The organism is Methylorubrum rhodesianum (genome assembly GCF_014199985.1).
GTDB classification, from domain to species: Bacteria; Pseudomonadota; Alphaproteobacteria; order Rhizobiales; family Beijerinckiaceae; genus Methylobacterium; species Methylobacterium rhodesianum.
Genome location: NZ_JACHOS010000010.1, coordinates 111578 through 167106, shown reverse-complemented (window position 1 = coordinate 167106; position 55529 = coordinate 111578). Strand labels below are relative to the sequence as shown.

Here is a 55529-nt window from a genome sequence, read left to right as displayed (position 1 = left end):
CCTCGCGCAACGTGCCGAGACCCGCCTCCGCGGCCATGCCGGCGGTGGCCAGGTGCCGGCGGTAGGCCCGCGCTCCGGGCCGTCCGTTGAACAGGCCCAGCATGTGCCGGGTATAGGCGTGGAGCCTGAGGCCCCGCTCGAGCCCCGCCGCGATGACCGGTTCGAACGCCTCGACCGCGGCGAAGGCATCGGCCACGGGCGCCGGCTCGCCGAACAGGTCGGGATCGACGTCGAGCAGCAGCGCCGGCTCGGTATAGGCGGCCCGACCGATCATCGCTCCGTCGACCTCGGCGAGCCTGGCCTTGGCGGCGGCGATGTCGGCGATCCCGCCGTTGATCGCGACCGGCAGATCGGGATGGGCCCGTTTCAAGCGGGCGACGCGGCCGTAATCGAGGGGCGGCACGTCCCGGTTCTCACGCGGCGAGAGACCCTTCAGCCACGCCTTGCGGGCATGCACGATGAGCCCGTCGACCCCCGCCGCGACGACGGCCGCGGCCAAAGCGTCGAGGGCTTCCTCGGTGTCCTGATCATCGACGCCCAGGCGGCACTTGACGGTGACGGGCACGGACACCGCCGCCTTCATGGCCGCCACGCACGCACCCACCAGATCCGGCTCGCGCATCAGGCAGGCGCCGAAGCGCCCCTCCTGCACCCGGTCGGAGGGGCAGCCGACATTGAGGTTGATCTCGGCGTAGCCGAAATCGGCCGCGATCCGTGCCGCGGCCGCGAGGTCGTTCGGATCGGAGCCGCCGAGCTGAACCGCGACCGGGTGCTCGCCGGCATCGAAGCCGAGCAGCCGGTCGCGGTCGCCGTGCAGGACGGCGCCGGTCGTCACCATCTCGGTATAGAGGCGGGTCCGGCGCGAAAGGGTTCGGTGGAACGCCCGGCACTGCCGGTCGGTCCAATCCATCATCGGGGCCACGCTGAGGCGCCACCCGCTGAGAGCGTCCAGTTTTTCGGCCGGCGTCGACACGTGCGCCCTGTTCGTTGCGATACGGGTTCGCCCCGGACCGTCCAGCAGGACCGATGCACGGGACGGATTGATCGGGCGCACAATCCGACCCGAGACGCCGGCGGCCGGGTTCCCGAACGCCGACGCAGCGGGGTTCCGACGCGCCGTGAGCCGGAAGCCGTCTGTCGGGACATTGTGCGCGATGAGCGTCCCGATATCACGCCTCGCCGGGGCCCGGAAGAGGAGGCGGCGTGAGGCAAGGCGTCGTGACGGCTTCGGGAGGCGCGCTCGGTTGCTGCCAACCCGATCCCCGGACACCGCAAGATCCGGCCCCCCGCGGGGATCGGCCCGATTGAGTAGGAGAGCGATCCGGCCCGTCGCGCTTCGACGCCGGGCGCACAGGGGGAACGGCTACGACGCGGCCGGGGGCGGCATTTCGTGAAGCCGAAGGAAGGCCGCCGCGAAAGCCTCGGCGGTCTCCTTGGTCAGGTCGGTGACGACGAGACCTTGCGCGGTGACGGCCCAGAGGCCGTCTTCGTTCTGGAAGACGCTGATCGCCGTCACGGCCGGTCCCCCCGAATGGGCTCGCCCGGTCAACGATCCCGCTGCGCGGCGTGTTCCACTTCGGTGCGCCGCGCAGCGGCCCTCATCGACCCGCGAGCCGAGCCTCGAACTTCGTCGGCCCTCGGCGGTGCCCGGAAGGCTCAGTGCTTGTGGCCGTGGCCATGCTCGTGGTTGTGCCCATGATCGTGCCCATGGGCGTGCTTGTGGCCATGCCCGTGATCGTGCCCGTGATCATGCGCGTGGCTATGATCGTGGCCGCAGCTTCCGTGAGCGTGGTCGTGATCATGCGCATGATCATGACCGTGGTCGTGATGCGCGTGGGCTTCGTGACCGTGGCCATGGTGATGATGGTCATGGCCGCACTGGCTATGATCGTGGGCCGCCTTCTCCGGCTTGAACGCACGGTTGACCGGATTCGCCGCGCAGCCGGCGCCGCGGACCAGTTCGGCGGCGCGGGCCGGAACGTAGAGAACGTCCGCGCCGACTTCCGCGGGAACGTGCTCGCCGCCAAGCTGCCAGGCGAGGCGCAGCAGACGGGCCGGATTGCCGGCGCGGACTTCCAGCAGCGCTTCCTCGGCGGCGCGCACGCCGACGAGGCGTCCATCCTCGAGCTTCAACGCATCGCCGTCCTCCAGGCCCGCGGCGCGGTCCAGGGCAAGATCGATCGAGAGCCCGCCCGCCGTGGTCAGATGCGCCCGCGCCAGACCCCGTGCGGCGTGGTCGAGGGTCACCGTATCGACGACGAGATCGGTCCGGACGGCGGCCTTGCGGACGATCAGGCTGGCTTTGGGCATGGTGATCCTCGGTCATGAGCCCGTCGGCAGCAGGCCGGATCCGGGCGATTTTGCAACAGGCGCGGTCTCAGATGGCAGGCGCAGGGCGAAAAGTCATGCGCCGATGCAACCCGCCCCAATCTTGGCCGTTTCATGTGCCGTCGGTGGCAGCCGGTGACAAATCAAGGCCAAAACGGTGCCCCGCGCCGGCAACAGGCCCGATCGCCGATGCACAAGGGAGTTCGGACCACCATGAAGAGACTCATTGCCGCCGCCCTCGCGGGCAGCCTCGCGCTCTCGCTCGGTGCCTGCAACACGCCTCAGGATCGGGCGCTGGGCGGTGCTGCTCTCGGCGCGGGCCTCGGCGCCGCGGTCGGTGGCCTCGCCACGGGACGTGCCGGCGGCGCGCTCGCCGGTGCGGCGATCGGCGGCGCGGGCGGGGCGATCGCCGGGGCCGCCACGGCGCCGCGCTGCCCCTACGGCACCTTCCGCGACGAGTACGGCAACGTCTACTGCCGCTGATCGCGACGCGCTCCTTACGGAAAGGGCCGGGGCTTGCTGCCCCGGCCCTTTCCTTTTGCGGTCGGTTAAAGCACGGGGCTTGCGCTGCGGTACGGTTTGCGGCGTTAAGCCGTCACCAACGCCCTCGCCGCATGACCTCGGAAGCCTCCTTGCCCGTCCCGGATCCCTCGCGTTCCCGTCTTACTCCTGCCGGCGGCGCCCGATGAGCACCGGGCTGTGGGGCAAGATCGGCGGGGCCGGAATCGGCGTGCTGGTCGGTGGGCCGATCGGGGCGCTGGTGGGCAGCGTCGCCGGCCATTTCCTCATCGATCGCGAGGGCGCGCCCTTCGGGCCGACGCCGCGGGACGTGGTGTTCACGACCGGGCTCGTGGCACTCGCGGCCAAGATGGCGAAATCCGACGGCGTGGTGACCGATTCCGAGATCCAGGCGTTCGGGCGCGTGGTGCAGGTCGAGCCCGAGGCGCGCGCGGGCGTGCAGCGCCTGTTCGATCTCGCCAAGGCGACGACCGACGGCTTCGAGGCTTATGCCGGGCAGCTCGCCTCGGCCTTCGGCGAGGAGCCCGCCCTGCTCGAGGACGTGCTGGACGGCTTGTTCCACATCGCCACCGCCGATGGGGCGATCCACGAGGGCGAGGCGCGCTACCTGCGCTCCGTCGCCGACATCTTCGGCTTCGACGAGGCCGCCTTCCGCCGGATCGCCGCGCGGCATGTGCGGCTCGCCGACGACCCTTACCTCGTGCTCGGGCTCGAACGCTCTGCCGACCCGGCAGCCCTCAAGGCGCAGTATCGGCGGCTGGTGGCCGAGAACCACCCCGACCGCGCGCTCGCCCGCGGCCTGCCGCCGGAGGCGGTGGCGATCGCCACGCACCGGCTCGCCGCCATCAACGCCGCGTGGGACCGGATCGCGGCCGAGCGGGGATTGACGTGAGCTTCACCGCCGACAGCGCGCTCGTGCAGGCCGTGCTCGCCTCGCCCAATCGCGGCGCGCGGGTCGGCGACGCCCTCGACATGCTGATCCTTCACTATACCGGCATGCCGACCGCGCAGGGGGCGCTGGAGCGCCTGCGCGATCCTGCCGCCGAGGTCTCGGCCCATTACTTCGTGTTCGAGGACGGGCGCATCGTGCAGATGGTGGCCGAGGCCGACCGGGCTTGGCATGCGGGGGCCGGGGCCTGGGCGGGGGCGCGCGACATCAACTCGCGCTCCATCGGCATCGAGATCGCCCATCCCGGCCATGCCGGCGGCCTCCCACCCTATCCGGAGGCGCAGATCGAGGCTCTGGCCCGGCTCGCGGGCGACATCGTGGTCCGGCGCGCGATCCCGGCGCACCGCGTCCTCGCCCATTCCGACGTGGCACCCGCCCGCAAGGAGGATCCGGGCGAGAACTTCCCCTGGGAACGGTTGGCGCGCGACGGCGTCGGGCACTGGGTCGCGCCGGCGGCCATGCGCGACGGGCGCTTCCTCGCCATGGGTGATACCGGCCAGCCCGTCGAGGCCCTGCAGGCGATGCTCGCCCTCTACGGCTATGACCAGCCGGTCACCGGACACTTCGACGAGACGATGCGCGCGGTGGTCACCGCTTTTCAGCGCCACTTCCGGCCGGCCCGCATCGATGGCGTGGCGGACGCCTCCACCATCACGACCCTGCGCGACCTGATCGCCGCGCGGCCTGCCTGAGCTCGGACCGACCGCGGCTCGCCGGGAAATTTCGGAAAGATTATCGGCCTCCCGGCGTTTCGTCGCCACCGTCTTCGCACGGCCGCGCGTCGGATCCCGCTCGTCTTCAATGTTCGTATTCCACTGGATCGTCGGTGTCCTGGTCGGCGCAGTTCTGCTTGCCGGCCTGGCGCGGCGCCTGCGCGCGCCGTACCCCGCCTTCCTGGCGCTGGGTGGGGTCGCTCTCGCCTTCATCCCCGGCGTGCCGAGCCTCAGTCTCGATCCCGAACTGGCGCTCGCCCTGTTCCTCGCGCCCGTGCTGATGGATGCGGGCTACAGCACCTCGCTGCGCGACCTCGTGCGCAACGCCCGCCCCATCGCCGGACTCGCCGTCGGGGCAGTGGCGGCCACGACCGCGGCGGTCGCGGCGGTTGCGCTCTGGCTCGTCCCGGACATGCCGCTCGCGGCCGCCATCGTCCTCGGCGCGGTCGTGGCTCCGCCCGACGCGGTGGCCGCTCTCTCGGTGCTCGGTCACGTCTCGCTGCCGCACCGCCTCGCCACGATCCTGCGGGGCGAAAGCCTGCTCAACGACGCCGCCTCGCTGATGATCTACCGGCTCGGCGTGGCCGCCGCGGTGACCGGCTCCTTTTCCGTCTCCGAGGTGGCGCCGGCCTTCGCGATCGGCGTCCTCGGCAGCCTCTTGGCGGGACCGCTCGCGGCGCTCGTCTACTTGCGGATCCTGCGCCACGTCGAAGAGCCGATGAGCGTGATCGTGCTGCAGTTCTCGGCCGCCTTCGGCCTCTGGATGGCCGCCGAGGCGCTGGAACTGTCCGGCGTGCTGACCGTGGTGACCTTCGCGATCACCGTGGCCCGCCGCGCGCCCGGCCAGACATCGCCGCGCCTGCGGGTGATTTCGAACGCGGTCTGGGACACGGCGATCTTCGTGCTCAACGTTCTCGCCTTCGTGCTGATCGGCGAGCAGATCGGGCCGATCCTCGCGCGGATGACGCCCGAGCAGGAATTCGCCTACGCCTCGGTCGCGGGGGCCGTGGTCGTGACCGTGATCCTCGTTCGCATCGCCTGGGTGCTGCCGGCAAGTGCCATCCGCCGCGTCGGCTTCGGCACCGGTTCCCCTCATCCGGATGACCTGCGCCAGGACCGCGATCTCGGTCTCGGCGCGGGCTTTGCCGTCTCGTGGTCGGGGATGCGCGGCCTCGTCACCATCGCCACCGCCCTGGCCCTTCCCGAGGGCGGCCCCGGCGGGGGCGGGTTTCCCTACCGCGACCTGATCGTGCTCACCGCCTTCTGCGTCGTGATCGGAACGCTCGTGGTCCAGGGCCTGACCCTGCGCCCGATCCTCGCGCGGCTCGGCCTGGAGGATTCCGATCCCGTCGGCCGCGAGGTGGGCCGGGCTCGGGCCGAGGCCTACGGGGCGGCGGTCGAGGCTTTGAGCGACGACCGCACGGAGGCGGCAGACGCCCTGCGCCGGGAGTTCCACGCCGCCCTGGCCAAAGCGGAGGCGCATGAGGAAGGTCTCGCCCCAGAGGGATTGCCGACCGACGCGCCGCGCCGCCGCGCGATCCGTGCCGCCCGCGACCGCCTCCTCACACTGCGCCGGAGCAGCCGGATCGGCGACGATGCCTATTTCGTGCTGGAGGAGGAGCTCGACTGGGCGGAGCTCAATGCGACGCCACGAGGCGAGGCCTGACCGGTACGCTGCGGCCGGTGGAGATATGCGTTACTGACGTTCACAGAACGGCAAAATCCGATGATTTCGCGCAATGCAGCAGTGCTCGAACTGCGGTATGAAATCCATTGGAGCGTTATCAATCTCAAATTGCGCAATTTCTCCCGTGAGTAGTCTGCTGCCGCCCGTGATTGCAATCTTGTCGGCAAGTTCATATTGATAGGGCGGTTCATGAGACTGAATTCCGATGGCGTTCTCCGGCCGCACTGAGTGAATGTCTCCAAAGAACTGTGTATGATCGGTCGATCCAGTCGTGAATTCTGGACAAAGTTTCTGAAGACGCGTTAAAGGTCGCGAACTCGGAACGGCGATGACAGAGAACCGCTGTCGGGAACGGGCCGGGACAGCCAGCCCCTCGCGCATCATGCCATGGCCCCTGTCCAGCGGCCTATTCGCGATCCTTCATGTCGTCCCGCTGCCCGCTTAGGCGGACAGGCCGTGGTCAGGTCCGATGTTGAAAGCCATGTTCGAGCCGTCAGCCCCGTGTCCGCAACTGCTGGAGCGATCCGATGCGGGCGTTGCCCGAGCGGCCGGTTGCCCCTTCCGGGATCGGTCGTGCTGATGGTCGCGAGCGCAGTCTGCCTTGTCACCGGTGTCGGGCTGGCCGCCCAGGCGCACCGCTTCGGCGCGCGCTCGACGCACGCGGAATCCCTGGCCGGTGTCCTCTTGATCCTCGGCCTCGCCATGATCGGCTTCGGATTGCCGGTGTTTCGATGACGGCTCGTCGTGGAGAATAGGTCTGCCCGAGGCGCCGTCTTCATGACGCCCGTCATGCCCGGTCCGGGCGATCCCTTCGGATCGGTGGAACCGAGCCTCGCTCAGCCCAGTGCAGGGTTGCGGATTTGGGGTCGGCTGCGATCGGACAGCGACCATATCGAGTCAGCGTCACCGGCCGCCACGGGCAGCGAGCCGCGCTTCGATCGCATCCCACACCGAAACCGCGAGATCGGGGCCGCCGAGCCGCTTGATGGTGCGGATGCCGGTGGGCGAGGTCACGTTGATCTCGGTGAGGTGCCCGTCGATCACGTCGATGCCGACGAGGATCAGGCCGCGGCGTCGCAGTTCCGGGCCGATGGTCGCACAGATCTCGCGCTCGCGCTCGGTCAGCTCGGAGGCGCCGGCCGCACCGCCGCGGACCATGTTGGAGCGGATGTCGCCCTTGGCCGGCACGCGGTTGATCGCTCCCATCGGCTCGCCGTCGACGAGGATGATGCGCTTGTCACCCTCCGTGATCTTTTCCAGGAAGCGCTGCACCACCCATTGTTCGCGGAAGGTGGCGGAGAACAGGTCGAACATCGACCCGAAGTTCGGATCCTCCTCCGAGACCCGGAAAACCGCTGCGCCGCCATGCCCATGCAGCGGCTTCATCGCGACGGTGCCGTGCTCCCTGCGGAACGCCTCGATCTCGGCGCGGTCGCGGGAGATCAGGGTCGGCGGCATCAATTCCGGGAAATCGAGGACGAACAGCTTTTCCGGCGCATTCCGGACCTCGGCCGGATCGTTGACCACCAGGGTGCGCGCGGCGACCTTCTCCAGCATGTGGGTGGCCGTGACGTAGGCCATGTCGAATGGCGGATCCTGGCGCATCAGCACCACGTCGACCTGCGCGAGGTCGATGCGCTCCGGGCTTCCGAGGCTCGCATGCGCGCCCTCGACATCCTGGACCGTCACCGGCTGAGCGTAGGCCGTCACCAGACGGCCCTGCATCGAGAGACGGTCCGGCGTGTAGGTGTACAGGGCGTGGCCCCGGGCCTGCGCCTCCAGCATGAGGGCGAAGGTCGTGTCGCCCGCGATTCGGATCGACTGGATCGGGTCCATCTGGACCGCGACGGTCAACGCCATGCTCATCCCCGGATTGCTGCGCGTTCCGCCGAAACGGCGGGCTCGCGGAGAGCCCGCTTCGCTCCGATCCCGGATCGCTGAGTGTCCTCTGCCTCAGCGCTGGCCGCGGGGCTGCGAGGCTCCCCCGGTCCGGCGGTCGTAGTCGCTGATCGCGGCCTTGCATTCGGGCGAGAGGCGAGGGCGGTTGCGGGTCATGCAGGCATCGGCATCGGAGCTGTTCGGATCGACGCCCGCGCAGAGCCGGAAATAATCATTGGCGCAGCCGAGCTGAAGTCCCTGGTCCTCGCGCTGAGCCTGAGCCGGGCTCGCGGCGACCAGCGCCAGCAGCGCGAGGGGAGCCAGTCTCAGAGCCGCGGACACGCCGCGCACCGGCCTGCCAAATCGTGAGAAGTCCGGACGCATCCTGTCTTGTCCTTCGCTCGATCCAAATTGGGTTGGCACCGCATATCGGGCATCCCCCCTCGTTAGCAAGCGCAGCACGCCGCCGTTGCCGTGCACGTTTTGTGCGCATTCCCAGCGCGTGCACACGCGTGGAGTGGGCTCTGGAAGGAGACCGCGGGGCGCGAAAAGAAAGGGCCCCGCAGCGGGATCCGCGCGGGGCCGAAGTCGAGGGAGGAAACGCCCGCCATGGGCGAAGTCGGCATCGCAAGGACCGTGCCGATGACGTCACAGATCCGGCTGAGGGCGCCAGCGAATGCGCGCGAGGAAGGAATGGGGCGTGCGCTGAAACACTCCGTTAACCACGTCGTGCTGAGCTTTGCCGAGATCGCCCGGCCGGGGCGGGCCCGTCCCGCCCACGAGGAGCGCCCGCCCGACCCCGCCAATCCGTTCCGGTAGGCGACGGGCGGGAGCCGGCCGCCACACACATCGACGGGACAGGTCCATGCCCTTTTCAGAGACGTTCTCGCCCGCCCGATCCGCGAAACCCACCCGCCGCGAGCGCGGTGCGACGGCCTCGGTGGTTCCGTTCGTCCCCGTTACGACCCGGCGCTTCCGCCGTGAGGCGGACGATGCGCCGCTCGGTCAGATCCTGCTGTTCACGGGGGTGCGCTACGAGAGGATGCCGGAGGCCGAGGCCCTGCCGGTTCCGCGCCGCCGCCGCTCGTGACACCCGCCGGCTCGCGATCCTTCGTCCCGTTTCGCGCCGGCCTGCTGCTGGCGCCGCTGCTGCTGGGCGCCTGCGCGCAGGAGGGTGATTTCGGCCGACCGGCGCCCAGCGCCTGGAACCGGCTGATCGAGTCCACGGGGACTCTGGCGGCCCGCGAGCGCGGCGCGCCGGCCTCGGTCTTCCCGCTCACCGACGACGAGGTGGCGCTGCGCGACCGCGCCTGGCGTTTCCTGATGCCCGCCGACAACCGGGCCGCGTTCGAGGATGCGCTCGCCAACCTGACCCGGGCCCGCGTCTTGCCCCCGCGCTGGCGGCATGACGACATTCCCGCCTATCACGCTGATTTGATCTCGGAAGCGTTTCGCTCCCCTGTCTCTCGCTACCGCCGGTTGTCCGACGACGCGATCGCCGATGGTCGGTTGATCCCGCCCTTCGTGGCTGTCGCCGGGCGCGTCTTCGAGGCCGATGCAGTGCGGCTGCGCGCCTTGCCCTTCTCCGAGAGCCTCGACGGATGGGACGTGCGACAGGCCGCGATGCGCGTTGCTGAGAACCGCTGCCTCGTCGCCTGGACCCATCTGGAGGCATCCCTGCGGATTGCCCGCTACCGATACGCGCTCGAGCATTTTCTGGTCGAGATGCCTGCTCGCGAGGCCGCTTCCGCGGAGCAGGCCGTCGCGTTCCTCGAGGGGCGGCGGCCGCTTCTCGACCCGCTGCTGCCGCCGGACGCGGCTGCCCGCTGCGGCCTTGTCGAGCCGCCGGTCCTGGCCGCGCCGGCCGTGGTCAAGCCGGTCGTGGCCAAGCCGGTCGTGGCCAAGCCGGTCGTGGCCAAGTATTAGCCTCGCTTCGAATTCGGCAGGCCCATCAGTTCGGAGTGAAGGGGATCGATGCGAACCATCGTCTACGCGGATGGCGGCTGCGACCCGAATCCCGGTCCCGGCGGCTGGGGCGTGGTGATCCAGGATCCCGCCGGCACGGTCGAGCTGCACGGCGGCGAGCGCGCCACCACCAACAACCGCATGGAGCTGACCGCCGCGATCCGCGCCCTGGAGCATTTCCCTGAGGGAGCGCAGATCGAGATGCGCTGCGACAGCCAGTACGTGGTCAAATCCGTTACCGAATGGATGCGCGGTTGGAAGGCCCGGGGCTGGCGCACCGCCACGGGGCCGGTGAAGAACATCGACCTGATGCAGCGCCTCGACACGCTGGCCGCCGCCCGTGACGTGCGCTGGACCTGGGTCCGCGGCCATGCCGGCGAGGCCGGCAACGAGCGCGCCGACCGGCTCGCGGCCCTGGGCCGGCGCGAGGCCCTGAGCGGCAAGGCCTCGGGTGAGACGGTTCCGCCGCCCGCCGATGCAGCGCCTGCGATCGCTCCGCCGGCTGCGCAGCCGGAGACGACGCAGGTGACGCTGAGCGCCGATCTCGCCCGGGCGGTGTCGCGGGCCGCAGCCCGTGCCGGCATCAGCCCTCAGGCCTATCTCGAGGATGCCGTTCGGCTGGCGCTGGAGCTCAAGCCCCCGGGGGTCGCCCGCGTCCGGGCCGAACTGCAGAAGGCGTCCTGACAGGGGGCCGCTGCGGCACGATGGACGCGACCTTCTTCGATCGTCCCGCCGCGACCGTCGCCGCCGCGCTGATCGGTCACGGGCTGCTCGTGGACGGTGTCGGAGGCGTCATCGTCGAGACCGAGGCCTACGACCGGACCGATCCGGCCTCGCACAGCTTCGCCGGGCCGACGCGGCGCAATGCCAGCATGTTCGGGCCGCCCGGCCGCGCCTACGTCTATCGCTCCTACGGCCTGCACTGGTGCCTCAACCTCGTCTGCGAGACCGGCAGCGCCGTGCTGCTGCGTGCGATCGAGCCGACCATGGGGCTGGAGACGATGCGCGCCCGCCGCGGGCTCGATGCCCAGCGCCTGCTCTGCGCCGGGCCCGGCCGGCTTGCCCAGGCGCTGGGCATCGACCTCTCGCATGACGGCCTGCGCCTCGACCGGGCACCCTTCGCTTGGGGTGCGCCGCAGGGACCGGTCACGGTCGCCGCCACGACCCGTATCGGCATCAGCCGCGGCGTCGAAGTGCCCTGGCGCTTCCTCGTGCCCGGCTCGCCCTATCTCAGCCGACCGCTGCCGAGGGCGAAACCCGGCGCCGGTCCGGCGGGGTAGAGGTCAGGTCTCGGCCAGGCCCGCGCTCGATTGCGAGGGAGCCCGCCCGTGCGGCGTGCCGAGATATTCCTCCGAGCGCATCTCGATCAGGCGGGAGGCGGTGCGCTCGAACTCGAAGGCCTCGCGACCTTCCGTGGCGGTGTAGAGGCCGGTCGGCTCGGCCTCGGCCGAGGCGACGAGCTTCACATGCGCGTCGTAGAGCGTGTCGATCAGCGTGATGAAGCGCTTGGCCTCGTTGCGGTCCGCCTCGCCCATCACCGGAATCCGCGAGACGATCAGGGTGTGGAAGCTGTCGGCGAGCGCCATGTAGTCGGAGGCTCCGAGCGGCGTCCGGCACAGGTCGTCGAAGCTGAAGCGGGCGACGCCGCCGGCCTCTTCCGGCACCGGCACCGCGCGCCCCTTCACCCTGACCGTGCCGGCGGTTCCCCGCGCGCGCCCCGCGAGCGCCTTGAAGGCGGCGTCCAGCGCGGCCTCGGCCGTCGCATCGGCCGGCACGTGGTAGACCGAGCTGCCGCCGAGCTTTTCCAGCCGGAAATCGGTGCGGGAATCGAGGCGCAGCACCTCGACCCGCTCCTTCAGCTCCGCCACGAAGGGCAGGAACAGGGCGCGGTTGAGACCGCCCTCGTAGAGCCGGTCGGGCTCGACGTTCGAGGTCGCCACCACCGTCACGCCGCGCTTGAACAGGGCCCCGAACAGGCGCCCCAAAATCATCGCGTCGGCGATGTCGGTCACCGTGAACTCGTCGAAGCAGAGAAGCGTCGCTTCCGCCGCGAGCGCGTCGGCCACCGGTGGGATCGGGTCGTCGCCCGTCACTTCGCCCCGCTTGAGGGCCTGCCGGTGGGCGTGGATGCGCTCGTGCGCGTCGGCGAGGAAGCCGTGGAAGTGAACCCGGCGCTTCGGCCCCAGTGCAGCCTCGTGGAACAGGTCCATCAGCATCGTCTTGCCGCGGCCGACCGAACCCCAGATGTACAGCCCCTTCGGCGGACCGGCGTCGTCGTCCTTGCGCCCGAACAGCCAACCCAGCGCGCTGCCCTTCTTCGCCCGCCGGCGGCGTTCCAAATTCTGCGCCAGACGGTCGAGGGCCTGGACGAGGCGGATCTGCGATGGATCGCGCTCGATCGCGCCCGAACTCACCAGGGAATCGTAGCGCTCGCGCACCGGGCCGGGCGGGACCGCGCCCGCACGGGCATGGTCGGAAGGAGCGTGACTTTCGGGCATCCCGGCCGATCGTTCGCGTGAGGAGGCGCCTCGTTCGGCGGGCGGGCCGGCGGAGACGGGAGATGTGGCTTGTCCGCTCTGCCGCGCCGCGGCACGGCGATCAAGCCGGCACGGGTCAACCGTGCAAACATGCGCTCCGATCCGAAGCGCCTCGCCGGCGCAGCCGGGGCCGCGCCGCGATCCCCGTACGGCGAGGGGGCGACGCTACTGGGTGATGCGGGCCACTTTAAGGGCCTGGTCGAACATCGCGCCGAGCGAGGCCGTGATGTCGGCCGCGCTGTTGGCCGTGAAGAAGAGGCCCGGCGAGGCACATTGCCGGAGTGGATCGGCGAGGGTCGGGCTGAATCCGTTGACCCGGCCATTCTCCCAAATGATGTAGCTGTCCTTGCTGTAGTTCTGGACATACCTGTAAGGGATGTACAGGACAGAGATGATTGCACCTGCGTCCTTCAGCGTCTTGCAATTCGCCGGATCGATTTGAGCCGGTTGAGATCCATTCCAATCTGCATTGGGGTAATTCTTGAACTTCGAAGGGTTGCCGGGGAACGTTTTTCCGTCTTTCCAAGCTGAGTAAGATTGACTGTTCTGCATGCCGTCGGTGATGAGGAAGACGAACGGCTTCGGGTTGGTCGTGCTGGAGCCGTTGCCGTATGTCTGGATGGTCGACTTCATCTGCGGCAACGCCGTCTCGAAATGGGTGCCACCGCTCCCGGTGCCGGTCTTCGGATCGTTGTTGGTGAAGAGCTGTGTGCTGCCGGTATCGAGCAGGTTGGTGAAGGCCAGCGGCCATTTCTGACTGCACTGGGCCGCCGTCTTCAGCGAGGTCAGCGAGGTGGTGGTGTCACTGAGCGGGGCGAGCGTCGCCAGTCGGTTGATGAACGGGTAGATGCCGATCCGGTACTGGTTCGGAACGACCGGTGTCGAGGCCCGGTCGAGGAGGGCGCAGACGGCGTTGTTCACCGCGTCAGACCGCAACTGGATCTTTCCGGCTGCCAGGTTCCAGCCCTTTGCAGATGGGAAATGGCACGCGAACTGGCAGTTGCCCTGACTCTCGATGCTCTGGCTGGCGAGCTTCGCCGCGTCGGCGTCGGTGGTCGGCAGACCCATCGAGCCCGACACGTCGACCATCAGGTAGAAGTCGGAGTAGCCCGCCAGGTCGGCTGAGGCGGTGACGGTGTTGCTGAAGGTCGTCGCCGAGACTCCCAAGATTTTCCCGAAGATGCTTTGAACCGTCGCCGTATAGGTGATCGTCGCGGTGAGCACGTTGCCGTTCCGTGTCACCTGCGGCGACGACAGATCGACCGTCGCGAACGACACGCTTCCGGCATTGATGTTGAAGGCCTTCAGAGCCTGGTTCTGACCCGCGGTGAGGCCGGCCGTCGTCACATCGCTCTGCTTCGCGTTGGCGGCGATGTACTCCTTGGCCGTCACGACACCGGCGAGCGCCGCATTGTCCGCCGCATTGTCGAGCCGCGTCTTGCCGGTGATCGCCACCCCGTAATCGACACCGAGGCCGACGAGGCCGATGGTCGGGATCACCGCCAGGGCAAACATGACGTTGATGCTGCCACCGTGATCGGAGGCCAGAGCGTTCGCCCGGCCCTTGAGCCGGCTTGCGCGGGTCAAAAGCCGGTACATCTGGTCGCAATCCCGTCGTTGTTGGCCGTATCGAAGTTCACCAGCGAGGCGTAGCGCGGCAGCACATAGGCCGATCGCGCAATCCGTATCGGCGGAACGAAGCCCGAACCGAAGGTCGGCTCGAAGTCGAACACGACGTCGATCGCCACCAGTGATCCGGGGCCGTAGGAGGAGCGCGGTAGGGTGGCTCGGCTCGGCGGTGCATCGTCGTTGGCCGGCAATTGCGCGGTGTCACAGGGCCGGTAATTGTCGCCGCTGGCCGGCTGTTGTGTGCCGGTGGTGGTCCAGACGACGTTGGCATCGTAGCAGCTGCTCAGGTCACCGCTGGTGCTGGTGCTGTTCTGACAGGCCGCGTTCTTCGCCCTGAACTGAATGGCGGCGTAGTTGATCGAGATGGTCTGCCACCACGCGACGCCGCGGCGCTTGGCATCCTTCATCACGTAGGGAAACAGCACGAGCGTCGCGTCGAAGCTGAAGTGCAGGTCGGTGGCGTTGACCGCTGCGACCGTCGTGTTCGGCGGCGGCGTGGCCTGCGAGATCATCTGGCTGATCGAGTGGGCGACCAGTTCGACCTTCCGGGTCGCGTCGATGTAGGCGACGATCTGGATGCTGGCGAACATGATCAGCAGCAGGGTGGGCAGGATCAGCGCGAACTCGACGGCGGCCATGCCGCCCTCCGCCGCGCGAAAGCGTGCGACACGAGCCGCGAGTGCGGCTTGGGCGGCCCGGAGCCGCGCCGCGCTCCGGCCCTCCGGGAAGCGTTCCGCTGCCGCATGGGTCTGCGCCGCGGGCGCGAGGGTGGGAGGGGCCACCATCAGTACTGCTCGTTGCGGAAGGCCGCGGCCGAGATCGCGAGATAGGCCGGCTTGCCCTTGAAGGTCGCTCCGCCACTCAACCAGGACGCGATCGGCGCGGGCAGGAAGGTGACCGGATAGACGACCTGCAGGTACTGGTAGTCGCCGCGGCTGCCCAGATTGAGCACGCCGGTCCCGGTCGCCAGATTGGAGACGATGAGGCCGTTCAGGTCGGGCGAGACGAAGGAGTAGTAGCCGCTGGGTTGCGACGTCTTCGGCACCACGTAGAGATTCACGATGATGTCGTTGCAGGAAAACGTTGCTGGCAGATAGGCACAGACGCTCTGCTTGAAATTCTCCAGCGTCGCCGCCGTGGATTGCGATTGGAGGCCGCCGGTCAGGATCTGGCGTGAGGCCCGCACCGTCGCATTGTCGACCATCTGGTTGATATACAAGACCAACGCAGTTGCCATTATGAAGAACAGGGTCAAAATGAAGGCTGTGCCGACCAGGGCGAATTCTACAGCCGCTGCGCCCTCTTCATTTCGAATGTAATTCGGTTGTCGCCGCATGAATCCAGACTAACGGAGAGGATTTAAATAAAAGATAACATGATGTTAGAAATCCGGGGCTTTGCTGCTTGCGCGCAGACCCGATCTCAGCCCGGGCAGGTCGGCGCGCGGCCCGATCCGCGGCTCGGGTGTCGATCGGTCCCGGCAGACCAGCCATGCGGCCCGGCGTGAAGATCAGGCACTTTGGTGCATTGCGAGATGAGCGATCTCGGGCCAGATCCCTGCTGACTGCGCCGGGAGGGGGGAGCGCGGACGATCACCGATCCGGCACGCCGCAAGAGTTCCTCGCGCCCCCGATGTCTCTCCCCAATTTCCTCGCGCCTGCCGTTCCCCCCTCGCGGCAGCCTGTCCCGCGTCGCGGCCGGACGAGCCTGCGCCGTCTCTGGCCGAGCGACACGCCGGCGGTGCGCGCCTTCTTCCTCCGTCTCGATTCTGAGACCCGTGCGAGCCGGTTCATGGCCGCGGTCGGCGATCGGATGGCGGCGGACTACGCGGAACGGGTGACGGTGATGTCGGGCATGGTCGTCGGCATCTTCGTCGGTGACACCCTGCGGGCGCTCGGCGAGTTGCGTCCGCTCGGCCCCGGGCCTTCCGGAGTCCGGCGCGCCGAGGTCGCGCTCACGGTCGAACCGGGGTTTCGGCGGGCGGGCCTCGGCGCGTTGCTGCTGCGGCGTCTCGTCGAGGCGGCGCGCAACCGCGGCATCGCCGAGCTTTGCCTGCGCTGCCTGCCCCACAACGTCGCCATGCGACGGCTGATCATGGGATTCGGTGCGCAGATGCGCCTGGAAGAGGGCGAGAGCGAGGGAACGATCCGGCTTGCCCGGGCGACGCCGCTCTCGTTGTGGCAGGAGGGGGTCGAGGCCGCTCTCGATTTCCAGCTCGCCGTGGCCGCTCTGCCCCTTTCCATAAAGCTACCCCGTGCGGCCTGAGCCGCGCGCCTCAGCCCGACTCGCCGGGCCAGCCCACGATGCGCTCGACCAGTTCGTCCTCGGCAAACTCCTCCTCGTTGCCGGCGACGCGCCCGCGCACCGAGATCCCCGCCTCGTGGACGCTCGCCCGGCGGCCGGTCTTCAGCGGATGCCAAGCCGGCAGGTCGCGGCCCTCGCGCACGAGGCGGTAGGCGCAGGTCGGCGGTAGCCAGGGGATCGTGCGCACCGCCTCCGGGGTGAGGCGCACGCAGTCCGGCACGCGCTTGGCGCGGTTGCGGTAGTCGCGGCAGCGGCAGGCATGGGTGTCGAGCAGCGTGCAGCCGACATCGGTATGGTGGATCTCGCCGGTGTCGTCGTCCTCCAGCTTGAGCAGGCAGCAGCGTCCGCAGCCGTCGCACAGGCTCTCCCACTCCGCCGGGCTCATCGCCTCGAGGCTCTTCACGCGCCAGAACGGCCCGTCGCTGCGCTCGGCCATGTCTGGCGCCTCGCTCGCCTTGTTCGTCTCGTTTCGGGACAGGGCGCCCCTCCTGCCGCATGGCGCCGCCGGGAGCAAGCAGGGCTGCGATCTCCGCCATCCGAGGGCCGGATTCGGCTGTCAGGATCGTCTTAAGGTTAATGCGCGGTTGACGGGGCGACGAAGGGGCGCCGGCCCGTCCTTCGCGTTCCTTAACGGAAGCGAAAGCTCGCGGGCCGGCGCGTGTCCTGATACAGAACGTATCGGGATATCGTTGTCCGTCAGCATCGCTCCCGCGCCGACCCGGCCAACGTCGAGAGAAACCGGAATCCGCCTTGCGCCTGCCCAGCCTCAAGACGCTGAAGACGCGGATCAGCCGCGCGGCCCTGGCCTTCGACGCCTGGGTCAACGCGGGCCTCTACGAGGGCGGCCATTCGACGACGGAGGCCTACGAGCGCTTCCAAGCGCGGATGCAGGTCTTCTCCGTCCGCGGCTGGAAGCGCTACCTCCTCGACCTCACCAGCGAAGGCGTCACCATCGGCACCGCCGGCGCCCTGCTGCTGCTGTTCCTGGCTCAGCCCGCCTTCAACCTCACCAGCGACAATTGGCTGAAGGCCCAGGATCTCGCCGTCACCTTCCTCGACCGCTACGGCACCGAGGTCGGGCGCCGCGGCATCAAGCACGACGACTCCCTGAAGTTCGACGATTTTCCCGAACTGATGATCAAGGCGCTGCTCTCGACCGAGGACCGGCGGTTCTACGAGCATTGGGGCATCGACCCGATCGGCACGGCCCGCGCGCTGGTCTCGAACTCGTCCGGCAAGGGCAACATGCAGGGCGGTTCGACGCTGACACAGCAGCTCGCCAAGAACCTGTTCCTGTCGAACGAGCGCTCGCTGGAGCGCAAGATCAACGAGGCGTTCCTGTCCTTCTGGCTCGAGACGCACCTGACCAAGAACCAGATCCTCAAGCTCTATCTCGACCGCGCCTATATGGGCGGCGGCACCTTCGGCGCGGTGGCGGCGGCGGATTACTATTTCGGCAAGCGGCTGCAGGACATCACCCTGGCCGAAGCCGCGATGCTCGCCGGCCTGTTCAAGGCGCCGACCAAGTACTCGCCCAACGTCAACCTGCCGGCCGCCCGCAGCCGGGCGGTGGACGTGCTGCACAACATGGTCGAAGCCGGCTTCGTCACGGAGGGCCAGATCCAGACGGCGCTCCGTAACCCCGCGACGCCGGTGACCCGCACCAAGGACATTACCGCCGACTACTACCTCGACTGGGCCTTCAACGAGGTGAAGCGGCTGGCGGATGCGGGCAAGCTCCGCAACGACCGCGTGCTCACCGTCAAGACGCCGCTCGACCTCTCGATCCAGCGCTCCGCCGACCAGGCGGTCGAGAACATGCTGCGGCGGCTCGGCGACCAGTACGATGTGGACGAGGCGGGCGTGGTGATTCTCGATCCCGACGGGGCGCTCCGCGCCATGGTCGGCGGCGCCGATTACGGCGAGAGCCAGTTCAACCGTGCCACCGACGCGCTGCGTCAGCCGGGCTCCTCGTTCAAGCCCTACGTCTACGCCGCGGCGCTCGCCTCGGGTCTGTTCAAGCCGGATACGCCGGTGGTGGACTCGCCGGTCTGCGTCGGCAACTGGTGCCCGCAGAACTACGGCCGTTCCTATTCCGGCCGCCAGCCGATGTGGCTCGCGGTGGCGAAATCGGTCAACACCATCCCGATCAAGATCACTACCGCCATCGGCAAGGGGATGGGCATCACCCACGAGTGGAAGGCGGCCAAGGCCGGCCGCGAGAAGATCATCCAGCTCGCCAAGGCGATGGGCGTGACGACTCCGCTCACCGACACGCCCTCGCTGCCGATCGGCGCCACCGAGGTGACGGTGATGGACCAGGCTGCGGGCTTCGCGGTCTTCGCCAATGGCGGACGGGTCGCCAAGCCCTACGTCGCCACCGAGGTGCGCAATTCCAGCGGCGAGGTGATCTACCGCCACGCCGACGAGAAGCCGGTGCAGGTGCTCTCGTCCCAGGTCACGGCGGACATGAACTACATGCTCAACAAGGTCGTCGAGGAGGGCACCGCGCGCAAAGCCCAGATCGAGGGCGTGAAGGTCGCGGGCAAGACCGGCACCACGAACGGCTACCGCGACGCGTGGTTCGTGGGCTACACCGGCAATTATGTCGGCGCCGTCTGGTACGGCAACGACGACCACAGCCCGACCAACAAGATGACCGGCGGTTCGCTTCCCGCGATGACGTGGCACGAGATCATGGCCCCCGCCCACCAGGGCATCGAGCTGAAGCCCTTGCCCGGCCTGAACGATCGCAAGGGCGTGCCGCAGGCGGCCCAGGCGCAGGCCGACGGCGCGGCGGCGGCGGCCAGTTCGAGCGGCCGGCTCTCGCGCCGCTCCTTTGAGGTGCTGTCGAACCTCAACGGCCTGTTCCGCACCGTCGAGTCCAGCCGGTCCGCCGCCAAGCCCGAGCCGGCCCGCTCCGGTGCCGTCGTCCCGGAGCGGATGCGGGCGCCCGGTGTCTCCCCCGTCGACGTCGCCGAGGGCGCGCGCGCCTCCGGCGGCTTCGGGACGCCCTGAGTTCGTCGCATGGCCCTGTCGAGTGGAGTCGGCCCGGCGACCGGAATCCCGGGTCGCGAGGATGTCCGCCGGGATCCGCGTGAGGACCACGGCTCGCGCCTGCGCCGCCTCGCGCGCGGGGCCGCCTCGCGCAGCTCGCGGGTGGGGCTGTTCGTCTACGCTCTGACCCTCGGCGGCCTTCTGGGCCTCGCCAGCGCCGACTACGCCACCAGCGGCGGCTATCCCTTTGGCGGAACGTCGATCGGGAGCTGGACGGCGTGGCCGCGGGCGGGTTCGCTCGACACCGACCCCTATGCCCGCGCCGTCAACGCCCGCCGCGGCGACATCCCTCTCGCGATCGGCGAGGGCATGCTGCTGACGGCGGCCAGCGACGATGACGGGCGCGTCCTTGACGCCACCTGCACCTACCGCCTCGCGGGCGTCACGCCGCCCGCCCGCGCCTGGACGATCACCGTGACCGGACGCGGCGCACCCGCGACGGGGCAGGAGCCGGTGCGAACGGGTTTCACCTCGACCGAGATCCTGCGCGAGACCGACGGCCGCTTCGCGATCCTGCTCAGCCCCGAGGTTCAGGCGGGCAACTGGCTGCCGATGCCGCGGCCCAGCGGCCCGGTGCGGCTGGCGCTCCGCCTCTACGACACACCGGTCGCCGCGAGCGTCGGCTCGCTCGACCGCGACAGTCTGCCCGCGATCGAGCGGACGGGATGCGGGTCATGAGCCGGAGCGCCTTCCTTCTCGCCACCGCCTGCGGTCTCGTCATCGCCGGCATCGTCCATATCGCGACGGTGCTGGCGATACCGCGCTTCTCGGAGGGCGACGCCTTCACCCGTGCCCGAGCGAGCGAAACCCTCGACCATCCCTTGCGGATACACGGACTCGCGGGCGGTCCGCCTGCGGCCGGCGGGGCATGGCTGCCCAACCCCGACCCGGCGGTCTCGGTCGGCGTGTGTTCCTACGATCTCGACGACGGCCCGATGCGGGTCTCGGCTCAGTCCGGCTCGCTGATGCTCTCGGTCTCGATGCACAGCCGCCGGGGCGCCTTCTACGCGGTGACCGATCAGGCTGCGGTGCGCGGCGGCCTCGATCTCGTGGTGATGACCCGTGCGCAGTACGACGAGGCGCTGGCCAACGACGTGGCCGGCGAGGTGACGCGCGACGTGCGCATCATCGCCCCCGCCCGGCGCGGCTTCGCCGTGGTGCGGGTCATCGCGGCCCTGCCGAGCGAGCGCGCCGCGGCCGACGCGGCGGTCCAGGCGGTTTCCTGCACCATCGACAGCCCGGCCGAGCCCACCGGGGACGAAGCGGGAAGCGGCAAGAGCTAGCGCCGCGTGACTGCGCATGGCGGCATGCCTTCAGGCGTGCGCGGCGCCCAAGATTCGGTCCCCGCTCCGATCGAGTGCACGCCCTGTCATGCCGGCCACCGCAAAAGCCATGCGCGTGGTTCGATTGTACCCACGGCGTTTTTTCTTTAGGGTCCGGACCTTAGGTCTGTCACAGGGATTCCGCCGCACGACTGCCGTCGGCCGGACGCCTGCCGCGGAGGCTCACAGGGCCGAGAGGCTACTGCCTTCCGTGCAAGGGTCTCGTCCGGCAACGTCGGCGGATCGCGAGGCGGCCCGACGATTCGCGGAGGCGGCTTGCCGCCCCATATCTGCCGGTGTCGAACGTCCCGCGGGTTCGAAACGCCAGTGTGCCGTGTGCGCACCGAGGAAGAGTGTCATGAGTCAAACGGGCCGCGATGACCCGCAATCCTTGGACAACCAACTCTGCTTCGCCGTCTATGCGGCGGCGCACGCCTTCGGCCGCGCCTACCGCAGCCTGCTGGCCCACCACGAACTGACCTACCCGCAATATCTCGTGCTGCTGGTGCTGTGGGAGGAGGAGGGCCTGTCGGTGAAGGAGATCGGCAGCCGCCTCTTCCTCGACTCGGGCACCCTCACGCCGCTCCTCAAGCGCCTCGAAGCGTCCGGCCATGTCCGCCGCGCCCGCGACCGGCCGGATGAGCGGCAGGTCAGCATCTTCCTCACGGAGAAGGGGCGCGGCCTCAAGGGCAAGATGGACTGCCTGCCCCACACGGTGGGCGGCATGACCGGGATGACCCTCGACGAGCGGCGCGCCTTACTCGACAGCCTCGCCCTGATGCGCGACGAACTGCACGCCCGCGCCGGCGGCACCGATCTGGCTGCGGTCAGCGCCGCCGGCTGACGGGTTTGCCCCACTTGCAGGCCGAAGGCCCGCCCGCGGACCGTAATGACAGACCGAAAATGAGAAAGCCGCCCCTCGGGGCGGCTTTCCGTTTTTTTGGAAGGGTGACCTGCAGGGGCCGCCCGGGGCTCAGGACTTGGTCTTGAGGTAGGCGATGATGTCGTCGACCTTCTTCGGGTCCTTGATGCCCGGGAAGACCATCTTGGTGCCGGGCACCTTCTTCTTCGGGTCGACGAGCCACTCCTTGAGGTTGGCCTCATCCCAGGTGATGCCGGACTTCTTCAGCGCGTCGGAGAAGGCGTAGCCGTCGGCACCCTCACCGGCCTTCGCACCGACGACGCCCTTCAGGGTCGGGCCGACGCCGTTCTTCTCGAAGTTGTGGCAGGCCTTGCAGGGGGCGAACGCCTTCTCGCCGGCGGCGGCATCGCCCTCGGCATGGGCGGCAACAGGGAGCAGCAGCGCGAAGGCGGCGCCGAGGATGAGATGACGCATCGTTTTTTTCCTCCTTGGAACGGCCGAAGCCGGCTTGCTTATGGCAGAGCTTGTAGCCTTAGAACAGATATAGACTAAGGCGGGCGGGCGTCCAGCCGAGGCTGCTTCACGAAGACGCTCACGTTCCTTTCGGCGGCTGCATGGGTCGATGGGAACCACTCGTGCGTCTCGAACGTGTTTCGGCTAGATCGAACCTCCGGCCTCGTCCAGGTGAGACTGGCGCGTGGCGGCTGAAGCGGGGCTGAAGGTCGCGGGCGCCCCCTGTGGATGGCTGGACGTCGGAGGCTTACCGTCGAAGTGAGCCAGGTCCATGAGCCCGGTCAACGAAGGCGTCCGAGCAAGGACGCCGAACAAGATTCTGGAGGAGATGCCGGCCATGTCGATCGCCTTCCCCGCACCGGATGCGGATGTCGTCGCCCGCCGTGAGGCGATCATCGAGGGGCTGTCGGCGTTGGTGGCGCCCGAGGCCCTGGTCACGACGGAGGACGAGCGCCGCGCCTTCGAGACCGACGGGCTCACCGCCTACCGCAAGATGCCGCTCGCCGTCGTGCTGCCCTCGACGACGCAGGAGGTCTCGGCGGTGATGGCCTTCTGCCATGCCAACGGCGTGCGGGTCGTGCCCCGCGGTGCCGGCACGTCGCTCGCCGGCGGTGCCATCGCCCAGGAGGACGCGATCATCCTCGGGGTGGGCAAGATGACCCGCATCCTCGACCTCGACTTCGCCAACCGCACCGCCCGGGTCGAGGCCGGCATCACCAATCTCGCGATTTCCGGAGCGGTCGCGCACGAGGGCTTCTTCTACGCCCCCGATCCGTCGAGCCAGCTCGCCTGCACCATCGCCGGCAACATCGCCATGAATTCCGGCGGGGCGCACTGCCTGAAATACGGCGTGACGACCAACAACCTCATGGGCGTGACCCTGGTGACCAACGACGGCACCGTGGTGGAGATCGGCGGCGAGCACCTCGATTCCGGCGGCTACGACCTGCTCGGCCTGATCTGCGGCTCGGAGGGCCAGCTCGGCATCGTCACCGAGGCCACCGTGCGCATCCTGCGCGCGGCGGAAGGGGCGCGCCCGGCGCTCGTCGGCTTCTCCTCGGTCGAGGATGCCGGCGCCTGCACGGCGGCGATCATCGCCGCGGGCATCATTCCCGTGGCCATCGAGTACATGGACCGCGAGGCGATCCTCATCACCGACGACTTCGCCAAGGCCGGCTACCCGCGCGACGCCGCGGCGATGCTGATCATCGAGGTCGAGGGATCGGACGAGGAGTGCGAGGACATGCTGGCCCGCATCGAGGCCATCGCCGCCCGCTTCAACCCGACGAGCATCCGCGTCTCGAAGTCGGAGGCCGAATCCGCCGCGATCTGGAAGGGCCGCAAATCCGCCTTCGGTGCCACGGGCCGCATCTCCGACTACATCTGCATGGACGGCACGATCCCGACGGGCCAGCTCGGCCACGTGCTGGAGCGCATCGAGGCGATCTGCGCCGAGCAGGGTCTCCGCGTCGCCAACGTGTTCCACGCCGGCGACGGCAACCTGCACCCGCTGATCCTGTTCGACATCAACAAGCCGGGTGAGTTGCAGAAGGCGGAGGCCGCGGGCGACGCGATCCTGAAGCTCTGCGTCGAGGTCGGCGGTTGCCTCACCGGCGAGCACGGCGTCGGGATCGAGAAGCGCGAGCTGATGCGCTTCCAGTACGCGCAGGAGGATCTCGAACAGCAGATGCGGGTCCGCAACGTGTTCGATCCGGCCTGGCTCATGAATCCGGCCAAGGTGTTTCCGCTGGAGGGCCGGGTCGCGGCCTGACCGGCCACGGAACGGTTGCGGTCCCGGTCGGTTGGCGTCTCACCCGATCGCATCGAGCCGGGACGTCGGTTCCGGGCGATGCTTCAACGAGAGGCTCACGCGATGAAGCATTCGATTCTGACTGCAGCCGTCCTCGCCCTCGGCGTCGCCGCCTTCGCCGGTCCTGCCGAGGCCAAGGGCTGCCTCAAGGGCGCCGTCGTCGGCGGTGCGGCCGGCAGCATGGCCGGCCACGGCAAGGCCGGGGCTGCCGCGGGCTGCGCCATCGGCCACCACGAGGCCAACAAGAAGGACAAGTCCGGCGGACAGGGCTCGCAACAGGGCCAAACGCAGCCCAGATAAGTCCGCTCGCGACAGTCCTGTCCGAGTCAGCGAAGCGTTCCGTCGTGCCGCGCTACTTCTTCCACACCCGCATCGCCACCGACACGCTCACCGACGAGGAGGGCGTGGAGTTGCGTGATGCCGATCAGGCGTGGCGGGTGGCGCGGGCGACGATCCGGGCGAGCCTGGAGGACGAGGGCAGCGATCCGCGTCTGGTCGCGGCCATTCTCGTCGTAACCGACGAAGCGGGCGACATCGTGCTGGAATTCCCTTTCGCCGAGGCGCTCGAGGCGATGGACGATCCGCCCGAGCCGGGGGAGGGGACCCTGCACTGACCGGGCGGAGGGAGGATCACCCTTCCCGCCCGAGCCGCTCGCAGCGGAACGCCCCGTAGCCGCTGCGCGCCAAGCGCTCGGCCAGCGCCGGCAGGAACACCTCCGCCTCCGCCGCCAGCGTCCAGGGCGGATTGATGACGACGAGGCCGGTGCCGGTGAGGCGGGTGGGATCGTCGGGCCGTTCGATCATCAGGTCGAGGCGGAGTGCCGGCCGCTCCAATCCCGCATCGAGCGCGGTCGCCATGCGGTCGACGCCCGAGACGTCCTTGATCGGATACCAGCCGAGATAGATTCCGGTCGGCCATTTCCTCGCGGCCTTCAGAAGCTGCATGCCCAGTCGGTCGATCTCACCGCGCTCCTCGTAGGGCGGATCGATCAGCACGAGTCCGCGACGCTCCGGCGGCGGGATCAGGGCGTTGAGCGCGGTCCAGCCGTCGAGATGCAGGGTCTTGGTGCGGGAGTCGCTGGCGTAGCGCTGCGCCAGCGTCTGCGCATCGGCCGGGTGCAGCTCAACGAAGACGCCCTTGTCGCCCGCGCGCAGGTGCTCGCGGATGATCGCGGGCGAGCCGGGATAAGTGGTGGCGCCGTGGCGCGCCCGCACCGCCGCGACCGCCGCCCTGTAGGGCGCGAGCAGGGCCTCGACCTCGGGTTCGAAGGCCAGGTCGAGCCGGCCGAAGCCGTCGTGCCACTCGCCCGTGCGCCCGGCTTCGTCGGCTTCGAGATCGTAGACGCCGAGACCCGCATGGGTGTCGATCGCCCGGAACGGCTTGTCCTTGGCACGGAGATGTACGAGCACCCGCGTCAGGACGAGGTGCTTGAGCACGTCCGCGAAATTGCCGGCGTGGAAGGCGTGACGGTAGTTCAGGGCGCGTTCCTCACTGTGTAAGGCCCGCGCTTATCAGGAAAGTCGTTCGCGCGTCAGCGCGCCGCTTCGACCGAGACCTCGCCCGCGCGGCAATTCTGGCGCGCGACCTCGGGGCAGGGGGTGAACCCGCGCAGATCTTTCGCGAAGCAGATCCGCACCTCCTGCAACTGTCCGCGGCGGCAGGTCACCGACATCATGTCGGGGCGTAGTCCCTTGTTGGCCATCACGAACTGCCGGGCGATCTCGATCGGGGCGGCGCGCATGTCGCCCTGCGGCTTCACGAAGGCCTCGGGGATCGTCACCGCCTCGCGAGCGGTCTTGACCGCCTTGAAATAGGCGACCGGATCAAGGCCGGAGCAGGTGCCGTGGGTGCGCCATTCGTGGCGGGCGAGGCCCTCGCTCGGCATGACCTCGCCCGCGGCCTCGACCGCGTTGCGGGTAAGGGGGCGCTCCACCGCCGAGCAATTGGAGGGGTAGCCGCGCTCGTATTGCGGCCACAGTCCGTGCACCACGAAGCCGAGGCCGCGGCCCGGCGCGCATTGGCCGTTGCGGTCGCGGCGCCCACCCTCGCCCTCGCAGTAGGTCGGCGACCACGACAGCGCCAGCACGTAGAAGTCGAAGCTGCCCGGCTCGCCGCCGCGTCGAAAGCCGCCGAAATCCTGCGCCTGCGCGCCGGAGGCCAGGGTGAGGCCGAGGGCCAGGGCGGCGAGGCGGCGAAGGCGGGGCATGGACGGGACTCGGGGGGCGGGACGTCTCAGGACGATGCCGGGCGCGGGCTGCAAGTCAAGCGTGTACCCGCCTCGTTCCGCATGTCCCCCATTCAGGGCCGGGCCATCCGGCAGGCGGTGGCGTAGGCGTAGGCATTGTTGCGGTCGAGGCCGTGGACGCAGAAATCGACGCCCCAGGTCGAACCGATGATGCCGAGGCTCTCGCGCACCGAGTAATCGACCTTGCGCCGTACCCCGTCCGAGGTCGTGGCGAGCGCCGAGCAGAAGCGGCGCGGAATGAAGTCGACGCCGTAGGGTCGCCAGGCCGTGCGCTCGATCCGCTCGTAGGAGACGATCGTCAGCGACGAGTTCCAGAACTTCGCCTCCTTCTCGGCGAATTGGGTCGAGACCTTCTCCAGCACGCCGGCATCCTGGCAGCCGGGAATGTCGGCGTCGTAGGGGAAGGTCTGCTCCTCGGCCGGCGAGATCTCCTCGCGGCCGGAACGGGCGAGCGCCGGCAGCACGGAGGATGCCGTGAAAAGGCCGAGCGCCAGGACGGCGAGGGGAAGGTTCGGGCGCATGCCGCTCAAAAATCCGCCTGTTGAGGGTGTCGTGGCGCGACGCTCGCCTCGAGGCGTGTCGCGCGGGGCACCGGATGGCGAGAGACGATGCGCCGCCCCCGGCCCAAGTCAAGCTTGGACCGGGCGGGAGCGCCGCTTTTGACCGACCCTGGGGTGCGCCGGGCACACCTCCAAGGGATTAATAGATCGGCTCGTCCGAGGCGTGGGGGGCGGCCAGCGACAGCGGCTCGTAGGTGGCGTCGTGGGCCGGTACCGGCGTGCGCGGCCGGCCGGGGGCCGGGGCCACGGCATAGGCCGTGGGCGCCGGGGCAGCGGGCGCGCGGGCGACCCGCGTGCCGGTGGCGCGCGAGGAGGTCGGCGCGACGCCGTAGGGATCGTCCTCCTCCACGTCGATCGGCGCCTGGGTCGGGATCGTCTGACGCGCGGGGGGGCGCGGCGAGGCCAGCGGACGGGGCGAACCGTCGGCGGCGTTGAGCTGCGACTCGAACTTGAGCAGCGGCTTGCAGATGCGCTTCAGGCCGCGCGGGTCGTGCATCGCCAGATCGACGTGGATGTGGTCGTAGTGGAACACGTTCGAGCCCGGCGCGAGCACCGTCGAGAAGCGGGCGCAGGCCCCCACGAACACCTCGCGCAGGAAGGCCTGCTCGGCCTCGGTGCCGCGCCAGCCGCCCTTGACGGTGATGACGTGGCCGTCGGCGAGCGTGAAGGACATGATGTCCAGCGCGTTGCCGAAGGAGTGCTCGGAGAGCTTGGCGCCGGCCTGGTTGTTGCGGCCGCGACAGGAATAGGAGCCCGCGTTGATCTCGGCCACCGGCACGCCGAAATACAGGTTGGCGGCGGGCTGGATCGTGTCGGCGAGCCACGCCTCGGCCTCGGCGAGGGCCGGGCAGGCGAGCGTCATGCGCTGCTTGAGCGCCACCGAGCCGCCGCCGAGCCGCGTCACCCGGAACGGCTGCTGCATGCCGCAGGGGCCGGGGCCGTCGATCTCCTTGGCGAGCGAGACATAGGCCGTCGGCTGCACCAGCTTGCGGGCGATGCACATCTGTTCGGCTTGGTCGCGCCATGCCTCCCGGCGCTCGAACCGGTTGATCGCACAGCCCGTGAGCCCCGCGCCGAACAGCACCAGAGCCGAGAACGCTAACGCTTTACGCCACATGGACGGGACGATGCGCACCGTCCCGTAAACGAGCCGCTAACGATGCCGGATCGGATCCACCCCCGTGTGGAGTGCTGTTGACAGATTCGATACGGGCCGTGACTCGGGGGACATGATCTCGCTCCTCGACATCCGCGCCCGCATCGCGGACGGCACCCTCTCCGCCACGGGCGCAATTCGCGCGGCGCGTGAGCGGATCGCCGGGCGCGACCCCTCCATCCGGGCCGTGCTGCGCATCGCGCCCGAGGCGGCGGTGCCAGAAAGCGGGCCGCTCGCCGGCATCGCGGTGGGCATCAAGGACATCATCGACACCAGCGACATGGCCACCGAGTTCGGCTCGGGCATCTATGCCGGCTGGCGGCCGAGGGCGGATGCAGCGATCGTATCGCGGCTGCGGGCGCTCGGCGCCGTGCCGCTCGCCAAGACCGCGACCACGGCATTCGCCGGCCTCGACCCGGCCGCGACGGTCAATCCGCGCGATCCCGGCCACACGCCGGGCGGCTCCTCCTCGGGCTCGGCGGCAGCGGTCGCCGCCGGAATGCTGCCGCTGGCGCTCGGCACGCAGACCGGCGGCTCGGTGATCCGACCGGCGGCCTTCTGCGGCGTGGCGGCGATCAAGCCCTCGTTCCGGCTGCTGCCGACGGTGGGCGTGAAAACCTTCTCCTGGGCACTCGACACGGTCGGCCTGTTCGGTGCCTCGGTGGCCGACATCGCCCACGCGCTGGCCCTGGTCGCCGAGCGGCCGGCCATCGAGGCATCGGCGCCGGAGCGACCGAGTCTCGCCCTCTGCGTGCAAGACTTCGCCGGCAGCCCCGACGCGGACGCTCTCGCGGCGCTCGACCGCGCGGCCCGCGCCGCCGAGCGGGCCGGAGCCTCGGTGCGCGATCTCGTCCTGCCTGAGCCGTTCGCCCGGGCCTGGGCTGCGCACCCGACCGTGCAGGATTTCGAGGCGCGCCAGGCGCTCGCCTGGGAATACGCCGAGCACCGCAACGCCCTGCCGCCGGTGCTGCGCGGCCAGCTCGACCGGGCGCAGGATCTCACAGCCCCCGATTACGACGCAGCCCGCCGCGAGGCCCACCGGGCGCGTCGTCTCCTGAAGGACCTGTTCTCCGACATCGATGCGATCCTGACCGTCTCCAGCGTCGGCCGCGCCCCGCGCGGGCTCGGCTCGACGGGGGATGCGCGCTTCAACCGCCTCTGGACCCTGATGGGCGTGCCCTGCGTCAACGTTCCGGTGCCGGGCGACGGCCTGCCGCTGGGTGTGCAGGTGATCGCCCGCTTCGGCGACGACGGGCGCGCTCTGGCCGTGGCGCGGATGATCGAGGGTGCTCTGAGGCGGGCGTGATCCACCGGCCCGGTGGTTGCGCGCACGTTCCGGCCCTGTCCAGGGCGGTCCGAGGGGAGGTTTCGGACGGCCGGAGAAGCTCAAATCCGGCAAATGATTTGCCACGCGGCCCGGATCGGGCGGATCGACTTGTGTTGCCCAGCGACAACAAATATAACAAAGATCAATATGACGGCATTATGAAGTAACGGCTCGCGATCATCCGGTTCATCGGTCCTTCCGGCGGTTTCGCCGATTCGGATGCCGGAGAACGATCCATGCGTTTCGCGGACAGTGTCTCGCTCGCGGCCCTGCTCGTAGGCGCACTCGGCGCACCCGCGGCACACGCGCAGAGCGCCAACATCTCGGGGGCCAGCGCCAACGCCATCAATCTGCTCGGCCCCTATCTCGATCTGAACGCCACGCCGGCCGGTCGTGACACGCTGCAGCGCAATCTCGACAAGGCCGTCGAACTCAACACGGCCGCGAGCCCCGCGCGCCGCTCGCTCGCCATGAGCGACAAGAGCCTCTTCATCTCGACGGCGGCGAGCTTCTCCCCCGCCGGGCTGACCGGCTTCGGAGCCGGGGCAAGCCTGGCGGGCGGCCTTCCGGCGCAGGCCGCCATCAACGGCATCGTCCCGCAGCAGCCGGTCGGCGGCCTCGGCGCCCGCCTCAGCGCGATCTACGTCCAGGGTATCGCAGGCGGCGACGCCGGTCCGCTCGGAGCGGTCCAGCGCATGCTGGCCTCGGCCTTCGCCTATGACGGGACGAACAACGCCGTCGCCAAAGATTACTTCGCCAACGGCGCGGCCCGGAATCCGCCCGTACGCCCGGCCGGCTACGTGCCGGTCCCTGCGGCGGCGCCCGCAGGCTTCGGCCTGCCCCGCGCCCACGGTCTGCCGAACACGACCGACAGCGTGTACGATCTCGCCTACGGCGTCACCAATCGGGGGCCGGGCCAGAACGTCTACGGCAGCTCGCGCCCGTTCCAGGTCGCGCCCGACCGGATCAGGATCTTCGATCCGTCCGCTGTGGCCGGCCTCGAGACCAACGCCGCGTTCCCGAGCGGACATGCCGGCTACGGATTCCTGTACGGCACCCTGCTCGCGATGGCGGTGCCGCAATCCTACCAGGGCATGCTGGCGCGCTCCGCGGAGTACGGCGAGAGCCGCGTGGTGCTCGGCGTGCACTATCCCCTCGACGTGATCGGCGGCCGCGCGCTGGCGAGCTACGACATCGCCCAGGCGCTCACCAACCCGCTCTACCTCAACAACGCCACGACCACGGGCACGGCGCTCGACATGCCGAGCCTGTTCACCCAGGCCTCGACGCAGATCCAGGGCTATCTCGCGGCGCAGTGCGGCACCACCGTCGCGGCCTGCGCGCAGAGCGCCGCCAACACCGCCGGCAACCCGTACCTGGTCACCGAGGCCAACGCGGCGCTCTATCGCCAGCGCCTGACTTACGGGCTTCCGACCCTGAGCTTCGCCCAAGGGCCGCGCGAGGCGGCGCCGGCCGGCGGCCCCGACGCCGCGATCCTGCTCGCGCCGGTCTACGGCGGCAGCAGCACCGCGGCCCAGCGGATCGCCCCGGCGGGCGGGCTCGCGGCGAGCCTGCAGACGGGGACGATCAACCAGATCCTCGTCAACACCCAGACCGAGGCGCTCGCCGCCTTCTACGGCACGCCGCTGAGCTACTGGACCCGCATCGACCTCTACGCGGCCTCCACCTATTTCGGGAACGTCACCGGCACGCTCCAGCTCGATCCGCGCGACCGGATCGCCACCGACGTCACCGTGGGCAATGCCGGCACGCTGATCGCCGACGGCGCGATCGGCGGCCGCGCCGCGGCGGCCTCGGGCGGCGTGCTCGGCGGTGCCGGCACCGTCGGCGGGCTCCTGGCCCAGAGCGGCGGCACGGTCAGCCCCGGTGGCGGTCAGGGCGGCTCGCCCGGGACGCTGACGGTGGCGGGCGACGCCCGCTTCGCCCCCGGCTCGACGCTTCGGATCGAGACCGCGACCAATGGGGCTTCCGATCGCGTCGCGGTGACCGGCCAAGCGGTTCTCGGCGGCACCGTGGCGCTCGCGCCGCTCGCCGGGGTCGTGAACCCGACCGGCCGCTACAGCATCCTCACCGCGAGCGCGGTGAGCGGCCGGTTCGACGGCGTGAGCGGACCGGGCTACGCCTTCCTGGCGAGCGGTCTCGACTACAACACCGGCCGCACCGTCGACCTGACGATCGCCCGCAACGGCACGCCGTTCGCGGCGTTCGGCCGGACCCGCAACGAGGCCGCGGCGGCGGCCGGGCTCGATGCCGCGGCCGGTTCGGCCCTGAACGACCGCGTCGTCGGTCTGACCGCCGCGCAGGCACCCGGCGCCTTCGCCGGGCTGACCGGCGACGTCCACGCAAGCACGACGTCGGCCGCTTTCGAAGCCGCCTCTTTCGTGCGCGAGACCCTGCTCGACCGGCTGCGCCGCGGCGGCACGCCCGCGATGTCCGGCACCGTGCCGGCGACCTACACCGCCGACCTGCCCGGCCGCTCGGCGCCGATGGCCGTCGCGACCCTCGATCCGCGGGTGTTCGGCCTGTGGGGCCAGGGCTTCGGCAGTTTCGGCGACGCCCGCGGCGACGGAAACGCCGCGGGGCTGACCCGTCAGACCGCCGGCTTCGCGCTCGGCGCCGACCTGCGGCTCGAGAACGGTTTCCGGATCGGCGTCGTCGGCGGCTACAGCCGCACGAACCTCGACACGGACGGGCGCCGGCAGACGGGCGAGATCGAGAGCGCCTTCGGCGGCGTCTACGGCGGCACCGAGTTCGGCCCGGTGGCCCTGCGCCTCGGCGCGGTCTACGCCGACAACAGCCTGCGCACCCGCCGCAGCGTGACGCTGCCCGGCCTCTCCGAGACCGAGACGGCGCGCTACGGCGGCCGGACGATCCAGGGCTTCGGTGAACTCGGCTACCGCTTCGCCCTGTCGGCACCCGGCGCTGTCCTGTCCCCGAACACGCCGGCGCCGCTCTCGTACATCGAACCCTTCATCGGCGGCGCCTACGTCCATATCGGTCAGGATCGCTTCCTCGAGGCCGGCGGGGCGGCGGCCCTGCGCGGGCTCGGTCGCGATAACGACGTCGGCACGGCGACCGCGGGCCTGCGCGCCCAGACCCTGCTCGATCTCGGCTCCGGCGCGCCGGTCGCGGCTCACGGCCTCGTCGGCTACCGCCGCGCCTTCGGCGACGTGATCCCGACCGCGCTGCTCGCCTTCCAGGGCGGCGCGTCCTTCGTGAGCGCCGGACTTCCGATCGATCGCGATGTCCTGGTGGCGAGCGCCGGCCTCGATCTGCGGCTCTCGGCCAGCACCACGCTCGGCCTGGCCTATACCGGTCAGGTCGGCGCCCGCGCCCAGGACCACGCCGTCAAGGGAGGCTTCACCTATCGCTGGTGACGGTTGGGCCCTGCGGCGCCGCAGGGCCGGTCCGCTTCACGAGACGGCGCGGATCGGCCGGATCGGGTCTCAGGGCAGCGGTCTCTGCCGCTCCACGAGCGGCAGATCGATGGCGCAGTGCAGGGTGGTCTCTTCCAGTTCGTAGCGCGTGCGCGCGTCGAGGGTGTAGGGCAGCGCCTTCTCGATCAGCTCCCGTCCGTAGCCGCGCCGGTCCGTTGGCGGCTCTTCGCGCGGACGCTCGATCCCCGTCTCGTTCCAGTGCAGGGCGAGCCGCATCCGGCCGTTCTCGGTATAGGTGCGCCACGTCACGCTCAGCCGCCCCGCGCGTCCGGCGAGCGCCCCGTATTTGCGGGCGTTGGTGGCGAGTTCGTGCAGAGCCAGCGCGAAGGTCTGGACCGTCGCCTTGCGCAGCCGGACGGGCGGGCCGTCGAGTTCGATCCGGTCGGCGGCCTCCCAGGCGCCGAGGGCGTCGAGTTCCGTCGAGATGAGCGTGTGCAGGGTGATCGGCTCGATGCTGGAACGCGAGAGCAGCCCCTGCACCCGCGAGAGCACCGCGAGCCGGTCGTAGAAGCGCCTGCGGAACACGTCCATCGAGGCGCTCCGGCTCATGGTCTGCTCGGCCAGCGAGCGCACCACGGTGATGAGGTTGCGGGTGCGGTGCTGCAGCTCGGCCACCATGACGTCCTGCTGTTCCTGCAGGTGCCGCAGGTCGTCGATGTCGGTCGAGGTGCCGAGCCATTCGACGATGCCGCTGCCCTCACGCAGCGGCAGGGCGCGTGTCTGAAACCACCGGTAGCGGCCCTCGCAGGCGTGATAGATGCGGTAGTCGATGGTCAGGCGCTCGGCCGTGACAGCGTTGCCCCAGGCGTTCCGGGCTCGCTCGCGATCCTCGGGATAGACCGCCTCGAGCCAGCCGAAATCCCGGCTCTCGGCCTCGGTCTGGCCGGTATAGCCGCACCATTGCCGGCTCGCCCAGGTCCACGCGCCGCCCTGTCCCGCCCGCCAGATGAGCTGGGGGATCCCTTCGACCAGCACGCGCTGCCGCGCCTCGCTCGCGCGCAGCTCCGCTTCGGCCTGGGCCCGCTCCGCCGCCTCCCAGGTGCGCGCGGCGACCTGCTCGATCAGCGTCGTCTCCGAACGCGTCCACCTGCGCGGCTGATGGTGGGTGATGTAGAGGACGGTGCGCACCCGGCCGTCGCGGACCAGCGGGACCGCCACGAAGCTGCCGACGCCCCCCTCTCTCCAGACGACGGGGGCGGCGACGCTCGAGACATCCTCTACGACGACCGTCTCGCCGTTGCGGAACCGGCTGTGGATCGTCTCGCCGAACAACCGGAGCGGCATCGGCCCGAGGCGGGATTCGGCCCCGCCGACATAACCGACCTGCTTCTCGACCCGCTCGCCGTCGGCGGAGATGCGGGCATAGCCGACCCGATCGACCCCGAGATGGCGTCCGAGCGCCTCGACGACGCTGTGGAGAGCCGCCTGCGGATCGGTCAGTCCCTGCAGCCGGTCGGCGAGATCGAGCAGGAAGGCTTGTCGTGCCTCTTCCGCCCGCAGGTTCTCGGCGGCGAGATGCTGGTCGTGGATGTCCGTGGCAGCGCCGAACCAGCGCAGGATCCGCCCTTCCGCGTCCCGCGCCGGCGCGTGCCGGATCAGGAACCAGCGATAGGCGCCGTCGCGGCGGCGAAGACGCTGCTGCCGCTCCAGAGGCTGGCCGGAGGCGAAAGCCTCGACGGCGATGCGTTCGATCTCCGCCCTCTCGTCGGGCGGGACCGCCGCCAGCCAGCCGCCGTCCTGAACCTCCTGCACGGTCTGGCCAGTATAGTCGCCCCATTGCTGGTTCACGACGACGACCTTGCCCTCGGGATCGCAGTTCCAGAGCAGGCTCGGCACGAGTTCGGCGAGGGTGCGGAAGCGCTCCTCGCTCTGGCGCAGGGTGTCGGCAGTCCGCTTGCTCAGCAGCGCCTGAAGGATCGCCGGAGCAAGCGCCTCCGCGGCGTCCCGATCCTCCGCCCGGTACCCGCCCTCGCGGTTGCCGAGCCCGATCATCCCCACCGTCACTCCGTCGCGCTTCAGCGGCACACCGAGAAAGGCCTTGAGCGGCGGGTGACCGTGCGGCGCGCCGATACGATCCGGATGCGAATCCGGGTCGTTGGCGATGAGGCTCTTTCCGTCCTGCAACACGCGGCCGTAGATGCCGTGGATCTTCAGCCCCCTCGGGGGCACGCCCCTCGGAAAGGCCGGGTCGTCCATGGCGAAGTGCTGCCAGCCGCGATCGCTGATGGAAATCTCATCGAATTCGCAGCTCTCGTGATTGACCTCACCCATGAAGCTGAAGGCGCTCTGCGTCACGTCCTCGGCGACGGCGAGGCAGACGCGGCCGAGCTCCTCCTCCGTGGGCGCGGTCAGCGCCTCGCGGAAGATGCGGTTGATCCCTTCGAGCACGGCGTTCTTGCGCCGGATGTCCGCCTCCGCCCGGCCGCGCTGCACCGCCGACCAGATCCGCTCGGCGACGTCGCGCAGCAACACGACGTCGGTCTCCGTCCATTCCCGTGGGACCGAGTGCGTGACGCAGAGCGCGCCGACCAGACGCCCGTTCTTGATGAGCGGCGCGCCCAGGCAGGCCGCGATCCGCAGGGCCGCCAGGGCAGGACGGTGCGCCTGCGGGACCGCGGCCGAGGTCTGCGTATCGGACACGACGTGGCACCGGCCGCGGCGGAGGATGTCCGCCGACCATGCGAAGTCCGCGATCCGGTACTCGCCGGCCAGCGAGGGGACGTCGCCGCGAAGGTGGTCCCAGGCAACCCGCGCGAGGCCCGCCGTCTCGTCGATGGCGACGTAGTAGGTGCGGTCGACCTGCAGCCGCTCTCCGAGCAGCCGGCACGCCTGTTCCTGGATCTCCACCGGGTCGGTCAGTGTCCGCACCGCGTCGCTCAGCGCCAGGAGAAAGGCCTGCCGCTTCTCGCGCTCTCGCAGGGCCGTCTCGGCCGCTCTGGACCCGGTGACGTCGTCGTAGACGATCAGCAGCCTGTCCTGCGCCTGCGGATAGGCGGAGACCTCGAACCGGCATCCCATCGGCCCGTCCGCAGGGTCCAGCCGTGTCGGCACGCCCGCGGCGGCGACCCGCTCGTAGGTCTGCAGCCACCGGGCATCGAAATCCGGCATCACTTCGCGCGCCGCCCGTCCGCGCAGCTGCGCCGCCGATAGGCCGGTCATCCGTTCGAAGGCGGGATTGAGCGCGATGTAGCGGAGGTCGACGGCCCGGCTCTGTGCGTCACGGACGAGTTCGAGCTCGCACAAGCCCTGTCCTGCCGCCTGGAACAGGGTGTCGTACCTTTCCTCGCTGACCCGGAGCGTCGCCTCGCGCTCGACGCCGCCGGGCATTGCCCCGATTCCGGTGACGAGCGCCAGAACCCCCGCCACGGCGCCGTCGGACCCGCACACGGGACTGAGGCAGAGCGTCACTCCGGGAGGGGAGGCCTCCCTTCCCAGTGCGAGGCCGGCGGCGGTGACCGTGTCGCCGGACCAGGCGCGCCGCAGGAGGCGCGTCAGCTCCTCCGCATCAGGCGTGGTCCGCGCGAGGGCGGAGAAGTCGTGCCCTGTGGGAACGGTGCCGAGAAGCGAGGTGAAGGCGTCGTTGCACAGGGCCGTGAGCGCCGGGCCCCAGGCCAGGGCCGCCGGTGCGCGCAGGGTGGTCACGAATTCGTGGGCGGAGCGCAGCGACGTATCCGAGCAGGTCTCGATCGGGTCGAGCGGCGTCCCGGCCCGATCGTCCTCACGAATCCGCCGATCCGGCGTGCCCGGATACGACGGACGGCCGGACGGATCCGTCTTCGCGCCCATCCCACACCCCGCTGTGGCTCGATGGGCTCAACCTAAGAGACAGTCCGATACGCTTGTAAAGCACGCGTCGGTTGGATCGGGCGTGTCCGGCGCTCGAGCCGACCGAGCCCCGCCGAACCCGATTTCGGGCCGGCGGGGCAATCGGATCGACTACGCTCCGCGCAGGGACGAGAGATCGAGCGGCAGCGAGCGCAGGCGCTGACCCGTCGCGGCGAAGACCGCGTTGGCGATGGCCGGCGCCAGCACCGGCACGCCGGGCTCGCCGATGCCGGTGGGCGCGACGTCGGAGGGCACGATGTGAACCTCCACCTGCGGCATCTCGGAGATCCGGGTCGGCTGGTAGCTGTCGAAGTTTCTCTCCTGCACCACGCCGTCCTTGAGGGTGATGCGATTGCGCAGCACCGCCGAGAGGGCGAAGCCGACCGCACCCTCGACCTGGGCGCGGACGTTGTCCGGGTTCACCGCCACGCCGACATCGACCGCCGCGACGATGCGGTTGACCTTCGCCGTGGAATCGCCGGCCGTGACGTCGGCGACCATCGCCACGTAGGAGCCGAAGGATTCGTGCACGGCGACGCCGAGGCCGCGGCCCTTCTCGGAGGGTTTCTGGCTCCAGCCCGATTTCTCGGCGGCGAGGCGCAGCACGCCGGACAGGCGCGGGGCCCGGGTCAGCAGCGACAGCCGGTAGGCGACCGGGTCGGCGCCAGCCGCATGCGCCAGTTCGTCGATGAACACCTCCATGACGTGGGCGGTGTGGGTGTGGCCGACCGAGCGCCACCACAGCACCGGCACGCCCTCGCGGGCATTGTGCACCTCGAACCGGTAGGCCGGGAGCGCATAGGGCGTGTCGGAGGCGCCCTCGACGGTGGTGGAGTCGATCCCGTTCTTCACGAGCATCGCCTCAAAAGGCGAGCCGATCATGATCGACTTGCCGACCATGGCGTGGCGCCAGCCGGTGATCTGGCCCTTGGCGTCGAGGCCGGCCTTGACCGTGTGATAGACCTGCGGGCGGTAGTAGCCGCCGGCCATGTCGTCCTCGCGGGTCCAGACGAGGTGGACCGGTGCCTTGCCGTCCCAGGCCTTCACGATCGCGGCGGCCTCGGCGAAGTAGTCGGCACCGGGCGTCGCGCGCCGGCCGAACGAGCCGCCAGCCCATTGCGTGTGCAGCCGGACCTTGTCGTTCGTGACGCCCAGCGTCGCGGCGAGCACGGCCTGCTCGACCGTCTGGATCTGGCAGCCGGCATAGACGTCGTAGCTGCCGTCCGCCGCCCGCTCGATCGTGGCGTTCAGCGGCTCCATCGCCGCATGAGCGAGGTAGGGGAAGGCGAATTCCGCCTCCAGCACCTTGGCGGCGCCCTTGATGCCGGCATCGGCATCGCCCGCCTGCGAGGCGACGAGGCCGGGGGTCCTGGCGGTCTCGCGGTACTCGGCGAGGATCGCGTCGGAGGAGCGGGTCTCGGCGGCGGCGTCGTCCCAGGTGACCTTGAGCGCCTCGCGAGCCTTCATCGCGCTCCAGGTGTCGCGGGCGATCACCGCTACGCCGGTGGGGATCGTCACGATGCCGACGACGCCCGGCATCCCCTGGGCGGCCTCCGCATCGACCGCCTTCACCGTGGCGCCGAAGCGCGGCGGGTGGGCGACCACCGCCGTGACCTGGCCGGGGCGGCGGATGTCGAGGGAGTAGATCGCCGTGCCGTCGGTCTTCGCGACCGAATCGATGCGCGGCACGCGCCCGCCGATCAGTGTCCACTCGGCCGGCGTCTTCAGGCGCGGCTCCTGCGGCACCGGCTTGGCGGCGGCGGCTTCCGCGAACGCGCCGAAGCGCGCCTGCTTGCCGGACTTATGGCTGATGACGCCCTTCGCGACGGTGATCTCGCCCGCCGGCACGCCCCATTTCTCGGCCGCCGCGGCGACCAGCATGGCGCGGGCGGCGGCCCCCGCCTTGCGGAGCTGGAACCAGGAATTGGCGATCGCCGTCGAGCCGCCGGTGCCCTGAACGGGACCCATCAGCAGGTTGGCGTAGAGCTTCGCGTCGGCCGGGGCGAAGGCGACGCGCATCTGGCTCCAATCCGCGTCGAGTTCGTCGGCGAGGATGGTGGCGAGGCCGGTCGTGTTGCCCTGGCCCATGTCGAGGTGCTTGATCATCACCGTGACGGTGTCGTCGGCGGCGATCCGCACGAAGGCGTTGGGCTGGGCGGGGGCCTTCGACAGCGCGTCCGAACCTTCCGCGGCGCGGGCGCCCTTCAGGTCGAGGCGGAAGGCGAGCAGCACGGCGCCCGCCGCCGCGCCGGTGAGGAAGGCGCGCCGCGACGGAACAGGCGCATCGATCGTGTCGAGCTTGAGCATGCCGGGCTCCAAATCTTGATAGGCTGCGAGGCGGCTCAGGCGAGCGAGCGGGCGGCTTCGTGGATGGCGGCGCGGATACGCTGATAGGTGCCGCAGCGGCAGACATTGCCGTCCATGGCGCCGTCGATATCCGCGTCGGTCGGCTTCGGGTTGTCGGTGAGCAGGCCGATGGCCGACATGATCTGGCCGGACTGGCAGTAGCCGCACTGGACCACGTCGAGGCCGCGCCACGCCGCCTTCACCGCATCGGCCACCTTGCCGTGGACGCCCTCGATCGTCGTGATCTTGGCCTCGCCCACGTCACCGATGCGGGTCTGGCAGGAGCGCACCGGCTGGCCGTCCAGATGCACCGTGCAGGCGCCGCACTGGGCGATGCCGCAGCCGTACTTGGTGCCGGTCATGTCGAGCTGGTCGCGGATCACCCAGAGCAGGGGCATGTCGGGGTCGGCATCGACCTCCCGGACCACGCCGTTCAGGTTGAGGGTCAGCATGGGCGCACTCCGCGATCGACGTGCCGCACGAAGCGCCCGGGCTCGTGGCCGCCGATCCGCCGGGGAAGGCCGCCGTGGGAATGCTGCTTCGACGTCACTTGGAATCGTTCCGATTCTGATCCCGGATCGCCATTCCTGATGTGCGGCAGCGCACCTGAATACGAAATGGGTTTTCGCCGACCCGGATCGGCGCAATTCGCCGGAGTGTCGAAGCCGCTTCTTAACGGTTCGCGGGCAGGCTGTGGGCTCTCCACCTCGCCCCGTGCGCCGCAAGTCCACGACCGGCCCCACGTCCCGCTCCCGATTGGCGATCTCGACTGTTATGGCCGACCTCACAGCGGAGATGGTGCAAAGGGGACGCGGACCCTCGTCGCAGGAGGTGGCCAAGCGCCGCGGCATCGCGCGCGACATGCGCTCGGCCCGGGAGCGGCTGACCTCGACGAGCGGCCTGGAGCGGGCCTTCGATTACGAGTTGCTCCGCCTCTACGCCCAGTACCGGGTGGGCGCGGGCATCCCGCTCCTCGTGCTGGCGCTGGTGGTGGCCGGGGCCTCCTCGATCTGGGTGCCGGCCGTGACCGCGGCCGTCTGGGCGACCGGGGCGCTCGCGGCCACCGCGATGATGCTGATCCTCAGCCGCCGCTTCCTGCGGCAGGCACCGAACAGCCTGCCACTCAAGCGCTGGGGACGCCTCTTCATCGCCGCCGAGTTCGGCCAGAGCCTCGCGTGGGCGATGCTGCTGCTGGTGGGCGTTCCCGATGCCCGCACCCTCGCGCTATTCGGCCTCGTCATCATCGCGGCGGTGACGACGATGCTCGCCGCGACCGTGCCGGTCGCCGCCCTGTCGGGCCTTCTGCCGCTGATGCTGGCGGCGGTGTCGCTGCTGCTCTTCTCCCGCGACATGGACACGATGCTCCTCGTCGCGATGACGGTGGCGAGCCAGATCTTCTTCGCCGGGCTGGCGCGGCGCCTCTACGCCTCCGCCGTCGGCACGCTGCAATCACGGGCGGAGAAGGACGCGATCTTCGCCGAACTCGAGCAGGCCAAGGCCAATTCCGACGAGGCCCGGCGGCGGGCGGAGGAGGCGAACCTCGCCAAGTCCCGCTTCCTCGCCACCATGAGCCACGAGCTGCGCACGCCCTTGAACGCCATCCTCGGCTTCTCGGAGGTGATGAAGAACGAGGTGTTCGGCGCCCACGCCGCCCCGGCCTACCGGGAATACGCCACCGACATCCACGACAGCGGGATGCACCTGCTCAATCTCATCAACGAGATCCTCGACCTCTCGCGCATCGAGGCCGGCCGCTACGACCTGAGCGAGGAGGCGGTGCAGCTCGCCCATACGGTCGAGGAATGTCGCCACATGATGACCCTGCGCGCCCGCAGCAAGGGCCAGACCTTCGCCAGCCTCATCGACGATTCCCTGCCCCGCCTCTGGGCGGACGAGCGGGCCCTGCGCCAGATCGTGCTCAACCTCCTGTCGAACGCGGTGAAGTTCACGCCGCCGGGCGGCGAGATCACGATCAAGGTCGGCTGGACCTCGTCGGGCGGGCAGTATGTCAGCGTCAAGGATTCCGGGCCCGGCATCCCCGAGGACGAACTCGGCACGGTGATGTCCTCGTTCGGGCGCGGCTCGCTGGCGATCAAGACCGCCGAGCAGGGCTCCGGCCTGGGACTTCCGATCGTGAAGGGGCTGATCGACCTCCACGGCGGCGGCTTCCAGCTCAAGTCGAAGCCGCGAGAGGGCACCGAGGTGATCGTCACCTTCCCCGCGAGCCGCGGCATGGACGCCCTCGCCGCCGTGAACCTCGGCGACGGGACGGCCGCGGCCGAGGCATCCCCGTCCCGCCGGGCGCGGGCGGCCTGAGGAGGCAGATCAGTCCGCGCGTCTCAAGCCAAGCGTCTCACTCCGCGCTCTTGCCCGAAACGCCCGCCTGCTCGAACGTCGCCATGTCGCGGTGGCAGGCGAGCGCGCCCTTCAGGAGGCCCAGCGCCAGGGCCGCGCCCGAGGCTTCGCCGAGACGCATGTCGAGCGAGAGGACGGGCTTGAGGCCGAGCCGCTCCAGCACCGCGCCATGCGCGCCTTCCGCCGAGCGGTGGCCGGCGAGGCAATGATCGAGGGCGTGCGGGTCGGCGGCGTGCAGCACGGCGGCCGCCGCGGTGGCGACGTAGCCGTCGAGCACCACCGGCACCCGCTGCAGCCGCGCGGCGAGGATGGCCCCGGCCATCGCCGCGATCTCCCGCCCGCCGAGCCGCGCCAGCACCGCCAGCGGGTCGCTCAAGTGATCCTTGTGGGTCTCGATCGCCAGCCGCACCGCCTCGGCCTTGCGGGCGAGGCCGGCCGCGTCGAGCCCGGTCCCGCGCCCGACCCAGTGCTCGGCCTCGCCGCCGTAGAGCGCGGCGTAGATCGCCGCCGCGACCGTGGTGTTGCCGATCCCCATCTCGCCGACGGCGAGGCAATCGGTGCCCGCCGCCACCGCCTCCATGCCGAAGGCCATGGTGGCGACGCACCCCTTCTCGTCCAGTGCCGGGCCGGAGCAGATGTCGCCGGTCGGCAGATCGACGGCGAGGTCGAACACCCGGAAGCCGAGGCCGTAGGCGGCGCAGAGCTGATTGATCGCCGCGCCGCCGGCGGCGAAGTTGTCCAGCATCTGCCGGTTGACCGAGGCCGGGAAGGCCGAGACGCCGCGCTCCACCACGCCGTGGCTGCCCGCGAACACGCAGACCATCGGCCGGTCGAGTGTCGGCTTGGCCTTGCCCTGCCACGCGCCGAGCCACTCGACGAAGCCTTCGAGCCGCCCGAGCGCCCCCGGCGGCTTGGTCAATTGCGCGTCCCGCGCCCGAATCGCCGCGATCGCGTCCCCGTCGGGGCCGGGCATCTCGGTCAGCAGGCGGCGGATGTCGGCGAAGGGGGAGGCGGCCGGGTCTGAGGTCATCGAAGGGGCTCTGAAGTGTCGCTTGCGCGTCGGGTGCGGGGACACCGCGAAAGGAGGTCGCCCGATCGGCGCGGGAATTGCCACCGGATAGCCGGCGGCGCCGCGTAGCAGGCAGGAGGCTCCGGGCGCTATAGAAGCGGACGGGCCTGCGGGTCCAGGCGGCGAGTCAGAGGGGGACGGGATGATCGAGCGCAGCGGCCGCGATCTCGGGCCGCCCTTTCCCGGTGCGGAATGGGTCTACGACCTCGCCGCCTGCCTCCGCTTCTTCACCCGCCTGCCGGTCCCGCCCTTGCCCGACGAGCCGGCGCCCTATGCCGCACCGGATTTCCGCACGGTGCCGCGGATGCTGCCCCTGGCCGGCCTGCTCATCGCGGCGCCGGCCGCCCTGATGCTGGTGATCGCCTGGGAGATCCGCCTCGGGCCGTTCGTCGCCGCCGCGCTCGCCCTCGCCACGCTGGCACTGATCACCGGCGCCATGCACGAGGACGGCCTGGCCGACGTCGCCGACGGGTTCGGCGGCGGGCAGAGCCGCGAGCGCATCCTGGAGATCATGCGCGACAGCCGCATCGGCGCCTATGGCGGCACCGCTCTGTTCCTCGGGCTGGCGCTGCGCGCGGCGATGCTCGCGACCCTGCTCGACCGCTCCGGCTCACTCGCCGCCGTCGCGCTCCTCTTCGCCGCCGCCCTGTCGCGGACGGTGGCGCTGGTTCCGCTCGCGATTCTCGACCCCGCCCGTCCCGGGGGGGCAGGCGCCGCCGTCGGACGGCCGACCCGTGCGACCCTCGCGGTTGCGGGGCTGATCTGCCTGATCCTCGCCGGCATCGCCGCCGCCCTCGGCCTGCCGCCGCTCGGCCTCGGCCTCGCGCTGATCCTGGCGCCGCTCGCGGCTTTCGGCCTGAGCGCCCTCGCCGAGCGGAAGATCGGCGGCCAGACCGGCGACGTCGTCGGCGCCTGTCAGCAGGTCGGCGAGATCGCCGTGCTGCTGGCCCTGGTGGCGGCGACGGCATAGGCGAGGGCCGGCCCGATGCTGAAGATCTTCCGACGGCTCTTTGCCGGCCAACGGCGGGGGCTGCAGAGCCGGGGAGCGTCCGACACGCCTGCGGAAAAGATCGATCGCGCCGACACCGCCGAGCGGATCGAGATCCTGGCCCGCGGCGGCTTCGAGTCCAGGGCCTCGACGCTCGAGACGATCCTGGACGAGTACCTCGACCCCGATACGGTCGATCCGCAGGACCGCCGCTGGGTCGAGGCGGAGGTGGCCCGCGCCTTCGCGGCGAAGCGGGCCGACGAGGTGACGTGGCCGCTGGAGACGGATTTCGACCGGCTCGCCGTCGCCTTCGACGCGCTCGACGCCCGCGGGATCATCGCGCTGCATTGCGCCGGCTACACCCGCTCCGACGGGATCTCGGACGCGGCCGAGGTGTACCACCAGCGCAGGGAGCGCGGGCGCGCCTCGCGCGGGTTCGTGTTCTACCACGGGCAGGATGTCGAGGCCGTCCTCGTCGACCGGGGCCTCTATCTCGCCTTCGGCGCGTTCGACGAGCGCGACGAGACCATGGCCGCCATCGCCGCCGAGATCGTGGCCGCCGTGGAGGCGCAGGGCCTGCGGACGGAGTGGGACGGCGACGTCGGCAGGCGCATCCTCGTTCACCCGATCCGCTGGTTGAAGCGCAGCCCGTCCGACGACCCGCGGGAGGGATAAGGTTTCCGATCAGACCTTGATTCACGGCCCCGCTCCGTCCCATCTGCACGGGCGATGCTGGCGACTCCTGCGAAAAAACCCTCCTCACCCTGCACCAAGGTCTGCGTGCTCGATGCCGTGACGGGCCTGTGCGAGGGCTGCGGGCGCACGCGCGACGAGATCGGGCTGTGGGGCTCGCTCTCCGAACCGCAGCGTCTGGCGGTCATGGCGGCGCTGCCCGAGCGGCTGCGCCGGGCCTACCCCGAGCGGGAGCCGCGCGCGTCATGATGTGGGCCGGGCTCGCCATCCTCGGGGTCGGCTTCGTCGTCCTGATCGCCAACCACGACGGCGGCCCGGTGATGGGGCTCGATCCGGATCAGCTCGCCGGCCTCGTCTCGATGACGGCGCTGCTCCTCCTCCTCACCGCGGGGCGCTGGCGGCAGGCGCTCGCCATGCCGGGCCGGACCCTCACCTCGATCCTGATCTGGCTCGCCATCGGCGCGGTGATCGTCGTCGGCTACACCTACCGCGACGACGCGCAGCGGGTCGGCGCCAACGTCGTCGGGGCGCTGCGCCCCGGGACCGCCGTGGTCGGCCCCGGCGGCGAGGTGACGATCACCCGCCGCTCCGACGGCGATTTCTCGGTGCTGGCGGAGGTGAATGGCGGCTCCGAGGAACGCTTCGTCTTCGACACCGGGGCGAGCAGCGTCGTGCTCACCGCCACGACCGCCGAGCGGCTCGGCATCCGCCCGCCGGAGAGCGCCTTCACCCAGCGGGTCTCCACCGCCAACGGCACCGCGCTCACCGCGCCGATCCGGCTCGACTCGATCACGGTCGGGCCGATCACCGAGCGCAACGTCAACGCGATAGTGAGTCGGCCGGGCGTGCTGACCACCAACCTGCTCGGCCAGAGCTTCCTCGACCGGCTGCCCTCCTACGAGGTGCGCGGCGACCGGCTGATCCTGCGCAGCCGGTGACGGCGGTTTCCGCCGGCATCAACGGTCCCTTTTACGTTTTGAGACGTCCGCGGACCGACGCGCGCCCATCGGCACCGCGCCGGCCCGGCGCCACCTCGCGGTGGGGCTTCGTCGGCAGGTTGCCTCGGCTGTCGGTCCGCTCCTTGCCGGGCAGAGCGGCGGCCAAAGGCGGGGCGGGTGCTCACGTCGCAAGGCCGACCACCGCGCGGCGGCGGAGTGCGGCGGCCGGGCGATCTCGCCTGTTGCGCGGGAAGCGCGCCGCCTTGAGCGTTCGCTCGTCCCGCCCGTCGGCGCCTCACATCACGCGGCTCGGCTGCGCCGCCGGGGCAGGCCTATTAAACGTGTCACGGGTCGTCCTTCGGTGCAGGCCAAGCAGCTCTCCGATGATCGCGCCGAGCAAGTGGCAGAAGCAATCGTCAGTGAGGCAGACGTCCCTGCCTATTCCCGCACCGATCGGTCAGAAGCCGACTTCGGTATCGTGCGCGGCGACTTGAATTTTAGGTTCTGAAACCAAGGCCCTGGCTTGTTTCTTGCGTGAAGGAGTGAACCGCAGCCGCGGGAAATCGTTTGAACGGCTCAGCCTTCCCGGAGCGTGTCATGGACCCGCTCGGCGGAAGGTTGTGAGGGGAGCGTTTCGAACGGAGACTCTGAACGTGGCCACTCCTGCCTATCCCGCCACCCGGCGCCTTACCCTGGTCGCAGGATTTGCGGCTGCCCTGCTCGGCCTCGCGCCGCCGGCGGCTTTCGCTCAATCCGTCACCGCACCGGTCGTCGAGGCCCCCGCCATCGAGGCGCCGACCGCGTCCAATCCCGGCAACGGGCTGCCTCAGGGCGCGCTGGTCTTCCACGGCAATTATTGCGGCCCGGGCAGCCGCGGCGCCGGCCTTCCTCCGGTCGACGCCCTCGACCGGGCCTGCATGCACCACGATGCCTGCTCGCCGCCCGTGGGCGAGGGGCTCCCCACCTGCTCCTGCAACGACCGGCTGGCGCGCGAGGCCGCCGTGGTCGCCCGCACGCCGCGGATCGACGACGAACTGCGCACGGCGGCGGAGTTCGTCGCACTCGGCGCCAAGGCGCTCGCCTGCGAACCCTGATCGTTTCGCCCCAATTGTAGATCGGCGCGGAACCCCGGTTCCGCGCCGGGACCGCCTTACGGCGCCTCGGGCGTCTCCATCGGAATGCCCAGCGCGTCGAGGCCTTCCTCGAGCAGCGAGGCCGCGTCCGGAGTGCCGAGCAATTCGCGCATCACCGTGTCGCCGGCGGCCTCGCGCTCCTTGGCGAAGCCGACCGCCGTCTTCCACTCCGCCGCCTCGTAATCGCCGCGGCCGATGTAGAGGAGCGCTCCGAGATCGGCGCGCTCGTCCTCGTTGAGGCCGGCGATCATGCTGCGGATCTCCTGCTCGGTGGCGTCGTCGGTGCCGCTGGTCAGGATGTCGATCGAGCCGTCGTCGGTCGGGTTGGAACCCGAATCCGGGTCGGTCACGCCTTCCTTCACCTCGACGGCGCGCAGCCGAAGGATGATCTCGGTGACCTTGTCGAGGGCGATGTCCATACGTCACTCCAGCTTCGACGGGCCCCGCCCAAGACGGAGGCGCGTCGGGTTCGAACGGACCGCGCGGGATCCGTCGCGGTCGTCCGGACCAGCCGGTGACATCGGGCCGCAACGGGGGCGCAGAGCCTCGACAACCCGTGGCGTGGCCATTGGTTCGGTGCGGCTGGAGCGCCTTGCCGGGCGGGATGGCGCGGGGGTGACGGATACGGCCACCCCGTGCGGGCTGAAATGCGCGTTAGGCGCGGGGCGGATACCCGCCCGTCTCGGCGGGCACGGTCCGCGCCGGACGCTCTTCCTCCCGCCGGTGCCACATCAGGAGCAGGGCGGAAACCACGAGCCAGGGACCGGCGATCCCGATGAAGAACGACATGGGCGCATCTCCCGCGCGGCGGCCTCCGTCGATGCGAGAGAATCCGTTCCGCGCCGAAGGATGATAGGCGCTGCCGCCGAGCCCGCAAGCCGGCCGTCAGACGAAGAGTTCGGGACGGCGCAGGCGCAGGGCGAGCAGGAGCACCAGCGTCTTCATGTCGGTGATCTCGCCGGCCTCGCTCATCGCCGCGAGGGCGGCGAGCGGCATCTCGACCACGGTGATGGCCTCGTGCTCCTCGGCCAAGCCGCCGCCCGGTCCTTCCCGGTCGCTTTCCGCGTAGGGAGCGAGGAACAGGTGCATCCGCTCGGTGGAGATTCCCGGAAGGCTCCACACCGTGGAGACCGGCTCGAGACGCGACAGCCGCAGCCCGGTCTCCTCGAAGGCCTCGCGGCGCACGCCCTCCGCCGGATCGGCCTCATCGAGCAGGCCCGCGGGCACTTCGAGCAGATCGGCCACGCCCGCGGTGAAGAAGGGCGGCGCGCGGAACTGGCGGATCAGCAGGGCGACCCGACGCTCCGGGTCGTAGGGCAGCACGCACACGGCCTCCCCGTGATCCTCGATCTCGCGGGTCACCTCGGCGCCCTCGGGCGTCGTCACATCGGCGACGACGAAGCTGGCCCAGCCGTCGTGAACGGTGCGGGTGCCGCGGATCTCGGGGGGCATGGCGTCTCCAGAAGGACTTGCAGGAGGGCTCGAAGGCGGGCGTGTCCGGGTTCAGGTCGACTCCGCCGCCCGGTCGGCGCCGCGGCGAATCAGGAAGCGCAAGGCCGGCCCCTGCCGTTCCTGCGCCTCCAGAGCGGCCCCTTCCTCGCGGACGACGTTGGGGATGTCGATCCCCGCCAGCGGATCGGTGGCGGTCACGGCAAGCCGCGCTCCGGGCGCGAGCGCCCGTAGGGCTTTGCGCGTGCGCAGCGCCGGAAGGGGGCATTTGAGGCCGCTGAGGTCGAGTTCGACCGCGTCTCCGTTCGAAATCGCGGCCTGCAGAGTGTCGGACATGGCCGCGGCGTAGCACGAAAAACCCCGTCGGCTGGAGTGAGCCGGCGGGGCGATGTGTTTCACGGATCGCAGGCGTGGCTACCAGCCGTAGGGGCCGTAGCCGTAATAGCCGCCATAGGCCGGGTAGGCGTAGCCATAACCGCCATAGTAGCCGACGGGGCGGCCATAGCCGTAATACCCGCCATAGGCCGGGTAGTCGTAGTAGCGCGGGGCCGCGCTGGCGGCGATCGCACCGCCGATCAGGCCGAGTGCCGCGCCGGCCGCCAGGGCACCGCCGACGTTGCGGCGATAACCGTAGCCGTAGCCGTAACGGGGACCGTAATAGCCGCCGTAGTAACCGCGGCGCCAGCCGACGGTGTCGACGGTGGTGTTGCCGCCGCCGACCTGGGCGGCATTCATTGCGGGTAGAGGCGCGGCCTGTGCGGGCGGAACGGCCGTCACGGTCAGGCTCGCCGCCGTGAGGCCGGCCAGCGTCAGGGTCGTGATGCGGGACATGGATGCGGACTCCTTAGCTATAAGGAACACGCACAGGAACAACGAACCGCCGAACGCGTTCCAACGGCAAAGCTTGCCCGCGACGAAAATTCCTAAGGCTGGGCTGGTCGATGTCTCCCGCCGAGGCAGGGGCCGATTGGCCGGCCGCCTCTTCGTCGGTCGCACCGGCCGCCAGATCCGACCATGTCGCATCCGGCATGGTCCCGATCCCGTCTCGATTCCGACCTCCGATCGACCTTCACCGCGTCCACGCCGACGGGCGCCAACCGCGCTGCGCGACCGGCGATCGCGGAGCTGCAAGCGAAATGGTCGAGATCCGCCGCCGACCTCAGAACGTGCAGGCGGTGAAGGCCGGCTCCACCGACTTCTCCCAGGCGGTCTCGTAATCGGCGAGTCGGTCCTCCGCATGGCTGCGGCCGGCGGCGATGATCGCCTCCAGCGGCTGGAGGTAGACCGCCTCGTCGCGCCCGTTTCCGTCGCGGCGCGCCCGCGCCTGCAGCCCGGTGCGGGCGATGGCGAGCGCCTCGGCGGCCACCGCGCCGAGGCAGCGCCCGCCGATGCTGGCATGGAGCCCAAGCCGCGGCACGGCGGCGCGGATCGATTCGCGCTCGTTGGCGGACCAGCCGCGCACCAGATCCCAGGCGGCGGAGAGCGCCGTCTCGTCGTAGAGGAGGCCGACCCAGAAGGCCGATTGCGCCGCGATCATCGCCGGGCCGCCGACATCGGCGCCGCGCATCTCGAGGAAGCGCTTGAGCCGCACTTCCGGGAAGACGGTGGAGGCGTGGTTGGCCCAGTCCGACACCGTCGCCCGCTCGCCCGGCAACTGCGCGAGGCGCCCCTCCATCAGGTCGCGGAACGAGGCGCCGGCCACGTCGTGGTAGGTCTCGCCGCGCTTGACGAAGTACATCGGCACGTCGAGCAGCCAGTCGACATAGGCCTCGTAGCCGAAGCCCTCGTCGAAGGCGAAGGGGAGCATGCCGGTGCGGTCGGCGTCGGTGTCGCGCCAGATCTCGGAGCGGCGCGACAGGAAGCCGTTGGGCCGCCCGTCGGTGAAGGGGGAATTGGCGAAGAGCGCCGTGGCGATGGGCTGGAGCGCGAGGCTGACGCGCATCTTGCGCACCATGTCGGCCTCTGAGGCGAAATCGACATTCACCTGCACGGTCGCGGTGCGCAGCATCATGTCGAGGCCGAGCTTGCCCACCTTCGGCATGTAGTTGCGCATGATGCGGTAGCGGCTCTTCGGCATCTGCGGCGTCGCCTCGCGGGTCCATTTCGGACTCATGCCGAGGTCGAGGAAGCCGATGCCGAGCGGTTCGGCCGCGCGCCTCGCCGCCGCGAGGTGCTCGTCAAGTTCGGTGACCGTCGCGTGGATGTCGGGCAGCGGGGCGCCGGAGAGTTCGAACTGCCCGCCGGGCTCGATCGAGATCGCGCCCCCGCCCTCGTTGTTGGCCAGCCCGATGATGTTGCCGGCATCGAGAATCGGTTCCCACCCGGTCTCGCGGCCGAGGTTCTCCAGAAGCGCGCGGATGCCGCGCTCGCCCTCGTACGGCACCGGGGCGTGGTCTGCCGTGTAGAAGGGAATCTTTTCGTGCTCAGTGCCGATGGCGAAGCGCTCGCGCGGCTTCTCGCCCGCGGAGAACCACGCGATCAGTTCGTCCCGCGTCGTCAGCGGGGTTGTGTCGGACGTGTCGCGCGCCATGCGCTGCCTCGAAGGTAACGTCGGTCGAAGGGGGTCAGCGGCGCGCCGAAGGTCCGCCACCGGACGGGGCCGGCAGCGGCCTCACCGGATGTCGTGTCCTTAGAGGACGCCGCAAGACTGAACAACGCGCCCGCCGACCGCATGGCAGACATGCCTCAAGCTTCTGTTTACCGCCTCGGACCGGGCGATCACGGATTCGCGAAATACCGGGCGTAGGCCGTCCGCTCGATGCCCGCCCGAAGGAGGATCTGGAGCAGCAGCCGCGCCTTCAGACCCGACAGATGACCGGCCGAAAGCGCACCGCGCGCCAGCAGATCGATCTCGCCGCCGGGATATCCGTATGTGCGCGAGAACACAGGGCCCGCCTGCGTCCGCGAGGCGAGGACGACCGGCATCCGCTGCACAAGGGCGGAGACGATCTCGGCGAGGGCCTCCGGCACGTGGCCCGCACCCATCCCCTCGATCACGGCTCCGCGGAACCCGAGGTCCGGCAGGGCAGCGAGCAGCCGCCCGTCGTCGCCGATGCCCACCTTCAGCAGCGCCACCGGGGCCGATTCCTCCGCCAGGGGCGCCGCGAGGACGGGACCACGGTGGGATCGCAACCAGATCCGGACCTCGCCCTCGACGACGAGGCCGACCGGGCCGGCGAGCGGCGAGCGGAAGGCGGAGGGGAGGGCGGTGTGAGCCTTCTGCACCAGGCGCGCGGCGTGGATCTCGTCATTGAGGACGGCGACCACGCCGAGGCCCCGCGCCGCCGGGCTGCCCGCGACGATCGCGGCGGCCAGCAGGTTGCCGGGCCCGTCGGCCCCGGCGCTCTCCGGCCCGCGCATCGCTCCGGTGACGACGACGGTCTTGTCGCCGTCGACCAGAGTGTCGAGGACGAAGGCCGTCTCCTCGATCGTGTCGGTGCCCTGGATCACCACCGCGCCGTCGAGATCACCGGCGAGGCGCTCCCTCAGCGTGCGCGCCACCCCGATCAGGTCGTCGAGGGTCAGCCCGGCGCTCGGCCGGCGCAGCGGCGAGAGCGTCTCGATCGCTGCCACCGCCGCGAGCCCCGGCACCGAGGCCGCAAGGTCGGCCGCGGTCAGCGTCGGTACGATCCCGCCCTCGGTGGAGCGGGTCATGGTGATCGTCCCGCCGAGGGACAGGAGGAGGATGCGGGGCTTCGTCATTTTTCAAGACATCCTCTTCCAAGACATCCTCGTGGCGGCCTCGAATCGGGTCGGCTCACCGCGCGTCGCCGAGCACCGCCTGCACCAGTGCCAGCACCGCCACCGCCGCCGTGTCCGCCCGCAGAATGCGGGGACCGAGCGACAGCGCGACCGTGTTGGGGCGGGCGGCGATGAGCGCGCGCTCCTCCGCGTGGAACCCGCCCTCGGGGCCGACCAGCACCGCGAGCGGCGGGGGCGCCGCCGGATCGGCGGCGCCGCGAAGGGCCGCCACCGGATCGCGCACGGGCGCGTCCTCATCGCAGAACACGAGCAGGCGCTCCGCTTCCAGCGCGTCGAGGCAGGCGGGCAGGCGGGCCGGCTCGCCGATCTCGGGCACGGAAAGGATCCCGCACTGCTCGGCCGCCTCGATCGTGTTGGCCTGAAGGCGGTCGAGCTTGAGCCGCTCGCCCTGGGTGAAGCGGGTGAAGACCGGCTGCAACCGCCCGGCGCCCATCTCCACCGCCTTCTGCGCCATGTAGTCGAGCCGTCCCGTCTTCAGGGGGGCGAACAGGTAGTGCAGGTCGGCCGGCGCCGGCTGCGGCCGGGTCTGCGCCACCACGCGCAGATCCGCGCTCTTGCGGCCCTGCGGCACGATCTCGGCGCGCCACTCGCCGTCGCGGCCGTTGAACAGCAGGACGGGCTCGCCCTCGGCCCGGCGCAGGACGGTCAGCAGGTAATTGGCCTGCGCCCGCTCCAGCGGGAGGACGCGGCCTTCCGCCAGATCCGCTTCGACGAAGAGGCGAGGGGCGGTGAAATCGTAGGCGGCCATGGTCTCTCGCAGGCAGGCCGGTCTCGTCGCGTGGCGGCCCTCGCCTGTCAATCGGCTCCCGGCGGGTGGCTGATGCGAAAATGTCACGACTCGCCGGTTTCGAAGCGTTTCCCACGCTCGCGGCCCCAGGGCGGCAGAACGCACCATTGGCGCCACAATCCCGTGCGCAGAAGAGTGCCGCATCGAAACACGTTCAAGCCTCTCAGCCGGACCCGCCGCGCCAGCGCCGTGGTCGTTGCGCCGGGCGGGCGCTGCGGGATCGGGGGCACACCCGTCGCGGCATGCGGGGAAAAGGACCGGGCCGAATGTCTGCCAGGATGACTGCATCGACGAAGACCGCCGCCGCTCTGCTCGGCCTTGTCCTGCTGGCCGGGCCGGCTGCGGCCCAGGGCATGGGCGGCATGGGCGGGATGCCGCTGCCGTCGATGGACACGCCGGCCGAGCCGGCGCCCTCGGCGGCAGCGCCGATGAGCATTCCCGCGCCCATGGCACCGGCCGCTCCGGCCCAGTCCGTGCCGCAGCAGGCGGGCACCGATTGCGGCGCGATCCAGAAGACGCTGATCGAGCGCAAGAACCTCGTGGCCAAGGCCAATGCCGCGTCGAATTCCAAGAAGAAGATGACGCCGCAGGAGGCCTGCTCGCTGTTCGGCCAGCTCCAGGCCAACGGCACCACCGGCATCAAGTGGATCACCGCCAACAAGGAATGGTGCTCGATCCCCGATTCGTTCTCGGAAGGCTTCAAGGCCGACCACAACAAGGTCGCGGCGATCCGCACCAAGGTCTGCGGCATCGCCGCCCAGGCCTCGAAGATGGAAGCCCAGGCCAAGGCCCAGGCGCAGAACGGCGGCGGCGGCGGCGGCGGCCTGCTCGGCGGTCCCGGCTTGTCCGGCGCCTTCCGCATGCCGCAGGGCGCGCTCTAGCGGCGCGCTCCGACCCGCCAGCGCCTCCTCACCGTTGCCCCCTTCGTCCGAGCCCGGCTCCGGCCGCGTCGCCGACGCGGTGGCCGGCCACTGGGCCGACCGGCTCGCGCCGGCCGCGGCGCGGCCCTATCTGCGGCTCGCCCGGATCGAGCGGCCGGTCGGCTGGTGGCTGCTGCTGCTGCCGTGCTGGTGGTCGGCGGCGCTTGCCGCCATCGCCGCCGGGAATCCCGGCCCCCATCCCGGCCACCTCGTGCTGTTCCTGATCGGCGCGGTGGCGATGCGCGGGGCCGGCTCGACCTACAACGACATCGCCGACCGTCGCCTCGATGCGCAGGTGGAGCGCACCCGCTCGCGCCCTCTGCCCTCCGGACAGGTGACGACGCGGGCCGCCGCCGCCTTCCTCGTGGCGCAAGCGCTGGTCGGCCTCGCGGTGCTGCTGCAGTTCAACGCGACCGCGATCCTCGTCGGCCTGCTCTCGCTGGCGCCGGTGGCGATCTACCCGTTCATGAAGCGGGTGATGCCGATGCCGCAGGCGGTGCTCGGCCTCGCCTTCGGCTGGGGGGCGCTGATGGGCTGGGTCGCCGTGTTCGGCCGCCTCGATGCGCCGGCCCTGTGGCTCTACGCGGGCACGATCCTCTGGATCGTCGGCTACGACACGATCTACGCCGTGCAGGACATCGAGGACGACGAGATCGTCGGCATCCACTCCTCGGCCCGGCTGTTCGGAGCGCGGCTGCGCCCGGCGGTGGGTCTCTGCTACGCCGGCACCGTCGCCCTGTTCGTGCCGGCGCTGGCCGGTGCCGGGGCGGGACCCTTGGGCTGGCTCGGGCTCGCGCTGTTCGCCGCCCATCTCGCCGGCCAGGTGATACGGCTGTCGGAGCGGGACGGCGCGCGGGCCCTGGCGCTGTTCCGCTCGAACCGCGATGCCGGCCTCATCCTGTTCGCCGGGCTCGCCGCCGACGCTCTGTGGCAGGGCTGGCGCTGATTCGGCCGTGGCGGGGGCCGGTCCCGGCGCCATATCCGGTCGCATGAGTGAGAAAGATCCGCACCGGCCGCCCGACGATGCCATCGCCGAGGGAGCTCGCGCCAGGGCCCAGGGGCGTCCGCGCGACGCCTGCCCCTACCCGTTGAACTCGCCCGAACGCACCGAATGGCTCGAGGGCTACGACGGCACTCCGGCCGACCGCGCCCCGGACGGCCCGCTCGACAAGGGTTGAGGCGAGGTCTCGCCTCAGCTCCGAGAGATGATCTCGCTCTCGCCCCGGTGGATGCAGGGCCGGGCCGGGAGCCGGGCGGTCTTGCGCCGCACGAGGAAGCGCGGGCGACGCCCGCTGAGCGCGGCGTGGCGGCGGCGCTGGCGGCCCTTGCCGAGCACGACCGGGCCGAGTTGCTGCGAGACCGGGACGATGTCGCCGTCCTCGCGCAGCAGCATCCGGGCCAGCCCTCCCTTGGACGAAACGTCGCGCCACACCGCGACGACGTCCTCTTCGGGAAACGGGCCGAGCCGCATCGTCACCTCGCTGTCGCCGTCGACGAGGAGCAGGGCGAAACGGTCCTCGCCGCAGGCATCGGCCGCCTCGTCGGCGAAGGCGAGGGCCACGCCGACCGGCCTCACACCGCCATGGGCCGCACCGAGAACCGGCAGCGGCGTCACCGGCGCCACGGTGCAGTGCGCGCTCGCCTCGTCATCGCAGCCGGGCCGACAGTTCAGATTCGCGATCTCGAAAGTCATCATCGGTTCGACGCCTTATCCCGTGTCGCGGTCTCTGTCGGACGCGCTGATCTGACAAGCACAGTGCCGGTCGTCTCCCCCAAGGCGCCTTAAGAGTGAGCGTTAAGCGTTCGTGGATCGAGCCGAACTCTACCGAATGCTCAACGGACCCTTGCCGGGATTGGTGCAAATGTCGGTAACCCTCGCAAGGGGCTGGGACCGGGCCGGGGCCGGGTGTTGAGGCAGAAGCCGCGGCGGTGCCGCGTCGGATCGTCCCAAAGGCGCCGCAGCCGGCTTTGCATCGCTGCATTTCCGAAAACCGGTGACCACTTTTCCGATCGATGCCCTAGAACGAAGGGGCGTCGGCGCCGTTCAAACGGCATGAGGCCGGCCTCGCACGAACGGCTCCGACCGGATCCATGACCCAAACGACATCCTCTTTCGCGGCGCTGCGGCCCGTGCTGCACGACGCGATGCGGGAGGCCGCCGCGCTCGCGCTGCCCTCCTTCCGGACGGGCGCTCACACGACCGCGCGGGTCTGGTCGAAGGCCGGCGGCTCGCCGGTCACCGAGGCGGACGTCGCCGTGGACGCCTTTCTCAAGGTCCGCCTGTCGCAGATCGAGCCGCGGGCGGCCTGGCTCTCGGAGGAGACCAGCGACGACCCGGTGCGGCTCGGGCACGACCTCGTCTGGATCGTCGATCCGATCGACGGCACCCGCGCCTTCCTCTCCGGACATCCGGACTGGTCGATCGCGGTGGCCCTGCTGTCCCA

The 55529-nt window shown here is 70.3% G+C and carries 58 protein-coding genes (2 of these 58 running past the window's edge); 30 read left to right on the top strand and 28 right to left on the bottom strand.

Annotated features, from left to right (window positions below; all coding sequences use genetic code 11):
* From dusA to HNR01_RS16085, 3 genes are all read right to left on the bottom strand, one after another.
* Positions 1-973 carry the 5' portion of a tRNA dihydrouridine(20/20a) synthase DusA gene (gene dusA, locus HNR01_RS16095; protein ID WP_183668598.1) on the bottom strand. 50 nt of this gene lie to the left of the window's left edge, so 973 of the gene's 1023 nt are visible here — the first part of the coding sequence; its start codon is at positions 971-973; its stop codon lies beyond the left edge, outside the window.
* A gap of 390 nt (positions 974-1363) precedes the next feature.
* Positions 1364-1516, bottom strand: a complete 153-nt coding sequence (locus HNR01_RS16090; protein WP_017487140.1) for a hypothetical protein — start codon at positions 1514-1516, stop codon at positions 1364-1366.
* Positions 1517-1656: 140 nt separating this feature from the next.
* Positions 1657-2310: an urease accessory protein UreE gene (locus HNR01_RS16085; RefSeq protein WP_183668596.1), complete on the bottom strand. Its 654-nt coding sequence runs from the start codon at positions 2308-2310 to the stop codon at positions 1657-1659.
* Positions 2311-2541: 231 nt separating this feature from the next.
* On the opposite strand from HNR01_RS16085, the gene HNR01_RS16080 reads away from it, so the two are divergent.
* The 5 genes from HNR01_RS16080 (at position 2542) to HNR01_RS16060 (ending at position 6931) form a co-directional block, all read left to right on the top strand.
* Positions 2542-2811: a YMGG-like glycine zipper-containing protein gene (locus tag HNR01_RS16080; protein ID WP_012252649.1), complete on the top strand. Its 270-nt coding sequence runs from the start codon at positions 2542-2544 to the stop codon at positions 2809-2811.
* A 202-nt stretch (positions 2812-3013) separates the two neighbouring features.
* Positions 3014-3739 carry a TerB family tellurite resistance protein gene (locus HNR01_RS16075; RefSeq protein WP_017487142.1) on the top strand — a complete coding sequence of 242 codons (726 nt, stop codon included), beginning with the start codon at positions 3014-3016 and terminating at the stop codon, positions 3737-3739.
* The gene (locus tag HNR01_RS16070) at positions 3736-4488 is read left to right on the top strand and encodes an N-acetylmuramoyl-L-alanine amidase (protein ID WP_183668594.1); all 753 of its coding nucleotides are present in this window, start codon (positions 3736-3738) and stop codon (positions 4486-4488) included. Before HNR01_RS16075 ends, HNR01_RS16070 begins: the two co-directional genes overlap by 4 nt.
* 109 nt (positions 4489-4597) lie before the next feature.
* Positions 4598-6175, top strand: coding sequence for a cation:proton antiporter (locus HNR01_RS16065; RefSeq protein WP_183668592.1), 1578 nt, complete (start codon positions 4598-4600; stop codon positions 6173-6175).
* A gap of 594 nt (positions 6176-6769) precedes the next feature.
* A complete protein-coding gene (locus HNR01_RS16060) occupies positions 6770-6931 on the top strand; it encodes a hypothetical protein (RefSeq protein WP_183668669.1) in 162 nt (53 codons plus the stop codon).
* Between the two features lie 168 nt (positions 6932-7099).
* On the opposite strand, the gene gshB is transcribed toward HNR01_RS16060, so the two are convergent.
* Positions 7100-8056, bottom strand: coding sequence for a glutathione synthase (gshB, locus tag HNR01_RS16055; protein ID WP_153874184.1), 957 nt, complete (start codon positions 8054-8056; stop codon positions 7100-7102).
* 93 nt (positions 8057-8149) lie between these two features.
* Positions 8150-8458, bottom strand: coding sequence for a hypothetical protein (locus HNR01_RS16050; protein ID WP_026105941.1), 309 nt, complete (start codon positions 8456-8458; stop codon positions 8150-8152).
* 225 nt (positions 8459-8683) lie between these two features.
* Between HNR01_RS16050 and HNR01_RS16045 the strand changes: the two genes are divergently transcribed.
* From HNR01_RS16045 to HNR01_RS16025, 5 genes are read left to right on the top strand one after another with little or no spacing between them, the layout of a single operon-like run.
* A complete protein-coding gene (locus HNR01_RS16045) occupies positions 8684-8893 on the top strand; it encodes a hypothetical protein (RefSeq protein ID WP_183668590.1) in 210 nt (69 codons plus the stop codon).
* Positions 8894-8939: 46 nt separating this feature from the next.
* On the top strand, positions 8940-9164 hold the full coding sequence (locus HNR01_RS16040) for a hypothetical protein (protein ID WP_153874182.1): 225 nt from the start codon (positions 8940-8942) through the stop codon (positions 9162-9164).
* Positions 9161-10000, top strand: coding sequence for a hypothetical protein (locus HNR01_RS16035; protein ID WP_183668589.1), 840 nt, complete (start codon positions 9161-9163; stop codon positions 9998-10000). Before HNR01_RS16040 ends, HNR01_RS16035 begins: the two co-directional genes overlap by 4 nt.
* Before the next feature lie 48 nt (positions 10001-10048).
* The gene (rnhA, locus tag HNR01_RS16030) at positions 10049-10723 is read left to right on the top strand and encodes a ribonuclease HI (RefSeq protein ID WP_017487151.1); all 675 of its coding nucleotides are present in this window, start codon (positions 10049-10051) and stop codon (positions 10721-10723) included.
* A gap of 20 nt (positions 10724-10743) precedes the next feature.
* Complete coding sequence (locus tag HNR01_RS16025) at positions 10744-11319, top strand: DNA-3-methyladenine glycosylase (protein ID WP_017487152.1); 576 nt, start codon at positions 10744-10746, stop codon at positions 11317-11319.
* Positions 11320-11322: 3 nt separating this feature from the next.
* Here HNR01_RS16025 and zapE read toward each other — a convergent pair whose 3' ends face one another.
* From zapE to HNR01_RS16005, 4 genes are all read right to left on the bottom strand, one after another.
* Entirely contained in the window at positions 11323-12537 is a 1215-nt protein-coding gene (gene zapE, locus HNR01_RS16020) for a cell division protein ZapE (protein WP_183668587.1), read from the bottom strand.
* A 204-nt stretch (positions 12538-12741) separates the two neighbouring features.
* Positions 12742-14175: a pilus assembly protein TadG-related protein gene (locus HNR01_RS16015; protein ID WP_183668585.1), complete on the bottom strand. Its 1434-nt coding sequence runs from the start codon at positions 14173-14175 to the stop codon at positions 12742-12744.
* Positions 14160-14990, bottom strand: coding sequence for a TadE family protein (locus HNR01_RS16010; protein WP_183668583.1), 831 nt, complete (start codon positions 14988-14990; stop codon positions 14160-14162). The genes HNR01_RS16015 and HNR01_RS16010 overlap by 16 nt, the downstream gene beginning before the upstream one ends.
* Positions 14990-15541 carry a TadE/TadG family type IV pilus assembly protein gene (locus tag HNR01_RS16005; protein ID WP_183668581.1) on the bottom strand — a complete coding sequence of 184 codons (552 nt, stop codon included), beginning with the start codon at positions 15539-15541 and terminating at the stop codon, positions 14990-14992. Before HNR01_RS16005 ends, HNR01_RS16010 begins: the two co-directional genes overlap by 1 nt.
* 296 nt (positions 15542-15837) lie before the next feature.
* Between HNR01_RS16005 and HNR01_RS16000 the strand changes: the two genes are divergently transcribed.
* The gene (locus tag HNR01_RS16000) at positions 15838-16470 is read left to right on the top strand and encodes a GNAT family N-acetyltransferase (RefSeq protein ID WP_183668579.1); all 633 of its coding nucleotides are present in this window, start codon (positions 15838-15840) and stop codon (positions 16468-16470) included.
* Between the two features lie 10 nt (positions 16471-16480).
* Here HNR01_RS16000 and HNR01_RS15995 read toward each other — a convergent pair whose 3' ends face one another.
* Positions 16481-16945, bottom strand: coding sequence for a YcgN family cysteine cluster protein (locus HNR01_RS15995; protein WP_017487158.1), 465 nt, complete (start codon positions 16943-16945; stop codon positions 16481-16483).
* Positions 16946-17259: 314 nt separating this feature from the next.
* On the opposite strand from HNR01_RS15995, the gene HNR01_RS15990 reads away from it, so the two are divergent.
* The 4 genes from HNR01_RS15990 (at position 17260) to HNR01_RS15975 (ending at position 21732) form a co-directional block, all read left to right on the top strand.
* On the top strand, positions 17260-19527 hold the full coding sequence (locus HNR01_RS15990) for a transglycosylase domain-containing protein (RefSeq protein ID WP_183668577.1): 2268 nt from the start codon (positions 17260-17262) through the stop codon (positions 19525-19527).
* Positions 19528-19536: 9 nt separating this feature from the next.
* The gene (locus HNR01_RS15985; protein WP_153874175.1) at positions 19537-20244 is read left to right on the top strand and encodes a DUF1214 domain-containing protein; all 708 of its coding nucleotides are present in this window, start codon (positions 19537-19539) and stop codon (positions 20242-20244) included.
* Complete coding sequence (locus HNR01_RS15980; RefSeq protein ID WP_026105945.1) at positions 20241-20849, top strand: DUF1254 domain-containing protein; 609 nt, start codon at positions 20241-20243, stop codon at positions 20847-20849. Before HNR01_RS15985 ends, HNR01_RS15980 begins: the two co-directional genes overlap by 4 nt.
* Positions 20850-21246: 397 nt before the next feature.
* Positions 21247-21732: a MarR family winged helix-turn-helix transcriptional regulator gene (locus HNR01_RS15975; RefSeq protein ID WP_183668576.1), complete on the top strand. Its 486-nt coding sequence runs from the start codon at positions 21247-21249 to the stop codon at positions 21730-21732.
* 129 nt (positions 21733-21861) lie between these two features.
* Here the strand turns inward: HNR01_RS15975 and HNR01_RS15970 are convergent, their stop codons facing one another.
* Positions 21862-22224, bottom strand: coding sequence for a c-type cytochrome (locus HNR01_RS15970; protein WP_017487163.1), 363 nt, complete (start codon positions 22222-22224; stop codon positions 21862-21864).
* A gap of 376 nt (positions 22225-22600) precedes the next feature.
* Between HNR01_RS15970 and HNR01_RS15965 the strand changes: the two genes are divergently transcribed.
* From HNR01_RS15965 to HNR01_RS15955, 3 genes are all read left to right on the top strand, one after another.
* A complete protein-coding gene (locus tag HNR01_RS15965) occupies positions 22601-24034 on the top strand; it encodes an FAD-linked oxidase C-terminal domain-containing protein (protein WP_026105946.1) in 1434 nt (477 codons plus the stop codon).
* A gap of 102 nt (positions 24035-24136) precedes the next feature.
* Positions 24137-24373, top strand: coding sequence for a hypothetical protein (locus HNR01_RS15960; protein WP_017487165.1), 237 nt, complete (start codon positions 24137-24139; stop codon positions 24371-24373).
* Positions 24374-24417: 44 nt separating this feature from the next.
* Entirely contained in the window at positions 24418-24687 is a 270-nt protein-coding gene (locus tag HNR01_RS15955) for a DUF6894 family protein (RefSeq protein WP_017487166.1), read from the top strand.
* Positions 24688-24703: 16 nt separating this feature from the next.
* On the opposite strand, the gene HNR01_RS15950 is transcribed toward HNR01_RS15955, so the two are convergent.
* From HNR01_RS15950 to HNR01_RS15935, 4 genes are all read right to left on the bottom strand, one after another.
* Positions 24704-25510, bottom strand: a complete 807-nt coding sequence (locus HNR01_RS15950; RefSeq protein ID WP_183668574.1) for a 23S rRNA (adenine(2030)-N(6))-methyltransferase RlmJ — start codon at positions 25508-25510, stop codon at positions 24704-24706.
* 95 nt (positions 25511-25605) lie between these two features.
* Entirely contained in the window at positions 25606-26280 is a 675-nt protein-coding gene (locus tag HNR01_RS15945) for a ribonuclease T2 family protein (protein WP_183668572.1), read from the bottom strand.
* 92 nt (positions 26281-26372) lie between these two features.
* Complete coding sequence (locus tag HNR01_RS15940) at positions 26373-26840, bottom strand: hypothetical protein (protein WP_017487169.1); 468 nt, start codon at positions 26838-26840, stop codon at positions 26373-26375.
* Positions 26841-27018: 178 nt separating this feature from the next.
* On the bottom strand, positions 27019-27996 hold the full coding sequence (locus HNR01_RS15935) for an extensin-like domain-containing protein (protein ID WP_183668570.1): 978 nt from the start codon (positions 27994-27996) through the stop codon (positions 27019-27021).
* 112 nt (positions 27997-28108) lie between these two features.
* Between HNR01_RS15935 and HNR01_RS15930 the strand changes: the two genes are divergently transcribed.
* Both HNR01_RS15930 and HNR01_RS15925 read left to right on the top strand, forming a co-directional pair.
* A complete protein-coding gene (locus tag HNR01_RS15930) occupies positions 28109-29341 on the top strand; it encodes an amidase (RefSeq protein ID WP_183668568.1) in 1233 nt (410 codons plus the stop codon).
* A 257-nt stretch (positions 29342-29598) separates the two neighbouring features.
* The gene (locus HNR01_RS15925; RefSeq protein WP_183668566.1) at positions 29599-32760 is read left to right on the top strand and encodes an autotransporter family protein; all 3162 of its coding nucleotides are present in this window, start codon (positions 29599-29601) and stop codon (positions 32758-32760) included.
* A 69-nt stretch (positions 32761-32829) separates the two neighbouring features.
* Here HNR01_RS15925 and HNR01_RS15920 read toward each other — a convergent pair whose 3' ends face one another.
* The 3 genes from HNR01_RS15920 to HNR01_RS15910 form a co-directional block, all read right to left on the bottom strand.
* Positions 32830-36147 (bottom strand): GAF domain-containing protein, encoded by a 3318-nt coding sequence (locus tag HNR01_RS15920; RefSeq protein WP_246417531.1) that lies wholly within the window; start codon positions 36145-36147, stop codon positions 32830-32832.
* Between the two features lie 609 nt (positions 36148-36756).
* Positions 36757-38952, bottom strand: coding sequence for a xanthine dehydrogenase family protein molybdopterin-binding subunit (locus HNR01_RS15915; protein WP_183668563.1), 2196 nt, complete (start codon positions 38950-38952; stop codon positions 36757-36759).
* 35 nt (positions 38953-38987) lie between these two features.
* On the bottom strand, positions 38988-39443 hold the full coding sequence (locus HNR01_RS15910; RefSeq protein ID WP_183668561.1) for a (2Fe-2S)-binding protein: 456 nt from the start codon (positions 39441-39443) through the stop codon (positions 38988-38990).
* Positions 39444-39765: 322 nt separating this feature from the next.
* Between HNR01_RS15910 and HNR01_RS15905 the strand changes: the two genes are divergently transcribed.
* Positions 39766-41307 (top strand): sensor histidine kinase, encoded by a 1542-nt coding sequence (locus HNR01_RS15905; protein WP_153874168.1) that lies wholly within the window; start codon positions 39766-39768, stop codon positions 41305-41307.
* Positions 41308-41344: 37 nt separating this feature from the next.
* Here HNR01_RS15905 and cobT read toward each other — a convergent pair whose 3' ends face one another.
* Positions 41345-42376, bottom strand: a complete 1032-nt coding sequence (cobT, locus tag HNR01_RS15900; RefSeq protein WP_017487177.1) for a nicotinate-nucleotide--dimethylbenzimidazole phosphoribosyltransferase — start codon at positions 42374-42376, stop codon at positions 41345-41347.
* Positions 42377-42557: 181 nt separating this feature from the next.
* Here cobT and cobS point away from each other — a divergent pair, with 181 nt between their 5' ends.
* From cobS to HNR01_RS15875, 5 genes are all read left to right on the top strand, one after another.
* Entirely contained in the window at positions 42558-43385 is an 828-nt protein-coding gene (gene cobS / locus HNR01_RS15895) for an adenosylcobinamide-GDP ribazoletransferase (RefSeq protein ID WP_153874166.1), read from the top strand.
* 15 nt (positions 43386-43400) lie between these two features.
* On the top strand, positions 43401-44078 hold the full coding sequence (locus tag HNR01_RS15890) for a DUF6891 domain-containing protein (RefSeq protein WP_183668559.1): 678 nt from the start codon (positions 43401-43403) through the stop codon (positions 44076-44078).
* Between the two features lie 54 nt (positions 44079-44132).
* Complete coding sequence (locus tag HNR01_RS15885) at positions 44133-44345, top strand: DUF1289 domain-containing protein (RefSeq protein ID WP_153874164.1); 213 nt, start codon at positions 44133-44135, stop codon at positions 44343-44345.
* On the top strand, positions 44342-45034 hold the full coding sequence (locus tag HNR01_RS15880; protein WP_183668557.1) for a retropepsin-like aspartic protease family protein: 693 nt from the start codon (positions 44342-44344) through the stop codon (positions 45032-45034). Before HNR01_RS15885 ends, HNR01_RS15880 begins: the two co-directional genes overlap by 4 nt.
* A 653-nt stretch (positions 45035-45687) precedes the next feature.
* Positions 45688-46128, top strand: coding sequence for a phospholipase A2 family protein (locus HNR01_RS15875; protein ID WP_183668555.1), 441 nt, complete (start codon positions 45688-45690; stop codon positions 46126-46128).
* Positions 46129-46184: 56 nt separating this feature from the next.
* Here the strand turns inward: HNR01_RS15875 and HNR01_RS15870 are convergent, their stop codons facing one another.
* The 8 genes from HNR01_RS15870 to HNR01_RS15840 form a co-directional block, all read right to left on the bottom strand.
* On the bottom strand, positions 46185-46586 hold the full coding sequence (locus HNR01_RS15870) for a DUF3775 domain-containing protein (protein ID WP_017487183.1): 402 nt from the start codon (positions 46584-46586) through the stop codon (positions 46185-46187).
* 235 nt (positions 46587-46821) lie between these two features.
* Positions 46822-46956, bottom strand: coding sequence for a hypothetical protein (locus HNR01_RS27915; protein WP_017487184.1), 135 nt, complete (start codon positions 46954-46956; stop codon positions 46822-46824).
* A 96-nt stretch (positions 46957-47052) separates the two neighbouring features.
* A complete protein-coding gene (locus tag HNR01_RS15865) occupies positions 47053-47619 on the bottom strand; it encodes an NUDIX domain-containing protein (protein WP_017487185.1) in 567 nt (188 codons plus the stop codon).
* A 51-nt stretch (positions 47620-47670) separates the two neighbouring features.
* Positions 47671-47952, bottom strand: coding sequence for a sulfurtransferase TusA family protein (locus HNR01_RS15860; protein ID WP_183668553.1), 282 nt, complete (start codon positions 47950-47952; stop codon positions 47671-47673).
* A 78-nt stretch (positions 47953-48030) separates the two neighbouring features.
* Entirely contained in the window at positions 48031-48447 is a 417-nt protein-coding gene (locus HNR01_RS15855) for a hypothetical protein (protein WP_017487187.1), read from the bottom strand.
* Between the two features lie 328 nt (positions 48448-48775).
* Complete coding sequence (locus tag HNR01_RS15850) at positions 48776-50146, bottom strand: glutamate--cysteine ligase (protein WP_017487188.1); 1371 nt, start codon at positions 50144-50146, stop codon at positions 48776-48778.
* 188 nt (positions 50147-50334) lie between these two features.
* Positions 50335-51318, bottom strand: a complete 984-nt coding sequence (locus HNR01_RS15845; RefSeq protein ID WP_183668551.1) for an asparaginase — start codon at positions 51316-51318, stop codon at positions 50335-50337.
* A 55-nt stretch (positions 51319-51373) separates the two neighbouring features.
* Positions 51374-52126 (bottom strand): 16S rRNA (uracil(1498)-N(3))-methyltransferase, encoded by a 753-nt coding sequence (locus HNR01_RS15840; protein ID WP_017487190.1) that lies wholly within the window; start codon positions 52124-52126, stop codon positions 51374-51376.
* A 485-nt stretch (positions 52127-52611) separates the two neighbouring features.
* Between HNR01_RS15840 and HNR01_RS15835 the strand changes: the two genes are divergently transcribed.
* From HNR01_RS15835 to HNR01_RS15825, 3 genes are read left to right on the top strand one after another with little or no spacing between them, the layout of a single operon-like run.
* The gene (locus HNR01_RS15835) at positions 52612-53046 is read left to right on the top strand and encodes a hypothetical protein (RefSeq protein ID WP_246417529.1); all 435 of its coding nucleotides are present in this window, start codon (positions 52612-52614) and stop codon (positions 53044-53046) included.
* A 34-nt stretch (positions 53047-53080) separates the two neighbouring features.
* On the top strand, positions 53081-54031 hold the full coding sequence (gene ubiA, locus HNR01_RS15830; protein ID WP_153874158.1) for a 4-hydroxybenzoate octaprenyltransferase: 951 nt from the start codon (positions 53081-53083) through the stop codon (positions 54029-54031).
* A 43-nt stretch (positions 54032-54074) separates the two neighbouring features.
* Positions 54075-54263, top strand: coding sequence for a ribosome modulation factor (locus HNR01_RS15825; protein WP_153874157.1), 189 nt, complete (start codon positions 54075-54077; stop codon positions 54261-54263).
* 14 nt (positions 54264-54277) lie between these two features.
* Here the strand turns inward: HNR01_RS15825 and HNR01_RS15820 are convergent, their stop codons facing one another.
* Positions 54278-54781 (bottom strand): DUF6101 family protein, encoded by a 504-nt coding sequence (locus tag HNR01_RS15820; RefSeq protein ID WP_183668547.1) that lies wholly within the window; start codon positions 54779-54781, stop codon positions 54278-54280.
* Positions 54782-55176: 395 nt separating this feature from the next.
* Between HNR01_RS15820 and HNR01_RS15815 the strand changes: the two genes are divergently transcribed.
* Positions 55177-55529, top strand: the start of a protein-coding gene (locus HNR01_RS15815; protein WP_153874155.1) for an inositol monophosphatase family protein. It continues 466 nt past the right edge of the window; 353 of the gene's 819 nt are visible here — the first part of the coding sequence; its start codon is at positions 55177-55179; its stop codon lies beyond the right edge, outside the window.

Coding starts and splice junctions, on each gene's coding strand:
- HNR01_RS15865 (WP_017487185.1), bottom strand. CDS start 47,619: ATGCCCCCCGAGATCCGCGGCACCCGCACCGTTCACGACGGCTGGGCC.
- HNR01_RS15840 (WP_017487190.1), bottom strand. CDS start 52,126: ATGGCCGCCTACGATTTCACCGCCCCTCGCCTCTTCGTCGAAGCGGAT.
- HNR01_RS16085 (WP_183668596.1), bottom strand. CDS start 2,310: ATGCCCAAAGCCAGCCTGATCGTCCGCAAGGCCGCCGTCCGGACCGAT.
- HNR01_RS16010 (WP_183668583.1), bottom strand. CDS start 14,990: ATGGTGGCCCCTCCCACCCTCGCGCCCGCGGCGCAGACCCATGCGGCA.
- HNR01_RS15985 (WP_153874175.1), top strand. CDS start 19,537: ATGGCCCTGTCGAGTGGAGTCGGCCCGGCGACCGGAATCCCGGGTCGC.
- HNR01_RS15995 (WP_017487158.1), bottom strand. CDS start 16,945: ATGGCCGAGCGCAGCGACGGGCCGTTCTGGCGCGTGAAGAGCCTCGAG.
- HNR01_RS15855 (WP_017487187.1), bottom strand. CDS start 48,447: ATGTCCCGCATCACGACCCTGACGCTGGCCGGCCTCACGGCGGCGAGC.
- HNR01_RS16045 (WP_183668590.1), top strand. CDS start 8,684: ATGGGCGAAGTCGGCATCGCAAGGACCGTGCCGATGACGTCACAGATC.
- HNR01_RS15880 (WP_183668557.1), top strand. CDS start 44,342: ATGATGTGGGCCGGGCTCGCCATCCTCGGGGTCGGCTTCGTCGTCCTG.
- HNR01_RS15915 (WP_183668563.1), bottom strand. CDS start 38,952: ATGCTCAAGCTCGACACGATCGATGCGCCTGTTCCGTCGCGGCGCGCC.
- cobS (WP_153874166.1), top strand. CDS start 42,558: ATGATCGAGCGCAGCGGCCGCGATCTCGGGCCGCCCTTTCCCGGTGCG.
- HNR01_RS15845 (WP_183668551.1), bottom strand. CDS start 51,318: ATGACGAAGCCCCGCATCCTCCTCCTGTCCCTCGGCGGGACGATCACC.
- HNR01_RS15910 (WP_183668561.1), bottom strand. CDS start 39,443: ATGCTGACCCTCAACCTGAACGGCGTGGTCCGGGAGGTCGATGCCGAC.
- HNR01_RS15920 (WP_246417531.1), bottom strand. CDS start 36,147: ATGCCCGGCGGCGTCGAGCGCGAGGCGACGCTCCGGGTCAGCGAGGAA.
- HNR01_RS16075 (WP_017487142.1), top strand. CDS start 3,014: ATGAGCACCGGGCTGTGGGGCAAGATCGGCGGGGCCGGAATCGGCGTG.
- HNR01_RS15945 (WP_183668572.1), bottom strand. CDS start 26,280: ATGCCCCGCCTTCGCCGCCTCGCCGCCCTGGCCCTCGGCCTCACCCTG.
- HNR01_RS15975 (WP_183668576.1), top strand. CDS start 21,247: ATGAGTCAAACGGGCCGCGATGACCCGCAATCCTTGGACAACCAACTC.
- HNR01_RS15825 (WP_153874157.1), top strand. CDS start 54,075: ATGAGTGAGAAAGATCCGCACCGGCCGCCCGACGATGCCATCGCCGAG.
- HNR01_RS15940 (WP_017487169.1), bottom strand. CDS start 26,840: ATGCGCCCGAACCTTCCCCTCGCCGTCCTGGCGCTCGGCCTTTTCACG.
- HNR01_RS15960 (WP_017487165.1), top strand. CDS start 24,137: ATGAAGCATTCGATTCTGACTGCAGCCGTCCTCGCCCTCGGCGTCGCC.
- HNR01_RS15860 (WP_183668553.1), bottom strand. CDS start 47,952: ATGTCCGACACTCTGCAGGCCGCGATTTCGAACGGAGACGCGGTCGAA.
- rnhA (WP_017487151.1), top strand. CDS start 10,049: ATGCGAACCATCGTCTACGCGGATGGCGGCTGCGACCCGAATCCCGGT.
- HNR01_RS16050 (WP_026105941.1), bottom strand. CDS start 8,458: ATGCGTCCGGACTTCTCACGATTTGGCAGGCCGGTGCGCGGCGTGTCC.
- HNR01_RS15835 (WP_246417529.1), top strand. CDS start 52,612: ATGGCACCGGCCGCTCCGGCCCAGTCCGTGCCGCAGCAGGCGGGCACC.
- HNR01_RS15965 (WP_026105946.1), top strand. CDS start 22,601: ATGTCGATCGCCTTCCCCGCACCGGATGCGGATGTCGTCGCCCGCCGT.
- HNR01_RS15930 (WP_183668568.1), top strand. CDS start 28,109: ATGATCTCGCTCCTCGACATCCGCGCCCGCATCGCGGACGGCACCCTC.
- HNR01_RS15970 (WP_017487163.1), bottom strand. CDS start 22,224: ATGCGTCATCTCATCCTCGGCGCCGCCTTCGCGCTGCTGCTCCCTGTT.
- HNR01_RS15980 (WP_026105945.1), top strand. CDS start 20,241: ATGAGCCGGAGCGCCTTCCTTCTCGCCACCGCCTGCGGTCTCGTCATC.
- HNR01_RS15850 (WP_017487188.1), bottom strand. CDS start 50,146: ATGGCGCGCGACACGTCCGACACAACCCCGCTGACGACGCGGGACGAA.
- HNR01_RS16065 (WP_183668592.1), top strand. CDS start 4,598: ATGTTCGTATTCCACTGGATCGTCGGTGTCCTGGTCGGCGCAGTTCTG.
- HNR01_RS15890 (WP_183668559.1), top strand. CDS start 43,401: ATGCTGAAGATCTTCCGACGGCTCTTTGCCGGCCAACGGCGGGGGCTG.
- HNR01_RS16025 (WP_017487152.1), top strand. CDS start 10,744: ATGGACGCGACCTTCTTCGATCGTCCCGCCGCGACCGTCGCCGCCGCG.
- HNR01_RS16015 (WP_183668585.1), bottom strand. CDS start 14,175: ATGTACCGGCTTTTGACCCGCGCAAGCCGGCTCAAGGGCCGGGCGAAC.
- HNR01_RS15935 (WP_183668570.1), bottom strand. CDS start 27,996: ATGTGGCGTAAAGCGTTAGCGTTCTCGGCTCTGGTGCTGTTCGGCGCG.
- HNR01_RS16080 (WP_012252649.1), top strand. CDS start 2,542: ATGAAGAGACTCATTGCCGCCGCCCTCGCGGGCAGCCTCGCGCTCTCG.
- HNR01_RS15885 (WP_153874164.1), top strand. CDS start 44,133: ATGCTGGCGACTCCTGCGAAAAAACCCTCCTCACCCTGCACCAAGGTC.
- HNR01_RS15870 (WP_017487183.1), bottom strand. CDS start 46,586: ATGGACATCGCCCTCGACAAGGTCACCGAGATCATCCTTCGGCTGCGC.
- gshB (WP_153874184.1), bottom strand. CDS start 8,056: ATGGCGTTGACCGTCGCGGTCCAGATGGACCCGATCCAGTCGATCCGA.
- cobT (WP_017487177.1), bottom strand. CDS start 42,376: ATGACCTCAGACCCGGCCGCCTCCCCCTTCGCCGACATCCGCCGCCTG.
- HNR01_RS15905 (WP_153874168.1), top strand. CDS start 39,766: ATGGCCGACCTCACAGCGGAGATGGTGCAAAGGGGACGCGGACCCTCG.
- HNR01_RS16005 (WP_183668581.1), bottom strand. CDS start 15,541: ATGCGGCGACAACCGAATTACATTCGAAATGAAGAGGGCGCAGCGGCT.
- HNR01_RS16000 (WP_183668579.1), top strand. CDS start 15,838: ATGTCTCTCCCCAATTTCCTCGCGCCTGCCGTTCCCCCCTCGCGGCAG.
- HNR01_RS15925 (WP_183668566.1), top strand. CDS start 29,599: ATGCGTTTCGCGGACAGTGTCTCGCTCGCGGCCCTGCTCGTAGGCGCA.
- HNR01_RS16040 (WP_153874182.1), top strand. CDS start 8,940: ATGCCCTTTTCAGAGACGTTCTCGCCCGCCCGATCCGCGAAACCCACC.
- HNR01_RS27915 (WP_017487184.1), bottom strand. CDS start 46,956: ATGTCGTTCTTCATCGGGATCGCCGGTCCCTGGCTCGTGGTTTCCGCC.
- zapE (WP_183668587.1), bottom strand. CDS start 12,537: ATGCCCGAAAGTCACGCTCCTTCCGACCATGCCCGTGCGGGCGCGGTC.
- HNR01_RS15820 (WP_183668547.1), bottom strand. CDS start 54,781: ATGATGACTTTCGAGATCGCGAATCTGAACTGTCGGCCCGGCTGCGAT.